The 57671-nt window shown below is 47.0% G+C and carries 48 protein-coding genes (2 of these 48 only partly in view); 28 read left to right on the top strand and 20 right to left on the bottom strand.

Annotation, left to right across the window (positions count from 1 at the left end; all coding sequences use genetic code 11):
- Positions 1 to 451, bottom strand: partial view of a M14 family metallopeptidase gene (locus EXT46_RS16610; RefSeq protein WP_130148607.1) — the 5' portion only. The gene continues 2426 nt to the left of window position 1, outside the view; the window shows 451 of its 2877 coding nt (coding positions 1-451); its start codon is at positions 449 to 451; its stop codon lies off the left edge, out of view.
- A gap of 256 nt (positions 452 to 707) precedes the next feature.
- Between EXT46_RS16610 and EXT46_RS16615 the strand changes: the two genes are divergently transcribed.
- The 7 genes from EXT46_RS16615 (at position 708) to EXT46_RS16645 (ending at position 12124) form a co-directional block, all read left to right on the top strand.
- Positions 708 to 2261 (top strand): BCCT family transporter, encoded by a 1554-nt coding sequence (locus EXT46_RS16615; protein ID WP_130148609.1) that lies wholly within the window; start codon positions 708 to 710, stop codon positions 2259 to 2261.
- 138 nt (positions 2262 to 2399) lie between these two features.
- Positions 2400 to 2639 (top strand): transcription factor, encoded by a 240-nt coding sequence (locus EXT46_RS16620; RefSeq protein WP_130148611.1) that lies wholly within the window; start codon positions 2400 to 2402, stop codon positions 2637 to 2639.
- Positions 2640 to 2671: 32 nt separating this feature from the next.
- Complete coding sequence (locus tag EXT46_RS16625) at positions 2672 to 5152, top strand: class I SAM-dependent DNA methyltransferase (RefSeq protein ID WP_130148613.1); 2481 nt, start codon at positions 2672 to 2674, stop codon at positions 5150 to 5152.
- The gene (locus tag EXT46_RS16630) at positions 5149 to 6624 is read left to right on the top strand and encodes a restriction endonuclease subunit S (protein ID WP_130148615.1); all 1476 of its coding nucleotides are present in this window, start codon (positions 5149 to 5151) and stop codon (positions 6622 to 6624) included. Before EXT46_RS16625 ends, EXT46_RS16630 begins: the two co-directional genes overlap by 4 nt.
- A complete protein-coding gene (locus EXT46_RS16635; protein WP_130148617.1) occupies positions 6614 to 8080 on the top strand; it encodes an ATP-binding protein in 1467 nt (488 codons plus the stop codon). The genes EXT46_RS16630 and EXT46_RS16635 overlap by 11 nt, the downstream gene beginning before the upstream one ends.
- A gap of 133 nt (positions 8081 to 8213) precedes the next feature.
- Positions 8214 to 11378 carry an HsdR family type I site-specific deoxyribonuclease gene (locus EXT46_RS16640; protein ID WP_130148619.1) on the top strand — a complete coding sequence of 1055 codons (3165 nt, stop codon included), beginning with the start codon at positions 8214 to 8216 and terminating at the stop codon, positions 11376 to 11378.
- Positions 11378 to 12124, top strand: a complete 747-nt coding sequence (locus EXT46_RS16645) for a SprT family zinc-dependent metalloprotease (RefSeq protein WP_130148621.1) — start codon at positions 11378 to 11380, stop codon at positions 12122 to 12124. The genes EXT46_RS16640 and EXT46_RS16645 overlap by 1 nt, the downstream gene beginning before the upstream one ends.
- Before the next feature lie 360 nt (positions 12125 to 12484).
- On the opposite strand, the gene EXT46_RS16650 is transcribed toward EXT46_RS16645, so the two are convergent.
- On the bottom strand, positions 12485 to 13669 hold the full coding sequence (locus EXT46_RS16650) for an NAD(P)/FAD-dependent oxidoreductase (RefSeq protein ID WP_130148623.1): 1185 nt from the start codon (positions 13667 to 13669) through the stop codon (positions 12485 to 12487).
- A 206-nt stretch (positions 13670 to 13875) separates the two neighbouring features.
- Here EXT46_RS16650 and EXT46_RS16655 point away from each other — a divergent pair, with 206 nt between their 5' ends.
- Positions 13876 to 16017 carry a S8 family peptidase gene (locus EXT46_RS16655; protein ID WP_130148625.1) on the top strand — a complete coding sequence of 714 codons (2142 nt, stop codon included), beginning with the start codon at positions 13876 to 13878 and terminating at the stop codon, positions 16015 to 16017.
- Positions 16018 to 16080: 63 nt separating this feature from the next.
- Here the strand turns inward: EXT46_RS16655 and EXT46_RS16660 are convergent, their stop codons facing one another.
- The 5 genes from EXT46_RS16660 to prlC all read right to left on the bottom strand — a co-directional run bounded on the left by EXT46_RS16660 (position 16081) and on the right by prlC (position 22667).
- Positions 16081 to 16554 (bottom strand): peroxiredoxin, encoded by a 474-nt coding sequence (locus tag EXT46_RS16660; protein WP_130148627.1) that lies wholly within the window; start codon positions 16552 to 16554, stop codon positions 16081 to 16083.
- Positions 16555 to 16579: 25 nt separating this feature from the next.
- Positions 16580 to 18523 carry a methyl-accepting chemotaxis protein gene (locus EXT46_RS16665; RefSeq protein WP_130148629.1) on the bottom strand — a complete coding sequence of 648 codons (1944 nt, stop codon included), beginning with the start codon at positions 18521 to 18523 and terminating at the stop codon, positions 16580 to 16582.
- A gap of 100 nt (positions 18524 to 18623) precedes the next feature.
- On the bottom strand, positions 18624 to 19382 hold the full coding sequence (locus EXT46_RS16670) for a class I SAM-dependent methyltransferase (RefSeq protein WP_130148631.1): 759 nt from the start codon (positions 19380 to 19382) through the stop codon (positions 18624 to 18626).
- Positions 19383 to 19454: 72 nt separating this feature from the next.
- Complete coding sequence (locus EXT46_RS16675) at positions 19455 to 20501, bottom strand: response regulator (protein ID WP_130148633.1); 1047 nt, start codon at positions 20499 to 20501, stop codon at positions 19455 to 19457.
- A 126-nt stretch (positions 20502 to 20627) separates the two neighbouring features.
- Positions 20628 to 22667 (bottom strand): oligopeptidase A, encoded by a 2040-nt coding sequence (prlC, locus tag EXT46_RS16680; protein ID WP_130148635.1) that lies wholly within the window; start codon positions 22665 to 22667, stop codon positions 20628 to 20630.
- 137 nt (positions 22668 to 22804) lie between these two features.
- Between prlC and gorA the strand changes: the two genes are divergently transcribed.
- The 7 genes from gorA (at position 22805) to EXT46_RS16715 (ending at position 29328) form a co-directional block, all read left to right on the top strand.
- Entirely contained in the window at positions 22805 to 24163 is a 1359-nt protein-coding gene (gene gorA / locus EXT46_RS16685; protein ID WP_130148637.1) for a glutathione-disulfide reductase, read from the top strand.
- Between the two features lie 337 nt (positions 24164 to 24500).
- Positions 24501 to 25475 (top strand): hypothetical protein, encoded by a 975-nt coding sequence (locus EXT46_RS16690; RefSeq protein ID WP_130148639.1) that lies wholly within the window; start codon positions 24501 to 24503, stop codon positions 25473 to 25475.
- A gap of 8 nt (positions 25476 to 25483) precedes the next feature.
- Positions 25484 to 26095, top strand: a complete 612-nt coding sequence (locus EXT46_RS16695; protein WP_130148641.1) for a hypothetical protein — start codon at positions 25484 to 25486, stop codon at positions 26093 to 26095.
- Between the two features lie 91 nt (positions 26096 to 26186).
- Positions 26187 to 26798 (top strand): hypothetical protein, encoded by a 612-nt coding sequence (locus tag EXT46_RS16700; RefSeq protein ID WP_130148643.1) that lies wholly within the window; start codon positions 26187 to 26189, stop codon positions 26796 to 26798.
- Positions 26799 to 26896: 98 nt separating this feature from the next.
- Positions 26897 to 27514 (top strand): hypothetical protein, encoded by a 618-nt coding sequence (locus tag EXT46_RS16705; RefSeq protein ID WP_130148645.1) that lies wholly within the window; start codon positions 26897 to 26899, stop codon positions 27512 to 27514.
- A 316-nt stretch (positions 27515 to 27830) separates the two neighbouring features.
- A complete protein-coding gene (locus EXT46_RS16710; protein ID WP_130148647.1) occupies positions 27831 to 28271 on the top strand; it encodes a thioesterase family protein in 441 nt (146 codons plus the stop codon).
- A gap of 4 nt (positions 28272 to 28275) precedes the next feature.
- Positions 28276 to 29328, top strand: a complete 1053-nt coding sequence (locus tag EXT46_RS16715; protein ID WP_130148649.1) for an aldo/keto reductase — start codon at positions 28276 to 28278, stop codon at positions 29326 to 29328.
- Positions 29329 to 29350: 22 nt separating this feature from the next.
- Here the strand turns inward: EXT46_RS16715 and EXT46_RS16720 are convergent, their stop codons facing one another.
- Positions 29351 to 32440, bottom strand: coding sequence for an ATP-binding protein (locus EXT46_RS16720; protein WP_165381152.1), 3090 nt, complete (start codon positions 32438 to 32440; stop codon positions 29351 to 29353).
- 124 nt (positions 32441 to 32564) lie between these two features.
- On the opposite strand from EXT46_RS16720, the gene EXT46_RS16725 reads away from it, so the two are divergent.
- Positions 32565 to 33527 carry an ABC transporter substrate-binding protein gene (locus EXT46_RS16725; protein WP_130148653.1) on the top strand — a complete coding sequence of 321 codons (963 nt, stop codon included), beginning with the start codon at positions 32565 to 32567 and terminating at the stop codon, positions 33525 to 33527.
- Here the strand turns inward: EXT46_RS16725 and EXT46_RS16730 are convergent.
- From EXT46_RS16730 to EXT46_RS16745, 4 genes are all read right to left on the bottom strand, one after another.
- Positions 33484 to 34101 carry a LysE family translocator gene (locus EXT46_RS16730; RefSeq protein WP_130148655.1) on the bottom strand — a complete coding sequence of 206 codons (618 nt, stop codon included), beginning with the start codon at positions 34099 to 34101 and terminating at the stop codon, positions 33484 to 33486. The genes EXT46_RS16725 and EXT46_RS16730 overlap by 44 nt on opposite strands.
- Before the next feature lie 2 nt (positions 34102 to 34103).
- Positions 34104 to 36242 (bottom strand): exonuclease domain-containing protein, encoded by a 2139-nt coding sequence (locus tag EXT46_RS16735; RefSeq protein WP_130148657.1) that lies wholly within the window; start codon positions 36240 to 36242, stop codon positions 34104 to 34106.
- A 46-nt stretch (positions 36243 to 36288) separates the two neighbouring features.
- Positions 36289 to 36894, bottom strand: a complete 606-nt coding sequence (locus EXT46_RS16740; protein WP_130148659.1) for a fumarylacetoacetate hydrolase family protein — start codon at positions 36892 to 36894, stop codon at positions 36289 to 36291.
- 63 nt (positions 36895 to 36957) lie between these two features.
- Positions 36958 to 37695, bottom strand: coding sequence for a hypothetical protein (locus tag EXT46_RS16745; RefSeq protein WP_045979677.1), 738 nt, complete (start codon positions 37693 to 37695; stop codon positions 36958 to 36960).
- A 151-nt stretch (positions 37696 to 37846) separates the two neighbouring features.
- Between EXT46_RS16745 and EXT46_RS16750 the strand changes: the two genes are divergently transcribed.
- Both EXT46_RS16750 and EXT46_RS16755 read left to right on the top strand, forming a co-directional pair.
- On the top strand, positions 37847 to 38980 hold the full coding sequence (locus tag EXT46_RS16750) for a histidine kinase (RefSeq protein ID WP_130148661.1): 1134 nt from the start codon (positions 37847 to 37849) through the stop codon (positions 38978 to 38980).
- On the top strand, positions 38961 to 39626 hold the full coding sequence (locus EXT46_RS16755) for a response regulator transcription factor (RefSeq protein WP_130148663.1): 666 nt from the start codon (positions 38961 to 38963) through the stop codon (positions 39624 to 39626). The genes EXT46_RS16750 and EXT46_RS16755 overlap by 20 nt, the downstream gene beginning before the upstream one ends.
- Here the strand turns inward: EXT46_RS16755 and EXT46_RS16760 are convergent.
- Complete coding sequence (locus EXT46_RS16760; RefSeq protein WP_130148665.1) at positions 39616 to 41034, bottom strand: diguanylate cyclase; 1419 nt, start codon at positions 41032 to 41034, stop codon at positions 39616 to 39618. The two genes, EXT46_RS16755 and EXT46_RS16760, sit on opposite strands and share 11 nt — an antisense overlap.
- Positions 41035 to 41162: 128 nt before the next feature.
- Here EXT46_RS16760 and EXT46_RS16765 point away from each other — a divergent pair, with 128 nt between their 5' ends.
- Entirely contained in the window at positions 41163 to 41396 is a 234-nt protein-coding gene (locus EXT46_RS16765) for a hypothetical protein (protein ID WP_130148667.1), read from the top strand.
- Positions 41397 to 41453: 57 nt separating this feature from the next.
- On the opposite strand, the gene pepB is transcribed toward EXT46_RS16765, so the two are convergent.
- Entirely contained in the window at positions 41454 to 42749 is a 1296-nt protein-coding gene (gene pepB, locus EXT46_RS16770) for an aminopeptidase PepB (protein WP_130148669.1), read from the bottom strand.
- A gap of 78 nt (positions 42750 to 42827) precedes the next feature.
- Between pepB and sfsA the strand changes: the two genes are divergently transcribed.
- The gene (gene sfsA / locus EXT46_RS16775) at positions 42828 to 43535 is read left to right on the top strand and encodes a DNA/RNA nuclease SfsA (RefSeq protein ID WP_130148671.1); all 708 of its coding nucleotides are present in this window, start codon (positions 42828 to 42830) and stop codon (positions 43533 to 43535) included.
- On the opposite strand, the gene EXT46_RS16780 is transcribed toward sfsA, so the two are convergent.
- A complete protein-coding gene (locus tag EXT46_RS16780) occupies positions 43507 to 46065 on the bottom strand; it encodes a penicillin acylase family protein (protein ID WP_130148673.1) in 2559 nt (852 codons plus the stop codon). The two genes, sfsA and EXT46_RS16780, sit on opposite strands and share 29 nt — an antisense overlap.
- 151 nt (positions 46066 to 46216) lie before the next feature.
- Between EXT46_RS16780 and EXT46_RS16785 the strand changes: the two genes are divergently transcribed.
- The 8 genes from EXT46_RS16785 to EXT46_RS16820 all read left to right on the top strand — a co-directional run bounded on the left by EXT46_RS16785 (position 46217) and on the right by EXT46_RS16820 (position 52727).
- Positions 46217 to 47224 carry an AraC family transcriptional regulator gene (locus EXT46_RS16785; protein ID WP_130148675.1) on the top strand — a complete coding sequence of 336 codons (1008 nt, stop codon included), beginning with the start codon at positions 46217 to 46219 and terminating at the stop codon, positions 47222 to 47224.
- A 193-nt stretch (positions 47225 to 47417) separates the two neighbouring features.
- Positions 47418 to 47861 (top strand): RNA polymerase-binding protein DksA, encoded by a 444-nt coding sequence (gene dksA, locus EXT46_RS16790; protein ID WP_022944268.1) that lies wholly within the window; start codon positions 47418 to 47420, stop codon positions 47859 to 47861.
- Positions 47862 to 47867: 6 nt separating this feature from the next.
- Positions 47868 to 48812, top strand: a complete 945-nt coding sequence (gene gluQRS, locus EXT46_RS16795; protein ID WP_130148677.1) for a tRNA glutamyl-Q(34) synthetase GluQRS — start codon at positions 47868 to 47870, stop codon at positions 48810 to 48812.
- A gap of 77 nt (positions 48813 to 48889) precedes the next feature.
- The gene (gene pcnB, locus EXT46_RS16800) at positions 48890 to 50320 is read left to right on the top strand and encodes a polynucleotide adenylyltransferase PcnB (protein WP_082079329.1); all 1431 of its coding nucleotides are present in this window, start codon (positions 48890 to 48892) and stop codon (positions 50318 to 50320) included.
- Positions 50320 to 50799: a 2-amino-4-hydroxy-6-hydroxymethyldihydropteridine diphosphokinase gene (gene folK, locus EXT46_RS16805; protein WP_130148679.1), complete on the top strand. Its 480-nt coding sequence runs from the start codon at positions 50320 to 50322 to the stop codon at positions 50797 to 50799. The genes pcnB and folK overlap by 1 nt, the downstream gene beginning before the upstream one ends.
- A gap of 12 nt (positions 50800 to 50811) precedes the next feature.
- Positions 50812 to 51606, top strand: coding sequence for a 3-methyl-2-oxobutanoate hydroxymethyltransferase (gene panB / locus EXT46_RS16810; RefSeq protein ID WP_130148681.1), 795 nt, complete (start codon positions 50812 to 50814; stop codon positions 51604 to 51606).
- A 12-nt stretch (positions 51607 to 51618) separates the two neighbouring features.
- Positions 51619 to 52470: a pantoate--beta-alanine ligase gene (gene panC / locus EXT46_RS16815; protein ID WP_130148683.1), complete on the top strand. Its 852-nt coding sequence runs from the start codon at positions 51619 to 51621 to the stop codon at positions 52468 to 52470.
- A gap of 20 nt (positions 52471 to 52490) precedes the next feature.
- A complete protein-coding gene (locus tag EXT46_RS16820; protein WP_026111017.1) occupies positions 52491 to 52727 on the top strand; it encodes a hypothetical protein in 237 nt (78 codons plus the stop codon).
- A 27-nt stretch (positions 52728 to 52754) separates the two neighbouring features.
- On the opposite strand, the gene EXT46_RS16825 is transcribed toward EXT46_RS16820, so the two are convergent.
- From EXT46_RS16825 to hisS, 5 genes are all read right to left on the bottom strand, one after another.
- Positions 52755 to 53138: a VOC family protein gene (locus EXT46_RS16825; protein ID WP_130148797.1), complete on the bottom strand. Its 384-nt coding sequence runs from the start codon at positions 53136 to 53138 to the stop codon at positions 52755 to 52757.
- 92 nt (positions 53139 to 53230) lie between these two features.
- Positions 53231 to 54691 carry a ribosome biogenesis GTPase Der gene (gene der, locus EXT46_RS16830; RefSeq protein ID WP_130148685.1) on the bottom strand — a complete coding sequence of 487 codons (1461 nt, stop codon included), beginning with the start codon at positions 54689 to 54691 and terminating at the stop codon, positions 53231 to 53233.
- Positions 54692 to 54781: 90 nt separating this feature from the next.
- Positions 54782 to 55954, bottom strand: coding sequence for an outer membrane protein assembly factor BamB (gene bamB / locus EXT46_RS16835; RefSeq protein ID WP_130148687.1), 1173 nt, complete (start codon positions 55952 to 55954; stop codon positions 54782 to 54784).
- A gap of 12 nt (positions 55955 to 55966) precedes the next feature.
- The gene (locus EXT46_RS16840; protein ID WP_022944278.1) at positions 55967 to 56602 is read right to left on the bottom strand and encodes a tetratricopeptide repeat protein; all 636 of its coding nucleotides are present in this window, start codon (positions 56600 to 56602) and stop codon (positions 55967 to 55969) included.
- A 21-nt stretch (positions 56603 to 56623) separates the two neighbouring features.
- Positions 56624 to 57671, bottom strand: the 3' portion of a protein-coding gene (hisS, locus tag EXT46_RS16845) for a histidine--tRNA ligase (RefSeq protein ID WP_022944279.1). It continues 227 nt past the right edge of the window; only the last 1048 of its 1275 coding nucleotides appear in the window; the start codon falls outside the window, past its right edge; it ends in the stop codon at positions 56624 to 56626.

Here is a 57671-nt window from a genome sequence, read left to right on the forward strand (position 1 = left end):
GGATACTGTAGGCCATCCATGCCGTACCTGGAGTCGAATCAATGAGCTTATCTATTTGTGATGATGAAAGCGCATCCGGTTCGCTAAGTTTGCTGATATTCGCTTTAATTTCATCAATATTGGCCAGATTCTTTGCTGAGCTAATCATTAAATAATGCAACGGGCGCCCTTCATAACTGCGGGCGTACTCAACGATTTTTGCTTTATCACTTTGCTCGGCCCACTTATTTACCAGCTCAGTAATTTGCGCTGGCGTGGCGGTGCGCTGACCCACGTCAAAGCCAAGCACCTCGTTGGCTGGGGTGATATTTGCCGCATATTGCCCTTGGTGTAACGCGGGATAGTCGCCACCGGGCACCGACGTGGGTTGCATTAGCACAGTGGCATGGGCACTGACCGCAAACACTGCACAGCCCCATGCAGCACTTGCTAATATCCTGTTTAGCTTCATAAATTTACCTTTTTATTATGGTTTTACGTCGCTTTCACTATAGCAGCTGCAATCTAAGCCGAGCATTATTTGAGCTAAATAGCATTATGCTGCGATAACCATAAAGCGAGATAGCGCAACAGCAATTGCAGCAAACATTGGCATGATGTTTCTGTGCCACGTTATAATAAGGGCTATACACCATTGGTTTTTGTTACCCACCTAAGCGTGACAAAGGGCAATGAATCTTTGCTAAACGCGTAATTGGGGAAGCACAATCAATTTAACCAGCACTAAATTCAACCGCCTCGGTGTCGACGCACCTCTATTTTTACTCAGCGCCGGATTCATCATCTGCTTTTGCCTTTTTGCCCTGTTCGACCTCAAGACCCTATCGCAGTGGGTTGATGCCAGCTTTGCTTGGTCGGCTAGGTATTTTGGCTTGTACTGGCAGTTGTTGTTATTAGCCACCTTTATCATTGCCATCGCCACTGCCATGTTGCCCGCAGCCAAACAGCGTATTGGCAACTTAGCCGCCCCGGAATTTTCGTTATTCCAATGGGGAGCCATGATTATGTGCACTCTGCTCGCGGGCGGGGGCGTATTTTGGGCCGCTGGAGAGCCCATGGCTCACTTCTTATCCATGCCGCCCCAATTTGACCACGTCGCGGCGGCAACCCCAGAGGCGGTGCCCTACGCTTTGGCCCAGTCATACTTGCATTGGGGCTTTCTGGCTTGGGCCATACTCGGCAGTTTAACCACCATTATGCTGATGCATTATCACTATGATAAAGGCTTGCCTTTAGCACCACGTACCTTGCTCTACCCGGTATTTAAAGAACAAGCCCTGAGCGGGCCCATTGCCGTTATCGCCGATGCCGTGTGTATTGTGGCTGTGGTGGCCGGTACTGTGGGGCCAATCGGCTTTTTAGGCTTACAGGTAAGCTATGGCTTAAATGCGTTATTTGCCATTCCCGATACCACGCTCACCCAAGTAAGCGTGATAGGCGTGCTCACTTTTATTTTCGTGATGTCGGCCGTCTCAGGGGTGACCAAAGGCATTCAGCTACTCAGTCGTTTGAACATGTTACTTGCGCTGGTGTTACTGGCCTTTATATTGGTTGCGGGAGCCACCTCATTTATTTTCACGAGCTTTTTTAGTGGCCTTATCACCCATTTAAGCCACTTTTTTGATATGGCCTTATACCGGGGCGAGGCAGGGTTATTTAATGATGCCGGCTGGCTTGGTTGGTGGACAGTGTTCTTTTGGGGTTGGTTTTTAGGATACGGCCCGATGATGGCCATTTTTATCGCGCGCATTAGTCGAGGCCGCTCTATTCGCGCCATTATTATCATGCTGTGTATCGTGGCTCCGCTTATTACCATGTTCTGGTTTACCATCGTCGGTGGCACCGGGTTAAGCCTCGAACTAGAACAAGCCGATACTATTTCCAAAGCATTTGCTGGTTTTAACCTTCCCGCAGCATTAATTGCCATCACTCAGGCCTTGCCGCTAGGTGGTTTAGTGTCTTTCCTGTTTTTAATTCTAACCCTAACCTTTGTCGCCACTACGGGGGATTCGATGACCTATGTATTGTCGGTTTCGACCTCACGTTCAGAGCACCCCGCCGTGCCCATTCGGGTATTTTGGGGGATAGCCATGGGCTTGATGGGCAGTATTTTAATCATCATAGGCTCTGGCGGTATCGACAAACTGCAAGCGTTTATAGTAGTCACCGCCGTGCCGGTCTCTATTATCTTACTACCCTCGCTGTGGGATGCGCCGCGTATTGTGTTTGCCCGGGCAAAAAACCCGCCAACCCATACGTGAGCTGCTCGCAAAAGCTTCCATTTAGCGACAGAATTACGACTAATCTCGTTAACTTAGCTCAGGTTACTTACCGAGATTAGTTGAAGTTGCTAAGTTATTTAATTTATATAAATTATCACCCAAAAGAATAATCGTGTTATGAACGAGCAAGCGATCTTCGAGCATATCAAACAAGCATTAGATGATGCGCCACGCAATCAGTACACCACTGAGTTGCATCTGCAAATGATCAAATACGCAGATAGCTTAAAAAGCATCACTGCTAAAGAGTTTTGCGAAGGCGTTGGCCTAAAGCCCAGTCTTGGCACTGAATTTTCTAAAATGCGTAATCTCACTCACCGTTTAAAAGCCGCAGGCTTAAACACCGACTTGCTCTAACCGCTCAGGCACAAGAATTTAAAGGAACACACATGGCAATTAAAAAGACAGAGCTTTATTCATCACTATGGGCAAGCTGTGACGAACTACGTGGCGGCATGGATGCCAGCCAGTATAAAGACTACGTGTTAACCATGCTATTCATGAAGTACGTCAGCGATAAATACAAAGGCGACCCATACGGCATGATAGTTGTGCCAGAAGGCGCAAGCTATGACGATATGATCGCCGCCAAAAACGATAAAGAAATTGGCGATAAAATCAATAAGATCATCGCAGCCCTTGCTGAAGAAAATGACCTTAAAGGCGTAATAGACGTTGCCGACTTCAACGATGAAGACAAGCTCGGTAAAGGCAAAGAAATGGTAGACCGCCTAACCAAGCTAATCGGTATTTTCCAAGGCTTAGATTTAACTTCTAACCGTGCTGGCGGTGATGACCTATTAGGTGACGCTTATGAATATCTAATGCGCCACTTTGCTACCGAATCAGGTAAATCTAAAGGCCAGTTCTATACGCCTTCGGAAGTGTCACAAATCCTCGCCAAAGTGGTGGGCATTAAGGAAGACACACCTCAAGATGCCACCGCCTACGACCCTACGTGCGGTTCAGGTTCTTTGCTTTTAAAAGCCAGCGACCAAGCGATGCGTGGTTTAACCCTATACGGGCAAGAGATGGACAACGCGACTAGCGCACTTGCCCGTATGAATATGATCTTGCATAACAACACCACGGCCAAAATTTGGAAAGGCAATACACTTTCTGATCCGCAATGGAAAGATGCCCCTAACCAACTCAAAACATTTGATTTTGCGGTTGCCAACCCGCCATTTTCAAATAAAAACTGGACCAGTGGCCTAACACCAGAAAACGATTTATATAACCGTTTTACTTGGGGCATTCCACCAGAGAAAAACGGTGACTACACCTTCTTACTGCACATTATCAAAAGCTTAAAAAGCACAGGTAAAGGCGCGGTGATCTTACCGCACGGTGTATTATTTCGTGGTAATGCTGAAGCCACCATTCGTGAAAACCTCATCAAACAAGGCTACATCAAAGGTATTATTGGTTTACCTGCTAACTTGTTTTACGGTACGGGTATTCCTGCTTGTATTATCGTGATTGATAAAGGACACGCGCAAAAAGCCATTTTTGAATCAAGTGGTAGCTTTAACGAAGGTGATGAAGCACTACCAACTGTATCAGGTCGCCCAATCTTTATGATTGATGCCAGCAAAGGTTTTATCAAAGATGGCAATAAAAACCGCCTGCGTAGCCAAGACATTCATAAAATTGTTGATGTGTTTAACAAAGGCTTAGAACTTGAGCGTTACAGCCGTTTAGTCGAAATTGATGAAATTGCCGCTAACGACTACAACCTTAACATCCCGCGTTATATCGACTCATCTGAGCCAGAAGATTTACACGATTTAAGCGCTCATCTGCAAGGTGGCATTCCAAACCGTGACATTGATGCCCTTGAGCATTACTGGCAGGTGTTCCCTAGCATTCGAGCAACTTTATTTAAACCGGAACGTGAAGGCTATAGCCACGCACTGGTTGAAGCAAGCCAAGTTAAAAGTACTATTTTGGCTCACCAAGAATTTAAAGACTTTGCTGCTCGTAGCCTATTGCCATTTAAACAATGGATACCAGAAGCAAAACTTAAAGAGATTAAAGTAGGCGATAACCCGAAAAACGTTATCTTTAACATTTCAGAAAATTTATTAAACAGCTATGCCAATAGTGACTTATTAAGCAAATACGATATTTACCAAATCCTGATGGATTACTGGGCTGATACCATGCAAGACGATGTGTATGTATTGGTACAGGACGATTGGCAAGCAGGTAATACCCTTCGTGAACTTATTGCTAAAAAAGGCGAAAAACTCAAAGAAACACCGGATTTAATCATCAATAAGAAAAAGTACAAAGCCGAGATTATTCCACCTAGCTTAATCGTTGCCCGCTACTTTGCTGACGAACAAGCTAAGGTTGATGCCCTGCAAGCCAAACAAGACGAAGCCACCCAAGCGCTTGAAAGTTATTTGGAAGAACATGGCGGTGAAGACGGTTTATTAGTTGACGCCCTCAACGATAAAGACAAAATCACCAAAGCCAGCGTTGCGGCTAGAACAAAACTAGCAACCGATGCTGGTGAAGTTAAAGCGCTGAAACAAGCTACCAAGCTGTTTAACGGTGAAGCGGCTGCGAAAAAAGCAGTGAAAGAAGCGATCGATGCCCTCGATTTAGCGGTATTCAACCAATATCCGAAACTCACTATTGATGAAATCAAAGCCCTGATTGTCGATGACAAGTGGCTAGCCACATTACAAACCAATATCGTTAGTGAGATTGAACGTGTTACTCAACAAATGGCAAACCGGGTTAAACAACTGGAAGAGCGCTATAGCACGCCATTACCAACCCTTTCTAAATCAGTGGATGACCTTAACGATAAAGTCGCAGGCCACTTAAAAGCAATGGGTTTGGAGTGGTCGCTATGAGTACGTTAAACCAAGAAATTCCAGAAGGATATAAGCAAACTGAGGTTGGCGTTATTCCTGAAGATTGGGACTGTGTAACTCTTGGAGATTTAGGAGATATTGTTCGAGGAGGTTCACCGCGCCCTGCGGGTGATCCCAAATACTTTAACGGTAACTATATTCCTTGGTTAACGGTAGCTTCTCTAACTAATATTCCAACAAGTAAACAGGAAGTAACGTCAACATTAACAAAGCTTACAGAACTAGGCTCAAAACAAAGCCGTGTCTTGGACGCTGGTACATTAATCATTTCCAACAGTGGTGCAACACTAGGGGTTGCGAAAATTTTAGGTTTAAAGTGCTGTGCAAACGATGGAGTTGCAGCAATCATAAACCAGAAGAAAGGTAATAAATCATTTATTACTCATTACATAAATACTCAGACAAAAAGACTTCATGATGATGTAGCTACTGGTAATGGGCAACCAAATTTAAACACTGACCTGATCAAGCTGATTCCTACCCCTTTTCCATCAGAGTCAGAACAAACTGTAATTGCTAATGCCTTATCCGATGTGGATGCGTTATTAACAGAATTGGAAAAGCTGATCGCGAAAAAACAAGCGATTAAAACCGCCACCATGCAGCAACTGCTGACAGGTAAAACCCGTTTACCGCAATTCGCCACATACACCGAAGAAGAATGGCAGGCCAGACACAAACATTCGTCTGGAACGAATGTTAACGTCGGAGCTTGCGACGACGGCTCGCAGAGCGGAGGCATGGACAGCCGACGTAAAGGCACAAAAACCAGCGAACTAGGCGAAATCCCTGAGGATTGGGATGTAAAAACGTATGGTGAAGTATTCTCTTTTTTAACAACAGCTTCAAACTCTAGAAGTGATTTAAGCGAAGAAGGAGATATTGGTTACATTCACTATGGTGATATCCATACTAAATGGAATTACTTGCTTGATATAACTAAAACAGGTTTACCACATATATCCAATGAAAAAGTTACTAGCGCTGCCTTTCTAAAAGATGGTGACATTGTAATGGCTGATGCGTCTGAGGATTATGAAGGAATTGGTAAAAGTGTTGAAATTACAGGCATTGGTGAGAAAAAAGTTATTTCAGGACTCCATACATTCCTGCTTAGAGATAAAAGTAATGTTTTTTCAGAAGGCTATAGAGGCTACCTACATTCGATATTGGCAGTTAAATCTATCTTTGATCGATTAGCTACGGGCTTAAAGGTGTATGGTTTATCTAAATCAAATCTAAAGGACGTACCACTGCCAGTACCGCCCAAAAAAGAACAAACCGCCATCGCCACTATCCTCTCGGATATGGATAACGAAATCCAAACCCTTGAACAGCGCTTGGCGAAAACCCGCCAAATCAAACAAGGCATGATGCAAGAGCTACTCACAGGCCGCACACGATTACCGTTCGAACAGGCCGAAAATTTGGAGGTTGCCAATGCCAACTGAACAAAGCCTTGAGCAGCTTTGCGCTCTGTTAAGAGAGTTGTGCCATCTGCCCGATGAAACCGAGTGGGTGGAGTTCAAGCACAATGTCGATGTTATAAAAATTGGCGAATATATCTCAGCGCTCGCCAACTCTGCGGCCCTGCTGGGTAAGCAAAGCGCTTATCTGGTTTATGGCGTTGACGATAAAACCCACGAGGTGATTGGCACAAGTTTTAAGCCCTCAAGCCAAAAACACAAAGGGCAAGAACTGGAAAGCTGGTTGCTGCAAAAAACAGCACCCAAGATTCATTTTCAATTTTATGAATTTACCCACTCAAATGATCGGTGTGTGGTCATTTTAGAAATTCAGGCTGCCGCACACACGCCCGTGCAGTTCGATGGGACAGAGTTTATCCGCGTCGGTTCTTACAAGAAAAAGCTCCGGGACTTCCCCGAAAAGGAGCGAGCGCTGTGGCGTGTATTCGACCATACGCCCTTTGAACAGCAGCTGGCGGCCGAAAACTGCAGCAGCGAAAAGGTTCTGAAACTCATCGACTATCCCGCCTATTTTGATTTGGTGGGATTGCCCCTGCCGGAGGGGCGTCAGGGCATTTTAAGTGCGCTCGAAGCCGATCAACTGATCACCGCCACGCAATCGGGCAACTGGCATATTACTAACCTGGGCGCGATACTATTCGCCAAAAAACTGCAGGATTTTCAGCATCTGGCCCGCAAAGCGGTTCGCCTTGTGCAATACAAGGGCAACAGTCGGGTCGAAACCGTGCGCGAGATAATTGGCAACAAGGGCTATGCCGTAGGTTTTGAGGGGCTGATTGATTACCTGAAAACCTTGTTGCCTTCAAATGAAGAAATAGGTAAGGCCTTTCGCAAGGAGGTGCCCATGTATCCAGAGCTTGCCATACGTGAGTTGATTGCTAATGCCATTATTCACCAGGACTTTGCGTTAACTGGCACTGGGCCTATGGTTGAGTTGTTTGAGTCTCGCATGGAAATCACCAACCCGGGCGTTCCGTTGGTAGATACAGATCGCTTTTTAGACTCCCCGCCTCGCAGTAGAAACGAAGCCTTGGCTTCTTTTATGCGGCGCATCAATATTTGTGAAGAGCGGGGAACGGGAATTGACAAGGTTATTTTTCAAACCGAGCTTTATCAGCTGCCCGCTCCCCTGTTCGAAGTAACGGATCAACACACTCGCTCGGTATTGTTCGGTCACAAAGAATTTGCCGATATGGATAAGGAAGATCGTATTCGTGCCTGCTACCAACACTGCTGCTTAAAACATGTTAATCGCGAGCACATGAACAATAAGTCGCTGCGCGAACGCTTTGCCATCGAAGAAAAAAACAGCGCTATGGTCAGCAGAATTATAAAAGACACAATAAAAGCCAAACTGATTAAACCTTATGATCCGGATGCGGGAACCAAGGCAATGAGGTATGTCCCTCATTGGTACTAATTTGCTTGACCGTTGCTTGACTGAGTCAAAAAAAACATGAGTGCGACATGGGTGATATATTGGTAACACATTGTAAAAACGGTATATTTTATCTTTGCTGTTTGCTTGATTCGTAATGAAATAAGGATATTAAATGAGTAATGTCGGTCAATTAGAACGAAAAACCCAAAACCGAGTGGTTAAGTTTTTTAAAGAACAACTTGATTACGACTACTTAGGTAATTGGGAATACCGAGAAGGTAACAGCAATATTGAAAAAGACCTGCTCACTAAATGGCTTAAAGGTCGCGGAATTTCTGATGCTCTGATTACCCGTACATTACGCCAACTCGATACTGCCGCAGCCCTTGGCGAAGGTAAAAAGCTCTTTGATGCGAACAAAGATGTTTATCGCCTACTCCGTTATGGCGTAAAAGAAAAAGAAGGTGCTGGTGAACAAAACCAAACCGTGTGGCTGATTGACTGGAAAAACCCAGAAGCTAACGACTTTGCCATTGCTGAAGAAGTTACCGTAAAAGGTGAGCTGAAAAAGCGCCCTGATATCGTGATTTATGTGAATGGCATCGCGCTTGGTGTAATTGAATTAAAACGCTCTTCAGTATCAGTCAGCGAAGGCATTCGCCAAAACTTAGATAATCAAAAGAAAGCGTTTATTCGTAACTTCTTTACCACTATGCAGCTCGTAATGGCGGGTAACGATACTCAAGGTGTCCGCTACGGCACAATTGAAACGTCTGAAAAATACTACCTTGAATGGAAAGAATGCGCAGGTAAAGAAAACCCCAACCCACTACCAGCAGGGGATATAAAAACAGAAAACTTACTCGACACTCATATCGCACAATTGTGCGATAAAAAGCGATTCCTGCAACTCATTCATGACTTTATTGTGTTTGACGCTGGGGTAAAGAAAACATGCCGACACAACCAATACTTCGGCATCCAAGCGGCACAGAAACACGTTCAAACGCACGAAGATGGTATTATCTGGCACACGCAAGGTTCAGGTAAAAGCTTAACGATGGTTTGGCTTGCCAAGTGGATACGTGAAAATGTAACGGATTCACGGGTGCTAATTGTTACTGACCGAACCGAATTAGACGAACAAATAGAAAAAGTATTCTCTGGTGTTGATGAAGAGATCTATCGCACCAAAAGCGGACGGGATTTGGTTGCCACGCTTAATCAACCTAACCCTTGGTTGTTCTGCTCACTGGTACATAAGTTTGGTCGAAATGGCGAAGCTGTTACCGAAGAAGACGATGATGAAGCGACAAAAGACTACCTTGAAGCGTTAACCAAAAACCTACCAAGTGACTTTGCGGCAAAAGGTAACTTGTTTGTGTTTGTTGATGAGTGTCATCGAACTCAATCGGGTAAACTGCACGAAGCAATGAAGGCCCTATTTAGTATGGGAGAGGGGCCTGAAGCCATGTTTATTGGTTTTACCGGTACACCACTGATGAAGAAGGACAAGAAGAAATCCTTAGAAGTTTTTGGCCCTTATATTCACACCTATAAATTTGATGAAGCCGTAAGTGACGGTGTGGTCTTAGATCTTCGATATGAAGCAAGAGATATTGATCAACACTTAACATCTGAGAAAGGCGTTGATACTTGGTTTAATGCTAATACCGAAGGCTTATCTAACCTTGCCAAGATGCAGCTCAAACAAAAATGGGGCACCATGCAAAAAGTGCTCTCTAGTAAGTCTCGACTAGAACGTATTGTGATGGATATATGGCTTGATATGAAAAGAAAGCCTGCACTGATGTCTGGTAGAGGCAACGCCATGTTGGTGTGTGCCAGTGTCCATCAAGCCTGCATGGTTTATGAGATGTTTTCTAAAACAGATCTTGCTGGTAAATGTGCAGTAGTAACCAGTTATCAGCCTGCGGCTAGCACAATAAAAGGCGAAGAATCTGGTGAAGGGTTAACCGAAAAGCTGTTTAAGTATGACACTTATCGCAAGATGTTAGCTGATTACTTTGAGCAAAGTGAAGATGAAGCCGCTAAGCGTGTTGAAGAGTTCGAAAAAGCGGTTAAAAAGCGCTTTATTGAAGAACCGGGGCAAATGCGCCTGCTGATTGTTGTAGATAAGCTGCTCACTGGCTTTGATGCGCCTTCTGCCACTTACCTTTATATCGACAAAAAGATGGCTGATCACAACCTATTTCAGGCCATATGCCGAGTTAACCGATTAGATGGTGAAGATAAAGACTACGGTTACATTATCGACTATAAAGACTTGTTCCGATCACTTGATAAAGCTATTAAAGATTATACAGCCGAGGCGTTTGATGGCTACGATGCTGACGATGTTAAAGGACTTTTAAAAGACCGCTTACAAGAATCTCGTGCTGATTTAGATAATGCGCTGGAAGCAGTAAGAGCGTTATGTGAGCCAGTAAAAGCACCAAGAGACATCAAAGACTTCCAACATTATTTTTGTGGTGAGTCTGGTGTTGAACCTAAAGATGAAAATGAGCGCACAGAAAAAGAAGCACTGCGTTTAACTCTATATCAATCGGTAGCTAAGCTCATCCGCGCTTACACTAACCTTGCCAATGAAATGGAGCAAGCTGGTTACACTTTTGAAGAAGCTGAAAATATTAAAAAGGAAGTCGCGTACTTTGAGAAAGTACGAGATGAGGTAAAGCTTTCCAGTGGCGATCTACTCGAAATGAAGCGGTTTGAGCCTGCGATGCGTCAGTTACTTGATATGTATATTCGAGCTGATGACAGTGAACAGCTTATGGATTTTGAAGAGTTGGGGTTGATTGATCTAGTTGTAAACAATAAGGGCAAAGGCTTAGAAGGTTTACCAGAAGGCTTACGGGACAACGAAGACGCAATGGCAGAAGCTATTGAGAATAACGTAAGAAAAACTATTGTTGATGAAAACCCAGTAAACCCTAAATACTTTGACAGCATGGCAACGTTGCTCGATGAAATTATTAAGCAACGCAGAGAGGAAGCGATTAGTTATCAAGAATATCTTGAACAAATTAAAGCTCTCGCTAAGAAAGTGGTAAGCCCAACAGAAAACACGACTCAAAACTACCCTGCTTCTGTAGATACGCCAGCCAAACAGGCAATTTACGACAACTTCGGTAACGATGAGGTACTTACAACCAAAATTGATACTGCTGTTCGCTACACTAAAAAAGCTGATTGGCTTGGTGATCGATTTAAAGAGCGTGAGATAGCTAACGCAGTGCGAGAAGAAGCGGCAAGTTATGACATCAATATTGTTGATGTTATGGAGCTAATTAAAGCTCAGAAGGAATACCATTAGTGCGCCATACCAAAAACAATGCTCAAAGCATTGAAGTGGTTCGTATTGGCGATATTGATGTAGAACTAAATCGCAGAGCCATTAAAAACATTCACTTAAGCGTACTGCCGCCAAACGGCAAAGTGCGTTTGTCTATCCCCAACGATACGAGTGACCAAAAAGTCAGGCTTGCTATCGTTAACAAACTTGCATGGATTAAGAAGCAGCAAGCTGACTTTGCAGGGCAAGAACGCCAATCAATTCGTGAAATGGTGAATGGAGAATGCCATTACCTTTGGGGGAAGAAATACCGTTTAAAGCTTGTTGAGGCAAAAGGTAGATATAGTGTTTCTGCAAAGGGAAATGGCAATTTAGTGTTAGCGGTTGCAGAAAATACGTCAACCGACAATAAACTAAAACTGCTAAACCGTTTCTATCGTGATGAAATGCAACGCGCACTTGAAAAACTCTTGCCCAAATGGGAAAACAAGCTTGGAGTAAACGCAAATTCATTTAACATCAAAAAAATGAAAACCAAATGGGGAAGCTGCAATATTCAAGCTAAGCGCATATGGCTTAACCTCGAACTTGCTAAGAAGCCACCAGAATGTATGGAGTTCATCCTTGCACACGAATTAGTTCATTTACTAGAGCGCCACCATAATGACAGATTCCGCTCTCTCATGGACAAACATATGCCTAACTGGCGTGAACGCAGAGATTTACTTAATAGCTTGCCTCTGGCTTATGAAGACTGGAGTTACTAGGGTCTGTTGATCTTTGCTGTTCTATTTTTGTTCTCTTTGAGCGTGCTTTTATCGCGGCGCTCGATGTGTGGCCTAGTAATCTAAGCGAATATTGAGCAACAATGAGAAAAGTGCGCTCAAAAGAACCGTTCGGCAGCACTTGATTGGCTTTTCTACTGTGTTATCGGCTGGCTCACATAGAATAACTATGCCACGCAGCCTCTGCCTTGTATAAAACCCAATCAAACTGCTGCAAAAACGAACTTGAAAGGTCAACAGACCCTAATAAGAGCCTCAATGAGACAAACTAACCTATAATCTCATTTCTATTAAATTGTCTCTTTACTATTAGACTGTCCTCTTTTGAATAGCAGAATACAATCAACACGCCTGGCCGCAGGCCCAGCCGCAGCTCCACGCATATTGGAAATTATAACCGCCGAGCCAGCCGGTGACGTCGGTGACTTCGCCGATAAAGTAAAGCCCTGGGCTTTGCTTTGCTTCGAAGGTTTTCGAGCTAAGCTCGTCGGTGTCCACTCCGCCCAGGGTCACTTCGGCGGTGCGATAACCTTCGGTGCCATTGGGCTTAATCTGCCAGCGGTGAAGGTAGTTGCCTAACTCGTTTATCTGGCTGTGGCTTAACTGGTTTACATTACAATCAGCAATAGCGTTCGTCTCGTGCAACATCTCCACAAATCGCTTCGGTAAGATGGTGGCCAGGGCATTTTTTAGCGACTTCTGCGGGTTATCTTGACGCTGCTGAGCTAACCATTGCTCAACACTCAGATCGGGTAAAAGGTTAATAGTCACCGCTTGGCCGGCACGCCAAAACGAGCTTATTTGTAAAATAGCGGGGCCCGACAAACCGCGATGAGTAAAGAGTATATTTTCTCGAAACTGCGTGTTGCACTCACTGCTGACTTCACACTCCACACTAATCCCAGAGAGACCATCGAAACGGTCTTTATCGTGCTGGTGCAACGTAAAAGGCACTAAGGCCGCCATAGTCGGTAACACCTTTAAACCGAATTGTTCAGCAATTTTATAGCCTATTGGCGTCGCGCCTAGTTTCGGCATGGTTAGGCCGCCAGATGCTACGACCAGAGATTCACACGCATAGGTTTGCGTACTGGTGGTGACCACATAGCCCTGCTGTGCTTTTTCAACACTGATGACTTCACTGCGCAGCTGCACATGAACGCCCGCCCACTGACATTCGGTCATAAGGATATCGACAATATCTTGCGCACTGTTATCGCAAAATAACTGCCCCAAGGTTTTATGGTGATATGCCAGGCCATGACGCTCGACTAGGTCGACAAAATCATGCTGAGTGTAGCGACTAAGACAGGATTTAACGAAGTGGGGATTATTGCATAAATAGTTATGAGGACTGGCATGCTCGTTGGTAAAGTTGCAACGCCCGCCGCCGCTGATAAGAATCTTACGTCCGGGCTTTTTGCCCATGTCGACGATCACCACATTGCGCCCACGATACCCTGCTTGTGCAGCGCACATAAGCCCCGCAGCGCCAGCGCCTATAACCAGTACATCGACTTGTTGCATCACTTATACCCACATCAACATAAAGCTGCATTATAACAGCTGAATATAACTCAGCGACAGCAACTTTACCCACTTATACGGCTCGATATAACTTTTTGTACCAGTTTTATTTCAAAATATTATTTTAACAATGTTCACAATACCTTTACGATTGTCCCCTCATTTGATCCAAATCAAATGTAAAAATTCAACAAAAGGGATACCTTATGACAACCACAAAAACCCCTCGCTCATTGAGCGTCAAGAAAACCGTTTTAGCCTTGGCAATTCCAATGGCGCTAAGCACCACTTCAGCCTTAGCAAATGATCTTCAAGAAGTTTCTGTACCAGCCCAAGCGACCATGGCGCAAACGCAAGCCAAACTGCAAGGCCAATCGTCCCTAGGTACTCAATTCATCATAAAATACAAAAATATACCTGAATTTGGTGTTAACAGCCCTGCTACAGCGGCAAATGCCAATCTTCGTGCGCAAAAGTTTGTAAACAACTTTAAAAATAAAGGCCTAGCTCGCGCTCAATACGTGCGTGAAATGGCCATGCAAAACCACCACGTTATTCGTACAGACAAAAAGTTAAGCGCCCAAGAAGCTCAGCAGTTTATGCAAAGCATGGCGTCGAGCGGTGAAATCGAATACATCGAAATTGACCAAATGCTACAACCATTTGCTACGCCGAGCGATCCGCGCTACAGCGATCAGTGGCATTACTTCGAGCAAACAGCTGGCATTAACTTACCTAGTGCGTGGGATAGCGCAACAGGTGCGGGTGTCACCGTAGCCGTGCTTGATACTGGTTATCGTCCACATGCCGATTTAGCTGCTAACCTTCTTGCTGGTTATGACATGATCTCTGACACCTTTGTTGCTAACGATGGCGGCGGTCGTGACAATGATGCACGCGATCCAGGTGATGCAATCACCGCCAACGAGTGTGGCTACACTCATGGCGCGCAAGGTTCTAGTTGGCACGGTACACACGTGGCAGGAACGGTTGCAGCCGTTGCTAACAATGGTGAAGGTGTAACGGGTGTTGCTTATGACGCCAACATTGTTCCAGTTCGTGTTCTTGGTAAATGTGGTGGTTTAACGTCTGATATTGCTGATGCAATCGTATGGGCGTCCGGTGGCAGTGTATCGGGTGTGCCTACAAACGGGAACCCCGCTGATGTTATCAACATGAGCTTAGGTGGTTCAGGCTCTTGTAGCTCAACTACGCAAAATGCGATTAACCAAGCACGCGCTAACGGCACGGCCATTGTAGTGGCAGCTGGTAACGATAACGACAACTCTGCCAACTACAACCCAGGTAACTGTAACGGCGTTATCAATGTCGCTGCGGTAGGTCGTGACGGTGGTCGTGCATACTATTCAAACTACGGCAGCAACATCGATGTTGCAGCTCCTGGTGGTGCACAAAGCTTTGCAAACGACCCTGAAGGGATTCTTTCAACCCTAAACAGCGGTTCAACTTCACCGGGTAGCGACAACTACGCCTACTCTCAAGGCACTTCAATGGCTGCGCCGCATGTTGCCGGTGTTGCTGCCTTGATCAAAGAAGCAAAACCTGCTGCTACGCCAGATGAAATTGAAAATATTCTTAAAGCAACCACCAAGTCTTTTGGTGCAACGTGTAATAACTGCGGTACAGGTATCGTCGATGCAGCAGCAGCGGTTGCCGAAGCAGGTGGCAGCACGACACCACCACCAACTGGCGATAATGAGCTTACTCCTGGCCAAGCAGAAACAGGCCTAAGTGGTGTGCGAGGTTCTGAAACCATCTTCACAATGACCGTTCCTTCAGGTGCGCCGAACGTGACCTTCACCACCAGCGGTGGTAGCGGTGACCTCGACATGTATGTGAAAGCAGGTAGCGCCCCTACAACTTCAAGCTATGACTGTCGTCCATACAAAAGTGGTAACAACGAAGTATGTAGCATTGATAACCCAGCAGCAGGCACTTACTACGTGATGCTACGTGGTTATAGCAGCTACAACAATGCCAGCCTACTAGGTGAGCTAACTACTTCAGGTGGCGGCACTGGCGAAGGTGGCGGCGGCAGCGTTACAGACATCTCTGCAAGCTCTGGTCAATGGAAACATTACACCCTAGAAGTACCTGCAGGTATGAGCACACTAGACATTGATATGTCGGGTGGCACAGGTGACGGTGACCTTTTCGTGCGCTTTGGCTCACAACCAACAAGCAGAAGCTACGATTGCCGTCCTTATAAATCAGGAAACAATGAAAGCTGTAGTTTCAGCAACCCACAAGCAGGTACTTGGCACATTAGCATTAATGCGTACCAGACCTTCTATGGAGTTACGCTAAACGCACAGTACAACCCGTAAGCAACCCTACGAAAACACCAAGGGCCGCTATTGCGGCCCTTTTTTTATTTATTTTCGCGTGTTTTACAGATTCGCCAGAACCTGCTCTGCACTTGAAACGCCAAATTGCTTGTCTTGCTCAACAAATAACTGCGTCACGACCCCATCGTCAACCACCATGGCATAACGTTTCGAGCGTATGCCACCAAAACCAGCGGTGTCTTTGTCCAAGCCAATGGCTTTGGTGAAACTGGCATCACCATCAGCTAGCATGGTGATCCCCCGCGCACCTTGCTGCTCACCCCAGGCTTTCATGACAAAGGCATCATTCACCGATAAACAGATGATGCTGTCTACACCTTTGCTGCTAAACTGCGCTTGATGAGCAATAAAGCCAGGAAGGTGCTTAGCCGAGCAAGTGGGGGTAAACGCGCCTGGCAGAGCAAACAGTACAACCTTTTTGCCAGCAAAAAGCTGCTCTGTGCTGGGGTGGGTCATTCCTTGCTCATCAAGGAGGGAAAAAGTGGCAGAAGGGAGCACTTGGCCTTGGGCTATCATTATTTATTTCCTCTTTTAAACGGGGTTAAGCCGATTGATTATCAAGCCCTAGGCTAGCACGAATACTTTGCATTTGTTGCTGCAGGCTCAGGTGAATATCTTTAACCCGGGTATCCGATGCGCTAATTTGCGTTTGCATATCTTGCATGGAGCGCTCGAATTCAATCAACATATCACGCTGGCGATGCGCATAGTCGGTTGCTTGTGCCGCCACTTGGTTAGCATGCTCTGCGCTTTGAGAGATATCTTCGGCGTTACGCTTAAGCTCTTCGGCGTTGTCTGTTTGTGCTTGCGCTTGCGTTGCCAACTCGCCAATGTGTTGTGACACGCGCTGCGAATTAGCACTTAAGCTATTGAGTTGGGCGTGAGTATCGCCCAAAGAAGCTTGTGTTTGCTGCGCCAGTTTACGCACCTCATCGGCCACGACAGCAAACCCTCGGCCATGTTCACCAGCACGAGCCGACTCGATAGCAGCATTAAGCGCCAGCAAATTGGTTTGCTCGGCAATGGTATTGATCACATCCAACACCTTGGAGACATCCTCAACACCAGCGAGTAACTGATTAAGACTTTGCATGCCTTGCTCAATACGTTGCTCGGTGGTCGACGAAGCCGCTAACATAGCATCGGCGAACCCTAAGCTTTGCGCCATGGTGGTCAGCGTATGCTGGGCGTTATCAGCCACTTGGCTATTCACTTCATTGACATCATCGCCAATACGTTGCACTTCACCGAGTAAGGTTTGACTGTGCGACGCATGTGCTGAGGTTTGCTCAGCACCACTGCGAATATGCTGCAGGTTATCGCTCATGTCACTCATAAACTCATTGATCACGCGCAGCATCTCTTGGCGCTCACGCACTTCATTGCGTTGGCGCTCAATCAGCTGGTTAAAGTAATCCGCAATTTCGCCTACTTCCGTTTCGCTATTTTTGCTTACTATGGGGTTAAGTTCGTTGCTTTCTATGAGTGTGGCGAAGCCGTCGCGCAATTGGCGCAGTGGGTTCAGCACTTGCGAGCGCTGCAACCAATATACCGCTGCAGCCAAAATAAATAACAAACCAATGGCAATGCCAAATACCACTAAAAGGCGTTGCTTGAGAACATTCTGAGCCGCGCGCAGCTGCTGTTCAGCATCAATAACCACATCAACGACACTGCTTACTTCTGTACGCAGTTGCATTATGCCCTGCTGGTGAATTTGACCTTGTTCAATGGTACTTTGCAAATCGCGCGGATAACGCTTTGGCCAGCTGCGGATCTCCGCTTTAATATCGCCGGCGAGGTCTTCAGGCTCAGCACCAAAAAACAGCTCGTCTTCATCTACTTCACTCATCACCCCGAGGTTTTCGGTATTTTCAATCTCTGCCGCTAAAGCATTGAGCTGCTTTACTGCTTGTTCAACCGCTACCTGTTTGTCGGCGCTATAACCTTGGTACAACGCTTGAGTTGCGAGGCTTAAATCAAGGACGCCTTGGTAATAATCTCCCGCCAACTCAATGTACCTTGAGGCACTGCCGCGCTTATCTTGCGGTGCTTGTTGGGCATAATTAATTAACGAGGTTGCCGAGCCCGCCATTTGCCGAAGTGCGTTATCTAATAACGCGGTTTCATTCCCAGAGAGCTTACCCAGAGCGCGATAATCGCCGTCAATGCCATCGAGCAGTACTTGCAAACGGGTATTGAGCTGGTGCTGCAATTGCGCCGACAACGAGGGCAAGTATTGATTTTGAATAGTTTCGATGCGCTGTTTGGCGTCTACCAGATTTTGCGCATCTCCAGTGCTTAAGTAGTCTTCGATGTCACCCGATAAGCCGATGATAATGTCATTTTTAAGAGCGCCATAGTGGGTGTTTTGTTGCTCCAAAGAGACTAAGGTTTTAGATGCCCACCAAAGTACAGCAACAAGCACCAAACTGGCTGTTGAGAGCAACAGTGCTACCAAACGAGTAAAAGTAGAAACACGCATAAAAAACCCCACCAATGCAAGTGGGGATAGCGTATTACCTATTTATGACAGTTGTATTAAAAAACACATATAGGGGTATTGAAGGCGCCACCGACTTGGTTTATTTCATGGCTGCATTCACATACACATCAAAGCGGTTTTTCTTGGTTTTTATTTGTGTGCTAGGCGTTTTACCTTCTAAAAACGGGGCGTAGTCAGGGCGCTTTACCACAACCCGTTTTGTCGCTAATGAAAGAGCCGGTGCTAATAACGCATCCGCGTCTTGATCATCCCCCACTAAGGTTTGAAATACGCGCATCTCCTTTTTTACCAAAGCCGACTTTTCTCGGTGCGGGAACATAGGATCAAGGTACACGACATCAACAGGCTGCTCACTACTGACAATCGGTAATAACTGCTGCGACGCGCCATGCTCTAAGCGCATACGCTCACGCATCCAAGGGCCAATTTCGCTATCCATGTAAGCCCGCTCTAGGCCATCGGCAAGTAATGCAGCAACCACAGGGTGGCGTTCAAATAGAGTCACTGTGCATCCAAGCGATGCCAGCACAAAAGCGTCTCTTCCTAGCCCTGCGGTGGCATCAAGAACATGGGGAATTGCGCCTTTGTTTAGCCCCACTGCTTTGGCAATCGCTTGGCCTTTGCCGCCACCGAATTTACGACGGTGCGCAGCGCCGCCGCTGACGAAATCAACACGAATAGGCGCGAGTTTTGGCTCATCCCGTTTCACCAAAGATAAGCCGTGTTCATCGTACTGAAGATAAAAAGTGTCGTTGTCGTTATACTCTGCTAGTTGAAAACGTGTTGCTAGGGTATCAACATAGCCTTGTGCCTGCGGAATTCGGCAATAGATTTGCACAGCTCGCTCCAAGAAATCACCAAGGCGCCCATAGTAACAAAAGTTCGTTATTCGCAGGGACTAAATTCCCGCCTAAAACAGCTCAACATCCGTTTGACTGCTGCACTGTTGTTCTGAAGGAGGTTGGGCGAACTGCTCAATATAATGAATTAGCTCATTGCGAATACTTTGTAACTGCGCTCCTTGAGTGGCAACTAGGCGCAATAACTCTTTTTCACCATGGGCCTCAAGCTTGTTCATTAACTGGCTTTCAAACGCCATAAACGCTTCACCAAATAATGCTGCGCAGCGCAGCGCTTGGTCACTGTTTTCCATATCCTGTAACTTCGCGTTCGTGGCCTCTAATAAATGTGGGAATAAATCTTTATAGCGCCCATACAACGCACTGTCATCAATGGGCATATTCTTTATTAATAATGACACTTTGGGGTAATTGATAATAGTGTTGTCGTCAAAATCAACGAAGCGCTCACCGTGGCGCTGTTGCAACAGTAGCTCCTGCTCTAGCGGACACTCTGCGCCATGGTTAGCAAAGAACTGATGCTCATCCTCGTGCCAAAACGCCACCACGACGTCGAGCCGCATTGGCTCAAAAAAGGCCAAAAAGTTGCGCGACAAGCTCGCTAAGTCATGAGTAGCAAACGACTGGCTAACAAAGCGCATAACACGTCCCATATCTCCCGAGTCAGTCATGGCCATTTCAGCGGTACTTTGAGCGCGATTAACTTCGTGTTCTAACTCCTTAGAGCGCTGTTTGTATTGGTACAAGACATCAATACGCGCTGCCAGCTCGTCACTGGCAAAAGGTTTAATAATGTAGTCATCAGCACCGGCATTATAACCGCGAATGCGTTCTTCTAAATCTGCACGACCGGATAAAAATAGTATGGGAATGCCTTGCGTAAGCTCATTATTTTTAAGTTCTTTACATACCGCATAACCATCCATTTTAGGCATTTCAACATCAAGCAAAATGATATCAGGCTGGTGCTTTTGCGCTTGACGTATGCCTTGCTCGCCGTTTTTTGCGTGGATCACCTGAGCAATCCCAGATAACGCTTCTTCCACTAGGTGGTGAATCACTTTGTCATCGTCGATGGTCAGCACTATTTTCGCCATTGGCCACTCGCATACTTAGAAAGTTACTATTAGCATAGTATGAGTGACTGATTTTGCGAGAGAAAGTGAGAGTTTTATAGGGGAGGAAAAGCAAACAGCGCCCGCAGGCGCTGTCAGTTGTATGGCTTAAGCCGCGATGCCACTGTGCCTAAGCAATGCGTCAACGGTTGGCGCACGACCACGAAAACGCTCAAATAGCACTGCGGGCTCTTCAGAGCCGCCTTTTTCCAAGATATTGGTTAAAAATGCACGACCGGTATCGCTATTAAAAATGCCCTCTTCTTCAAATTTAGAAAAGGCATCGGCCGAGAGCACTTCTGCCCACTTATAAGAATAATAACCCGCGCTGTAACCGCCGGCAAAAATATGCGCAAAACCATGCTGGAAACGGTTGAAACTCGGCGGCTGAATAACTGCCACCTGCTGGCGCACCTTATCGAGTATGATTTGAATTTCACTGCCCGCAGTGGGGTTGTAATCGGCGTGAATATGAAAATCAAATAACGAAAACTCGAGCTGGCGAACCATCTGCATAGCGGATTGGTAGTTCTTTGCCGCGAGCAGTTTTGATAGCAGCTCTTGCGGTAAGGGCTCGCCACTTTCATAGTGGCCAGAGATAAAGGCAAGTGCTTCTTTCTCATAGCACCAGTTTTCTAAGAACTGGCTTGGTAATTCCACCGCATCCCAAGCCACGCCGTTTATACCAGCAACAGCAGCGGCATCCACTTGAGTCAACATATGGTGCAGACCATGGCCAAACTCATGGAACAAGGTGACCACCTCATCGTGGGTAAACAGTGCCGGCTTATCCCCTATTGGGCGATTAAAGTTACACACTAAATAAGCGACTGGGGTTTGCAATTGCCCACCCAAGCGTATTTTTCGGCCCATGCAGTCATCCATCCAAGCGCCACCGCGCTTGTGCTCACGGGCATACAAATCAAGGTAAAAACGCCCGCGCAGCGTGTTATTGCCATCATAAATGGCGAAGAAGCGCACATCGTCATGATATGTATCGATATCTTGCTGCTCTTCAACACGCACACCAAACAGTTGCTCAACTGTTTTAAATAAACCACTGAGGACTTTATCTTCAGGGAAGTACGGGCGTAATTGTTCGTCGCTGATGGCGTACTTTTCTTGCTTTAGCTTTTCACTGTAGTAGGCATAATCCCACGCTTCGAGCTGATCAATATCGTGTTTTTCTTTGGCATAGGCACACAGCTCCTCTAGCTCTTTTTGCGCTTGTGGTCTCGACTTTTCCGCCAAGTCATTTAAGAAGCCAAACACTTGCTCAGTGGAGTCTGCCATTTTAGTGGCTAACGACATTTGCGCATAGTTTTCAAAACCCAATAACTGCGCCAATTCATGACGCAGTGCCAATTCCTCATCCATGATAGCGCTGTTGTCGTATTCACCGGCATTGGGGCCCTGATCGGACGCACGAGTAACGAACGCGGTGTAGGCCTCTTGGCGAAGTTCACGGTTATCGGCGTGGGTCATAATTGGCAGGTAAGAAGGAATATCTAATGTAAACAACCACCCTTCTAACTCTTTGCTCTGCGCTGTTTGCGCCGCCAAAGCCTTTGCTGATTCAGGTAAGCCAGCGAGTTGCTGCTCATCGGTAATATGCTTTTGCCATGCCAGTGTCGCATCCATCACATTATTACCAAACTTAGCGGCAAGCTCACTTAAGCGACTGGATATTTCGCCATAGCGTTTTTTATCACTGGCATTCAACGCGATGCCAGAGAGCTTAAAATCTCGTAAGGCATTATCAATAACTTTTTGTTGTGCCCTTGACAGCTGCGCGTATTCATCGCTTTGCGCTAAAGCAGTGTATGCATCAAACAACCCTTGGTGCTGACCCACATAGGTGCTGTATTCACTTAATTTAGGTAATACTTGGTCATACACCTCACGCAGAGCTTGAGAGTTTACCACCGAGTGCATATGCGACACGGGCGAAAACAGTCGACTTAGCTTGTCATCCGCTTCCTCCAGCGGCATCACTAACCCTTGCCAAGTAAAGTCTTTGCCAGCAAGCACTTGTTCAATGGTTTTCTTGCACTGCTCAATACCGTGCTCCACGGCTGGCACCACATGCTCGGGTTTGATCTTTGAAAATGGCGGTAAGCCCTCGAGGCCAATCAACGGGTTGGTCATAGTAATCTCTCATTATTCATTTAATACCTACATTCTTGGGGCGATGATGGAAAATGCAAGTGCAGATCCACCGCCTTATTTCTGCTAAGGTATGGCAATATAGTGATGACAACATCAGTTCATAGGAATAAAAAATTATGGCTCAACATTTTGATTATATTTGTATTGGCGGTGGTAGTGGCGGCATTGGCTCGGCAAATAGAGCGGCCATGCGTGGTGCTAACGTCGCGTTAATTGAAGCAACTCACTTAGGTGGCACTTGTGTGAATGTAGGATGCGTGCCTAAAAAAGCGATGTGGCATGGTGCCCAAGTTGCAGAAGCAATTAAGCTATACGCCCCAGATTATGGTTTTGATGTTGAACTAAAGAGTTTCAGTTGGAGTAAGCTGGTAGAAAGCCGTGAGGCCTATATTGGCCGTATTCACCAAGGCTATAACAAGTACTTGGCCAGCAACGGTGTAACTGTGATTAATGGTTTTGCCAAGTTTATTGATAGCAATACCGTAGAGGTGAATGGCGAGCACTACAGTGCCGATCATATCCTTATTGCCGTGGGCGGACGCCCTATTATTCCAAATATTCCTGGTGCTGAGTATGGCATTGATTCGAACGGCTTCTTTGAACTCACCGAGCAGCCTAAACGCGTTGCGGTTGTGGGTGCTGGCTACATTGCCGTAGAAATTGCCGGTGTACTGCATGCCCTCGGCACAGAAACGCACCTGTTTGTGCGCCGTCATGCACCACTGCGCAATTTCGACAACATGCTGGTAGAGACGTTAGTGGAGGTCATGAAAAAAGAAGGGCCAACCCTACATACCGAATGCTCGCCTAAAGAGGTGGTGAAAGAAAGCGATGGCAGCCTCACCATTCACTTTGAAAATGGCCACAGCCAAAATGTCGATGAAGTAATTTGGGCCATTGGCCGCACGCCTACCACCGATGCTATTAACGTTGCTGCTGCAGGTGTAGAGGTAAACGAAAGTGGTTATGTGAAGGTCGATGAGTACCAAAATACCACTGCCAAAAACGTTTATGCCGTTGGCGACATTATCGAAAATGGCATTGAACTCACACCGGTTGCAGTTAAAGCAGGTCGCTTACTCTCTGAGCGCCTTTTCAACCCAGAAATGCCTAATGCGAAAATGGATTATGACCTAGTTCCGACCGTGGTATTTAGCCACCCACCTATCGGCACTATTGGTCTCACCGAGCAAGAGGCCATCAACCAATATGGCGAAGAAAATATCAAAGTGTACAGCTCTACGTTTGCAGCAATGTATACCGCCGTCACCCAGCACCGCCAACCATGCGCAATGAAATTAGTATGCGCTGGCAGTGACGAAAAGGTGGTCGGCTTACATGGTATTGGCTTCACCGTTGATGAGATGATCCAAGGTTTTGCGGTAGCAATGAAAATGGGCGCGACCAAAGCCGACTTTGATGCCGTGGTTGCCATTCACCCCACCGGCTCAGAAGAGTTTGTTACTATGCGCTAACACGCTGAATCACTGATAACTTCTGGCAGGCTACTCAAAGTAGCCTGCTGCCCGAGCCCTTCCACAACACCCTATCTGCTGAGGCCATACAAACGCACTCTTGAAGGCTGTTCACCCTCTATAACATTCACCATGATAAAAACTTGCGTTAGCTCTTAATAGCGGGTACGTTATTTAAGCACGGCTTGATGACGTTAACCCGCAACTGACTCCGCACAACACACTTAACCTTTTCAAGGTGGCAGACACTTTTAACTAGAACAGGCGTGTGCTATATTTTAACGTTCTAGCAGGATGGCTAGAGGTAATGGAATACAACTTTAAAAGGATGATTAAAATGCCTGTCCCAACCCATTTAACAGCATATAACCTCTACAACACTTATAATTCAGTTCAAGATCAGCAAAAGTCGAACGCATTCGCTCGAGTTTTAAAGCAAAGCGAGAGTTTAACGGTGATTCAAATGAATACCGATGAATTCTTTGACTTTTATGTGTGTACCCTTTTAAAAATCGGCTTTTCGCGACTAGATATAGCCGATCTGTTTGGTAAAAGTGCTGAGCTTGGCAACCTCACCAAAGAGCAGCGCGACACAGCCTATGACTATATCAAAAAAGCGGTTGTTATGGCCCCTGCAATAGATGATATTAAAGTGCTCAAGGGAATGCTTCACGATATAATGAGTAAAGCGCGAATACTGTCTAAGTATCAAGTAAAGCGTTATGGTGGCTCAATCAGCGTGGTTATGAAGGGTAATTCACGTTTTGGACCTTTTCTTGCTGGTACCTGGTACATAGCAAAGAATCCAAAAGTGTTTAATATCGCAGCCGGCACTCAAGCAGCAAAAGGCGTGCTAAGATCAGGGTTTGTGATGACTTTGGTTTTATCGCCTGTGATTCGAGGTTTTGATCAATTAATGGATGATGAATTAACGTGGCATCACTTTGTAGTGGGTGTCGCTGTTGATTATGCAATCGCTTTGGCTTCAATAGCTACTGCTGCTGGAATTGTTTTTGCAGGCACATTTATTTTTGGTACCTCAATGGCTGCGGCTATACCGATGGCCGTTGTGGTCACGGTGAGCCTACTCTTTTCTGGATCCGCAACTTTCGTATTCAATGAACAAATTGAACACTTCGTTAAAAATACAGCTGATCTATTAGCTCAAAATGAAGAAGAACTCTTTTGGAGATTAAAAAACAAGAACATTATTTTAAAAATAGAGAACACCCCAGATGGATATGAAAAATTCATACACAACCTACTAGCCGTCCCGAACATAAGTGGGATATTTAAAAAGAACACATATTAGATTTAAAAATGAAAATATTCCAAGAAGAACCAATATTTAAAACTGGATTCACATATAAGGAAGTTGCAGGGCTAATAGTAACTGTTTTTTTTGCAATACCAGTGTTAATTTTAATTTCTAATACTTTAATAAATAAGTTTTTAGAAACAATATCTTTGTTAGAACTTACAGAAAAAGGTGAAATATTTTTTTTCTATGAAACTGGGCAATCTTTAGGGTTTATATTTTTCATTATCACTATATCTCTCTTTATCTTTCTGGCTTTACCTGTGTTTATAAACAGAAGGTTCAGCAAAAAAATTATAGGCTGGTCTTCGTTTATTGGCGCACTAGCACTATTGGTAGGTATAATAACTGCTCCCATCTCAAGTTTTTTAGTAGAGAGTTATATTGAAGAGGAAGGTTATAGCAGGTGTAGTTATTATTCTGGCAGTGGTTATAACCCTGCAGACTACTACGTCTTTGACTCGAAGTACTGTGTATCCGAAATCTCTGTTTTAACACATAAAGCACTTCCATGGTTTGAAGAAATGAACAAAAAGGGAGAGGTCGACTACGACGAGTTTTTGCTCAAAGTCGAGCAATGGAAAGCAGAAAGCCCTTTTTTTAAGGATGAATAGCCCAAATTGACAACTCTTTATATCTATCTGCTATAAAAAGCACCGAATGTCGCGCCTCCCAATGAAGTGACTTGAACCTGAGAACATTAATATGGATATTTTAAGTAAAGAGTCAGTTTTCACTTCCCAAACGCCTTTTAAAGAAGTAGCGCGCGGAATTTTATGTGGAATTTTCGCCCTGCCTATTTTGGTAATTTTATCAAAAGGAGTTTTTGATAAATTTTTAGAAACAATCTCATTATTAAAACTCGTTGATAAAGGTGAGATATTTTTTTTCTACGAGGCAGGACAATCTCTAGGGTTAGTCTTATGCATAATCACCATCATAATATTTATATTTTTAACATTACCTGTTTTTATAAATAGAAGATTTAGCAAGCCAATAGTAAGATGGTCATGCATTGTGGGCGGACTACCACTTTTGATAGGTATAATAACCGCTCCCATCTCAAGCTTTTTAGTAGAGAGTTATATTGAAGAGAAAGGTTATAGCAGATGTAGTTATTATTCTGGCAGTGGTTACAATCCCGTAGACTACTATGCCTTTGACTCAAAATATTGTGTATCCGAAGTCTCTGTTTTAATACATAAAGCACTCCCATGGTTTGAAGAAATGAACAAAAAGGGAGAGGTCGACTACGACGAGTTTTTGCTCAAAGTCGAGCAATGGAAAGCAGAAAGCCCTTTTTTTAAGGATGAATAGCCCAAGTTGAAAACTTCCTTGGTCTATCTGCTACAAAGTAACACTAAAGATCACGCCTCCCTATTTAGGAGGCTATAATCTGAGAATATTATTAGAATATGGATATTTTAAGTAAACGGCCTTTTATTGAGCCCGGCACCCCACCTAAAAAACTTGCATATATGATTGGGTGCACTATTGGCACATTAATAGCCACTACAGCAATTTCTTATGGATATATATACAAGTTTTTCGAGACAGTTGAATTGCTGAAGCTTGTTGATAAAGGCGAGATATTTTTTTTCGAAGAAGCTGGCTATACTCTTGGACTTATCCTTTGTATCACTCCAATGTTATCATTTGCTATAATGATTCTACCCACATTTATAAACCGCCGCTTTAATTCTAGCATCTCGCTAGGCGTGCTACTCATAGGCTTACTCGTCTTTCCAATAGGCTTAATACTAGCGCCCATTTCCAACTTTATCGTAGAAAGCTATATTGAGAGTCAAGGCTATGAAGAATGCTATTATTATTCAACTAGACGTGGGGGTAGAGGCTTCCCTCCAGACTACTACGTCTTTGATTCAAAATACTGTGTATCAGCGGTATCTAAGTTAAGAAATAAAGCATTTCCTTGGTTTGAGGAAGCAAATAAAAAGGGAGAAGTCGACTACGACGAGTTTTTGCTTAAAGTGGAGCAATGGAAGGCGGAAAGTCGAAGACTTAACAAATAATTATATTAGCAATTGATCTGGCCTGTCTGCTGTAAAATAGCACAAAGATCACCCTCCCCATCGGGGGAGCTAGAACCTGAAAATATTACTTGGACATGGATATGTTAAGTAGAGAGTCCGCTTTCAACTTTCAAGCTCCTTTTAAAGAAGTAGCTCGTGCGATTATATATGAAGCTTTTACTTCTCTTACCTTTTAGACAGCAGCAGCGCTTTATCAAAAGCATCACAATGACAAGCACCTAAATCCATTGATCGCTTGTTGTTTGTTTGCACAAGCTGTCGTGCTAGTCTGAGTAAAAACTCTAAGGATTTACTCATGCCAGATAAACAACAACAGTTTTTAGAACGCTTTCCGCACGCCTGTGAAATTAAAGTGGCTTGGGGTGATATGGATGCGCTACAACACGTCAATAACAGTATGTATTTTAAGTACTTTGAGATAGCGCGTATTGATTTCTTTGCGCAAGCGGGGCTGTTTGATCGCCTCGAGGCAGAGAAGATAGGCCCCGTACTGGCTGACAACTATTGTAAATACAAGCGCCCGGTTACCTTCCCCGACACCTTACTCATTGGAGTCAGCGTTAGCGAGATTGCCGAAGCAGGTTTTATGACTCACTACACGGTGTTTTCTTGTGCCCAGCAAGCCATTGTTACCGAGGGTCAAGCTCGAGTGGTGATGTTCGATTTCAAGACATCGCAAAAAGCACCATTGAGTGATACCTTACGTACATTCCTGCATGCGAATGAAAAAGGATAACTCAATGCACTATACAAAACTTGGTCACAGTGGTTTAAATGTATCGCGGGTGTGCCTAGGGAGTATGACGTGGGGTAGGCAAAACACTCAACAAGATGCCGATGAGCAACTCAACTACGCACTGGCTCAAGGCGTTAATTTTATTGATACTGCAGAGATGTATGCGGTTCCCCCGACGCCGGAAACCTACGGTAAAACCGAAGCCATTATTGGTGATTGGCTAAGCCGCCATAGCGACAAACGTAAGGATGTGGTTATTGCCACCAAAGTGGCTGGGAATGGCCTAGCTTGGGTCCGCGACGGTGGTGATATCACCAAAGAGTCAGTCATCAGTGCCGTTGATGGTTCGTTGCAACGTTTACAGAGCGACCATATCGATCTTTATCAAATTCATTGGCCTAACCGCACCTCGCCACATTTTGGTAAACAGTGGCCAGGCATGGTGGATTTGCAGCAAATAGATAAAAGCGCGCAGCGGGCGCAAATGCACGCTATCTTAGAGGGCTTAGATGCGTGTGTTCGTGCTGGCAAGATTCGCCACTGCGGCCTTTCAAATGAAACGCCTTGGGGCTTAAATCAGTACCTTGATTTAGCGAAGCAGTATTCGCTACCGGCCATGGTATCGATGCAAAATGAGTTCAGTTTAGTGCATGCCAAAGATTGGCCTTATCTGCTTGAGCAGTGTCACCATGAGGGCATCGCTTATTTGCCTTGGTCACCTTTAGCGGGGGGCATGCTCAGTGGTAAATACTTAGGAGGAGCCCGGCCACAAGGCTCGCGTTGGACTATAGCCCAGCGTAACGGCTTGTTCCGCGATACTCACCTTGCGCAAGAAGCGGTTGCTAAATATCAGGCTATCGCGAAAGAGCACAATATGACGGCGGCACAACTGGCCCTGGCGTGGTGTAACCAAGTGCAAGGGGTTACCTCCACAATCATTGGTGCAACCACTGTGGCGCAACTTGAGGAAAACATTGCTGCATTTGATATCCAGCTTGAGGACGAAGCACTGGCGCAAATCGACTCAGTGTTAAAAGCCTATCCCGCTCCCTTTTAATGTGGAAGTAGCCTGTAATAGGCTACTTTTCTGATTTCACATCTATTTGCGTGCGCTTTTTCACATTGGCTACGCTGAGCCAGTAATACACTTTCTCTAACAGCTGATCAGCATCAACAGGTTTGGTGATGTAATCACTCATACCCGCTTGCAAGCAGCGTTCGCGATCCCCTGCCATGGCGTTGGCAGTCATCGCGATAATCGCAATGCCGGTGTAATGCTCACCCGCATCCCCTCGGCGAATCGCTAAACTGGCGCTGTAGCCATCCATCACCGGCATTTGGCAATCCATTAAAATGACGTCAAAGTGCGGATCAGCATTGAGAATATCTAACGCTTGCTTGCCATCCCCACAACTGACTAGGGTAATGGGTAAATCTTTAAAGACACCGGTCACAACCACTTGGTTAATAGCGTTATCGTCTACCACTAGCACTTTTGCACCTGAAACCGAATGAAAGTCGAGTGCGGTGACCGGTGGGCTATCACACAGTGGCTGCTCCGCCCCTTCGGCTGAAAACAAAATATGGGCCAATACCACAGCAGAAATGGGTGGTAAGAGGCACTCAACATTGTCATATTGCTCAGCAAACGCCGTATTCATTTGATACTGACTACAATTGACGATGACTTTAAGTTTTTCACTATGCTGGGCATGTAATAAGGTGTGTAAATGCGCTTGCACCTCTCGGCCTTGTTTCGTAGCGTCGACAAACAATAGCAACTGATGGAAATCACCAGACGCTGCGAGTTGGTCAACATCATGCCAGTCAGCGTCGATTACTTCAGCGCCCCACTGGCGCAAATGATTCGTGATCACCTGTTTACGTATGGCTACTTCATCGATGATAACTGCGCAAGACCCAGCCAAAGGCTCAGCCATTACTGCACGGTTTTCAGCACTACGTAACATGATATGGCCGATAAAGCGCGATCCTTTGCCAAGCTCACTCTCAACACGGATCTCGCCCCCCATCAGCTGTACAAGTTGTTTAGTAATAGCTAACCCTAGTCCGGTGCCGCCATATTTGCGGGTAATGCTGTTATCCGCCTGTGTAAACGAGTTAAAGAGATCTTTTAGCTTGCTCGGCTCGATACCCACACCTGAATCTTCTACAACAAAATCAATACGGTACTGACCTTCTTGTAGCCGACTTTGCACCTTGATTAACACATGGCCATTGTCGGTAAATTTAATGGCGTTACCGAGCAGGTTGGTAAAAATTTGTCGAATACGGGTGACGTCTCCCAAAAACGTAGGTTGAGTCAAGCCACTGCTATCTAATAACAGCAACAGTCCCTTCTCTTTTGGGCGAATGGAATTGGATTGTAATAACTCACTGAGCACCACCTCTAAATTGACACTTTGTACTTCCAGCTCCATCTTTCCTGCTTCGATTTTAGAGATATCAAGTACACTGTTAATCAGCCCAGTTAGATTCGTAGCACTGGCCTGTGCTAATTGCAGATAATGGTTTTGTTGCTCGCTTAACGGCTCTTTTTTGATCAGGTTGAGCATGCCAAATACGCCATTCATGGGGGTGCGCAGCTCGTGGCTCATATTGGCTACAAATAGACTTTTGGCTTCGTTGGCTTGCTCCGCTTCCTTGCGCGTCGCTTCAAGTTGCTCTGTGCGTTCGGCTACCTTAGTCTCGAGAGAGGCATTCATATTCTGCAATTGTCGGCGTAAATTAAACTCAGTAGTATGATCATAAAGCAGCAATGCAGCCACCGCAGAAGAGGTTGGCAGCTTCTGCTCGTACACAGGTAACACGCTAACATTGACTTGCCGCTCTTCACCATCAGCATTACTGATACCTAATTCCATATCAAGGTGTTCACGCTTATCGATAGCGGCTTGAATTTGCTTGCATTGCCGCTCTTCGAAGCCCAATAATGTGGCAAAGTGCTGATTTTCAGAACCATTTACAGAATTAAATAGCTGCTCAGCTGCCGGATTAGCACTGCACACAGCCCCTTTGCTATTTAACAGCAGCACAGGCATTGCGGTGCGTTGAAAAATGGTGTGGTATTCACGAATCGTGCGCGACAAGGTCAGCTGACGAATAACAAAATGGTGGTACGTTAAGGCACTGAGTAACAAAATGACATAGAGAATGATGAGTACCCCCAACCACACCTGCCAACGCCTGTCTATCGCCATGGCGAGACTTTCTTTACTGAGGTAAAGTGCAAGGCTCAGGGCGATAGGTGTTTGTGGACTGCCAACGGTTATCGGCTGCTGTTGCGCATAAACGTGCTGAGCAGAGAGCTTATCTAAGTACACCTGCATTCCCAACTCTTGTTTATTGGTGCGAACAAATTGCTGCTGCGCGGGCACGAAGGTAGCATTGAATTCATTGGCAAATAGCCAGCGTGTATCAGGATGAGCAAAGAACTGCTGTTGAGCGCCGATACCAATTAACTCTAAGCCTTGAGCAAGCCCCTGTGCTATCGAATTAATCAATACATTAGCGTCATAGTTGACGACTAATATGGCCCGGGGTTGGCCCTGCTCGTCATGAATCAGTTGAGTGATGCGATAAGTCGGCTGGTAAGGTTCCTGCACGCGTCCAAACTCGTGATTCAGGTTGATATCAGAGACATAGGTTTGCTGGCTTTGCAGCTGCATACTATGGGATATATAGTCTCTGCCCCCTTTAGCTTGCAGTTGGGACTGTGGTGTACGTACTATTTCGTCGTCGACGAGCTCTACCCTGACCAATTCGGAATAATTTTTATCAGCCAAAATATAGCGAATTTGCAGCACATCTCCGTGCTCTTGAATGTAGGAGCGAAATATAGTCGCGAGGCGGTCACGCCATTGACTTAGCGATGTTTTATCTTGCTCATCAAAGCCTTGGTTATCAAGGGCGCGGATAATGCCACGATTAGGAGGAGTATTAGCAAGAAATCGAACTTGGCTGCGCCCGTATTCGAAATGTTGCTGTAAATCGTCAACTCGCATCGCTAGCTGGCTATTGATTGTTTGTTTGGCGTTACTTGCTTCGCTGCTTTGGACCAACACGTATGCGTAATAACCGACCCCCGCAAACAGGGTAGTGAGAACGGCCAGCATGACTATTAACCCGTAGCGCTCAAACCATGTCACTGTCATCGTCCCTTTAGTGATTCTGCCTCATAGACACCCGTCTTTTCAGTCTAGATGAGTTCCCGCACTTCACAACATGGATCTCGCGCTTTGTCTCCCCCTTAGAGAAACTGGCGAGACTCATATGAATTTCTATACTCACCTAGAGCACACTGTAAATACCATTACCGCACAGGGAGAGACTATGCTTAAGCCACGACAACTACTTGTTGCCACTTTGGTTTTATGTACAGCTTGGAGTACTAAGGCGCAAACGGTAGAGAAAATCATTTGGCTGCAAAGCAAGACTCCGCCCTTCCATTTACCTCGTACTACAGAGTATCCCTTTGCAGGGCTATGTGATGAGTTGCTCAACCAGCTCATCACCAAGATGCCAGGTATTGAACATGAAAAGCTGCTATTGCCGCAAAAGCGTATTCACCGCTATATGAATGAAGGCGAAAAGGTGTGCTTCCCGTGTATGATCCACCGAAATAAAGATACACATACTGCAAAGCTAAGCATCCCCACAGCGGTGTATCCTCCCTTTACACTTATCACTACGGTAGATAAGCGCGATCAACTCACACAAGTCCATGGTAAGCCTATTAATTTGGCGAGTTTGTTTGCCGATGACTCTTTTACTTACGGCCAAGTGGCTGCGCGACGTTTTAGTGGCGAGCTGCAAACGTTACTACAACAAACTGCTCACTCCCGCCCTGCGGTATTGAGTTATCGCGCCGATGGCGAAAGCGGTGCAATTGCTGAAATGCTACAACATGACATCATCGACTACACCCTTGATTACCCGTATATGGCTCGCTATTTTGCTAAGAAATACGGCAATATCCGCGCCTTAGAAACCAACCTCACACAAGACTTAGTCAGAGGTGCAGTAGGCTGCTCCGCGAGCGCTGCAGACAGCTTCGCTGAGCAAGCTATTTCAGCCATCAACAAAGCGCTCAAACAAGACGTTTTGGAAAATACCAATTACGTGCTGTCACAGCGTTTTTGGTTAGCCCCCTATTTCACTGACTTTGATGCAGTTTATAAAACTCACGTGCTCAAAGCCACTGACGAGCAACCACCATCAACGCAAGACCCATAAAGGCAACACTGAGTAAGCGATTGATCAACACTTGATTGCGCTCCAATACAGGTAAAAATCGACCATGGCTGCACAACAGTGCCACTAGCACATACCAACTAGCATCAATGACGGTAGGCGTTGCCACCATAACAGCGCCTTGCACGGTATTGACTTGCTCTGCGGGGATAAATTGAGAAAATAACGCGATAAAGAAAATAGCTAATTTAGGATTTAAAAAAGCGATAGCAAAGCCATCTGTGGCGGCTTTTTTATAGCTCCCTTGGGTTGTCTCAATGGTCAGCTTTCCTGCACTACTACGCCAACTGTTAATAGCGAGGTATACGAGATAAGCCGCCCCTCCATAAATGAGCGCGGTGTACAACATTGGCCACTGATGAATAAGTGCGCCCAACCCTAACACCGCGATTAAGGCATACACACCCACACCAAAACCGTGGCTCAATGCGGTGACAATACCCGCCGTGCGACCACTGGCTAGACAATGCTTCAGCACCACAGCCAAGCTGGGCCCAGGAGACATCGCCCCCATCAAGCATATTCCTACCAGCGCTAACCACATTGATAATTCCATTGTTATTCTTGCCTTTGTTGTTGTATTAAATTAAAAATTGCCACCGTTGCTTCTGCATCACTCATGGCGCGGTGATGCCGCGACAATACAATATCTAAATCGGCACTTAAACGTGCTAGAGAGTATGATGCATGTCCGGGCAAGTAACTGCGACCCAAGCGCACCGTACATAGCTTTGCCATACTTAAGTGGCGCTCAGTACGGGCGAATTCTGCTTTTAAAAAGCCATAATCAAAGTTAACGTTATGGGCGACAAAAATACAGCCTTGCATAAATTGCCACAGCGAGTCTGCTAACTCTGCGAATATAGGGGCATCGGCCACCATCACATTATCTATGCCGGTAAGCTCGGTAATTGCTCGCGGTATGTGACGCTGTGGGTTAACTAACGAATGCCAACGTGCGACTTCCTTACCAGCCACTACCTTGATAGCGGCGACTTCGGTGATCCGATGGCTTTGATGGCGCCCACCGGTGGTTTCTATATCAACAATCACATAAGGCTGTTCACTGTTCACCTGCCAGTGTACGGTTTGCACACTGACATCAAACCCGGCACGCTGCAATTGTTTTAACGCCACCAGCTGATTGCGGCGCAAGCTATCACCCGGCGCTTTTATTTCTTCAAAACGCACTTTGCCAGATGTGATCACCATCAAATCTGGATAACCGTCCTTGGCGCTGCGGAAGTCTTTCGCCATGGTTTCCAGCTGCGTATAAACCGCACTTAGAGGGGCATGATTGATGAGAGCGACTAATGGCGCTAATACTTCTTCGTGCCATCGAATAAATGCGTTAGGCTGATGGTAGTAGCGACTGGCCGCCGCGCTGATGTGAGTGATTAACGCCCCTTTACTGCTATGCTCTGCGAACAGTTCGCGTATTTGCGGCTGATAATAGTGATAAAACTGACCGTCACGTAAGCTTGCAGGAAAAACATCAAACTCACTCCCCCTGCCAGCCTGCTCGCCATCAAACAATAAGTGCCAAAAACAGAGCGCAAATAAGTGTTGCCACAACTGATTTTCGCTATGCAGCGCTTGTTCGCCGCGTTGGGTATATAAATCGATCACCCCCTGCTCGACTTGATGGCGATACGCCTCATCTATAGCCAGCGGTTCTTTCTCTGCCAGCAGGTCGCTCAGTACGCTGGTGCGTTTGCCTTGATATTTTAAAGCGTAAAAATCCTCGGCGAATACAAATACCTCATCGCTAGGCGGATCGTCAATCAATGCGCATAAACGCTGCTCAACCCATTGCCTGTGCCCTTTTTTAAAGCGCTGGCGCAGCAGCAACTCAATGGCGCGATTATCCTCACTGTGTGTTAGCACTGATAATGCTAAATCTTGATGTAGCGGTTCCGCGAGTAAGGCTTTACCTAAACGATAGAGATACTCATGCGAATAGCGCTCTGCCAACGCACCTATAGCGTTTGGAAGCTGCGTTACTTGCTCGCCATGCTGCACCAGCTGCTGCTCGCTCAACTCGCTAACCTGGGCCCGTAATTGCGCATAAGTGAACGCACTTTTAGCCTCCTCTAAGGTGTCAAAGCGCGGGATGACCTTGCCTTGTTGGGTGCGCATGATCCCTAAATCACGCAACGAGAAATGGCCCAGCCCTGCTTGTAGACGACCAAAAAAGATAAAACATAAATACGCTAAAACCGGGTTATAGGCATGGACTACATAACTGAGAAACACATGACTGTGGCAAGCTTTGGCAAAGCTCACGTGGGTTTGGCAATAGCCCAACCATTGCTCTTTACGCTTAGACAACGCCACCCTGGGTAGTCCCAGTTCACGACAAAGTGCGACTAGCTCAGCTTTGGTTAATGCTGCAAGCCATTGTTCAAACTCCTCCTCGTGCACATGACGCAACCAACCCCGACGCTTAAGCAAGGCGAGCGCCAGAGGCGCTTGCTCTATCTCGTCATAATGCAAGCTGCTTTGTTCAAGAAAATCAGACTTGCGATTAAAGCCGCGCACCAACACACACTGGGCATTTTTTGGCAAGGCTAAAAAGTCATCAATAAAGCGTTGTTCATGAGCACCGCATAAATGCCAGCCTTGGTGCTGGAAAAAATGCAACAACTCCAAGAAGTGATCATGATAATAGGTTGGGGGTAAAGACTTGTTGTACATAAACTCGGTAATTCCGATTTGGTGGCACAAGCCTAATACTGTTTATTTATACAGTCAAGTTATCTCTTGCGCGCCAGCTCTGGCTCACTATCACCTCTTGGGAGAGCAGCAGCTGCGCCGTAAACTCAGCCCCTGCGTGTACTTCACCAACGCCTTTAGGGGTGCCAGTCATCAGCCAATCGCCCGGCTGCAGAGCCATAAATGTGGCCAGCTCTTGCACCGCCATAAGAGGCGGATACATCATATGCTTTACTTCACCGTGTTGTACTTGCTTGCCATCAATCAGTAAACGCACACCCAATTGCGAAATCTGTGCTTCGCTAATATCAATAAAGTCGCTCATCACCACGGCACCATCAAAGGCTTTAGCTCGCTCCCAAGGCAGTCCTGCTTGCTTGAGTTGGCTTTGCAGCATGCGCTTAGTTAAATCAAGCCCCACCGCTGCTTGAGTGAGACCTTGCTCGGTCATACGCAAGCAGATCTCAGCTTCGTAATGCAACCTATCGCCTTGATGCTGAGCATAAAGGTGCTGGCTAAGACTACTGCTAGGCTTATTAAATACCACCATCTGCTCTGGAATAGCATTGCCTAACTCGTGAATATGCTCAACATAATTACGGCCAATACATACAATTTTTCCCGGTAGGCTCATGGGCGTTTTCTCTTTTTTCTTTATTTGCGGCTCAGTGTAACTGCCTTTGTAAAGTGCGCCAAGCTAGACACCATAGCGTCGACGATAGTGCTGTGCGGCGTACATCAAGCCCGCGCTACCTACCAGGGTGGGCAGCAGCCAACCAATTAACTGGGCATCACTTCCTAATACCGCATTGAATAGACGGCGTCCGCCAAAGGCACCAAAAGCGGTATACACACCAATACCGGAGCCTATCATGGCGCTCAGGTGCTCAATAACCCAGCTACGAGGCCGCAGAGAGGGTCGGTAAATATAATGCGCCATAGTGACTGCAATAACCATGGCTAACACCGAGAACGCCAGCAATAAAACTTGTTGCTGTTGCCACCCTAGGTAAAAGGTATAACACGCACATACAGCCAGAGCTGCGATAAGCCCAAGGTGAGTAGGCGTGCGTAATAAGGAACGCTGCTCCTTGGCCACCAACACTCGCCGGCCATGATAAACCGACACCCACACCAACATTGACAACATGCTTAAAAACCATGCCATACGATGGTTAACCTGAAGATAGCGGCGTAACTCCTCTGCCGTGCTCAGGGTATCGATATTACGCGCGCCCAACGGGTCTAATAGCACTAATGCACAGCAAAAAAGGCCACTGCCTGCAATTGCGTACATCACATACGCATAGGCCTTACCACTTTGATTGTGCAGCCGGGAGCCTTTGCTTGCGCACACTGGCAGCCAAAATAACACTAAAGCAATGCATCCTAATACAATATGTATATAAAGCGCCCCTTGATGTAACCAATACATAACTCTTCTCACTGTGTTGCCAATTAACAGTGTTAGAGTACAAACGCCGTGCTGACGCGGTAAGTCACATTCGTCATTTTGGCGCGTGACATCTGTCACAACATGCGTTGCACTGCTGGTGTTAGATGCGTGCTGTGGATATAGTTAAGAAATGAAAAAATACTTTCGTTATCAGTTATCTTGGTTAGTGGTCGTGCTCGTAACTTGGGCCGTTATCGCGATACCGCGCATCATGTTCAACGCTGAGCATGGATTTACTGCATTAGCCACCATAGAAGTGGTGATACACACACTCATGTTGCTTTGCTTACTACTGGTCATAAACGAGCAAGAGCAAAGTTACGGCTACCCGCTGCGCTATGTACTGCTCGTTGTTATTGGTGTGGGCATTATCGGCCTGCAACTGCTCACCAGCGCAACACTGATTCTCATCTACATGGTGATGTTTAGCGCCATTTTGGTTTATTACTTACCGCTGCGTTACTGTTACCTCAGCATTGCTATCAACGCGGTACTCTTTTTACTTCTACAGCGATTTTATTGGCACCACCCATGGCCTGTTTTGAATACCCTTTCTACCAGCGCCTTTTGCTTATTCGCGTTAGTGGTGAGCCAACGCACAATGGCTGAACAGCAAGCCAAAGAAGCACTGCAAATCAGTAATGCCTCCTTGCAAACCACTCAAGCCTTATTAATCCAAGCTGGAGCAAGTGAAGAGCGCTTACACCTTGCGCGTGAACTGCATGATGATGTAGGCCATCAATTAACGAGCCTTATAATGCAACTCGATATTGCTCGGCGTACCGCCTCGGATACGCTTAAACCACAACTTGAACACTGTTATCAGCATGCTCGGCAAACGCTTGCTAGTGTGCGCTCTGTGGTCAGTGATAAACGCAACCACAGCCCGATTGATTTACAGTCTACCTTAATGCAGTTAGCTGAAAACACGCCACGCATTGCGGTGGTTGTACACTACCAAGCTCACCCACTGCTGGCACAACTTAATTATGCCCAATGTGTGCTGCGCTGTGCTCAAGAGGGAATTACCAATGCTTTAAAGCATTCGCTTGCTACGGAGCTACATATACATTTATTTAACCATAATCCACTGCGGTTGACGATCAGTGACAATGGTGGTCACTTACATAATCCAGTGCCTGGCAATGGCCTGTTGGGGTTAAAGGAGCGCGTTGAGACCTTGGGCGGCACGTTTACGTTCACACCTAATAGTAAAGGCATGGTGCTAAATGCGGAGTTTCCCTATGCAAACGACAACCATTAAAGTTCACCTAGTTGACGACCAACACTTAGTTCGTGCAGGGTTGGCGAGTTTGCTGGCGCTTGATAAGCGCATCCACGTCAGTGGTGAGTCTGTGGACGGCCAAGCCTTTTTAGAGTGTTATCAACAGGGAAACGTGGATGCGGATGTAATTCTACTGGATGTACGCATGCCACGATTAGATGGCATAGGCGTGCTACAGGCACTTGCGAAGTACCACGCGCCGCCCTGCCTTATCCTAACCACCTTCAACGACAGCGACATTTTGTTTCGGGCTATTGAGCACAACGCCAAAGGGTTCATGCTCAAGGATGCATCACTGGAAGAGTTAGTTGCAGGGATCACAGCACTCTCTCAAGGCGGTAGCGTATTACAACAAGCACTAAAAGAAGCGGTAATGGCTAAGCAGCGCAGTGCAATAACGCCACAAGTACAGGGCTTAACAGCGCGCGAACAGCAAATTTTACAGCTTATTTGTGCAGGCTATGCCAATAAAGAAATCGCCGCTAAATTACACAAAGCACCAGGCACTATTCGCAACGCGGTATCGACGATATTAACTAAACTTGAGGTGCGCGATCGCACCCAAGCCACCATTAAAGCCATCGAATTAGGCCTGTACTGCGCTGCGAATACACCTAGTGATTAATACACACTTGATTACGACCCTGCTGCTTTGCCTTGTAGAGACTTCCATCCGCACGACTGAGCGCAGAACCGATATCTTCACCTTGGTTAACGTGAGTAACACCGATACTGCATGTCACGCGAAGTTCGGGGTAGTCATCAAAAGTAAGCTCACTAATGGCGATGCGAATTCGCTCGACAATGCCACAGCCTTGCTCAAGGTGAGCACTGAGTAACAATACAAACTCCTCGCCACCAAAACGAGCGGCTAAGTCATGCTCACGTAATTGCTTGGTGAGGCAATAGGCCACGCATTCCAATACTTCATCACCAGCCTGATGACCAAAGCGGTCATTCACCTTCTTAAATAAATCTAAATCGACGACCGCAATGCTGCTACTTTTTCCCCTTAGCCCACCGCAGCGTAAGCTGTGTTCAGCGGCATCCATAAAGGCATTTCGCTGCATTAACTGGGTCAAGTCGTCAAACCGAGCTTGATGCTGCCAATAGTGTTTCGAATCAGTCTCATTGAGTAATTGCGACTGCAATAGCCGCCCGCCTATGGTCAACATGGAAAGGGTCACGATAAACGATTGCAGCATAAACAATGACTGCATGGGGGTATCTTGAATAAAAGGGCCAAAGTCATGACCAAAAAGCACCACCAGCGCCGCTACAACGGCTAACAATACCGAATAAACAAAGACACTGGCGCAGACAAATATCATCACCAGTACGCAAGGCAAAACAGCGAAAATAAAGCCACCGAGCCAAAGTTTGGCTGTGAGCATCGCCGCCAAAGCCAACACAATCGCCGCACATGCCAGTGCCGATTGACGCAGTGGCCATTGCTGTTGCTTCACAAAAGCATCAAAAAATGCGTATACCAGCAAAGCACCTAAAATGTCAGAAAACAGCAATTGCAGCACATACTGAGCAAAGAGCTCGCTACCAATATACCCACCTAAAATAAGGTTGGCTGTTAGCATCACCACAGACAACGCGATAGGTAGCAAATAAACTCGCACAACCAAGGTGACCAAGTCTTGAAAGCGGCTTAAGCCACTTTGTAAATGGCGTTTAACAAGCCCCGCCATCACCCAAGGCGCAAGTGTATCAATCAAAGCCGCGATACTGGTATGCACTACCCCATGGGCCATGTCCGCCACCTGCATACCAGGATAATTAGCAGCGAAACTTGCAATAAAAACCACAATGGCCGATGCCTTGCCCAAGCGCAAATACATCACTAGCGCTACACCAACACTGAGCCAAATCAAGGTGATATTAGCAGGCTGAGTCGCCATAAAGGTCATACCGAACTGCGCTAAAGCGTAGTACAACAGGCCGCCAATCAATAACTTAGGAAAAGTATTAAGATAAGGTAAGCGCGCGCTTGCATGAGATTGTGCTTTTACTGTCGGTGTCACAGCGAACCTGTCTAATGATTATTTATTATTTTGGAACGAAATATACCTTGTATGAGGTAGATCAATCCAATAAAAATTTACATTTGCTTAAATAATAGTCGTAAAATGTGACTAAAAGTGATTACCCCATGCAAAAAACCACCCAACTCACCCTATTAAAATGCATCATAGTATTAGGACTGGTGCTCATTTTGAGTGGTCATAGCCTGCTGGTCGTGGATGGATTCCGCCAGTATTTTGGTATGTACAGCTATATGCTTGGCGCTATGTGTATTGCTATAGGGCTTATTCTCTCGCTTCCCACCAAAATTTATCTAACCATTTTATTAATGCGCCATGAGGGCCACGATTCCAAGCTTTAGGTTAATTTTGGGCATAAAAAAAGCGGCACTAGGCCGCTTTCTGTCGAATTGTTAAAGTTACGACTTTTCTTGTAGCGTACGTGCAACCGTGCGCATACCCTGTGTCGTTGCCCCAGCTGCCCACATGCCCGTAGCGGATGTTTGGAACGCTGCGGCTAAATCGATATGCACCCAGCCTTGGCCTTCATCACGAACAAAGCGAGACAGGAATCCAGCGGCGTTTGAGGCGCCACCAAAACCACCACCTTTTTGTGGACGACTATTAGCAGTGTCGGCATAAGGTGATGGACAGTTGTGCTGGTGGAACTTCTCCAATGGCAACGGCCATGCACCTTCAAACTCCTCTTTAGCGAAGCCTTCAACATCGCGTACCATGTCTTTGTCTAGGCCAAATAGGGCATTATATTCCTGACCCACAGCCACTAACGCTGCGCCCGTTAAGGTGGCTGCATTAATAATGGTTTTCGCCCCAGATTCACTGGCGGCCATCAAACCATCAGCTAGCACTAGGCGGCCTTCGGCGTCGGTGTTGACAATTTCCACTGTGGTGCCGTTCTTATAGGTCAGGATGTCACCAAGTTTATATGCGTGCCCTGAAATCAGGTTCTCGGCACAACAAAGATATAATTTAACTCGCTTGTCTAAACCACGACTAATTGCCAGGGCCAAGCCTGCTGTGACGGTTGCTGCACCGCCCATATCGCACTTCATGCCCAGCATCCCTTCGCTCGGCTTGATTGAATAACCGCCAGAATCAAAGGTGATCCCTTTACCAACAAGTGCTGAAGCCACTGCAGCGGCATCATCACCTGTAGGGTTAAAATCAAGCTCTAGTAGCACCGGTGGGCGCTCACTACCGCGACCGACTTCGTAAATACCAATCCACTGCTGCTCTTTTAGTGCTTCGCCTTTGATAATTTGATAGCTGACATGCTCAGGCGCCAGCGACTGAATAAACTCACCCGCTTTTTCCGCCAGGCTTTCTGGGTAAATCTCTTCTGCCGTGCCGTTGATCATTTGGCGCATCCAAGTCGCTGCTTGCTTAAGCGCTTGCAGCTCCTTAATGTCGCTTTGGTCGTTATCAACAAAGCTCACCCCATCGAGTACCTTAGGGCTAACAAAGCCTTGGTAGAATGCCCACTGACTTTCAGTGCACCAAGTATCGCCGCTTAACTGCACCGCTTTTACGCCTTGATTAGCTATGGCGCGGCCCGCCTTTTGTACGTTTTTAAGGGTTTCATCTTCACTTAAGTGCACCGTGGCACCTTGTTCATTGAAAGACACTGATGCAGATTCGCCCCAATGACTAGGCGCAGCTTGTTCACTTAGGTGTACTAAAAATTGTTGACTCATGTGGGTCCTCTTGGACTGTGATTACAATTACTCGCAGTTTACACTAGGGCTATGCAGTTCTAAAGCGAAGTGAGATTAATGTTATTTCCTGCCCCGTTACAAAGCGCCACCCTGCTAAAGCGCTATAAACGTTTCTTAGTGGATTTGCGCGACGAAGATGGTAATGAGTTTACCGTGCACTGTGCTAACACCGGTAAAATGACCGGCTGTGCCGAGCCAGGCGTGCAAGCCTACTACTCCACCAGCGACAACGCCAAACGCAAATACCCGCACAGTTTGGAGCTCAGTAGTAACGCCCAAGGGGATTTAATTTGTGTTAATACCGCCGTGGCTAATAAAGTCGCTATCGAGGCCATCAACAACGATGTGATCGAAGAGCTGCAAGGCTATGAACAACTGCACAGTGAAGTAAAATACGGTGCAGAAAATAGCCGCATCGATATACTGTTGCGCGATGCCGACAAGGCAGATTGCTATATCGAGGTAAAATCGGTGACCTTACTTGAGCACTCAGGACAGGGTTATTTCCCCGACGCGCAAACGCTGCGTGGGCAAAAACACCTGCGCGAGTTAATCGCGATGCGCCAACAAGGAAAGCGGGCGGTGTTACTGTTTGCAGTACTGCACAGCGGCATCAATCAAGTCAGCGCCGCCGCCCATATTGATCCAGTTTACGCCGACCTTCTGCGCCAAGCGCAGCAAGCCGGCGTTGAAGTGTTAGCCTATAAAGCCCACATCAGTGCCGAGGAGGTCACCCTCACTCAGCGCTTGGCTTTTCAAGACTAATACTCATCTCAGCAATCAAGTTGTTGCTAATGTCGCCCTCAGAAAAATACAGCGGGCGCAAAGCGGCTTGTTGCGAGTAATAACGGCTTTGGTCGTCGAAGTGTGGTGAGTTTGAGTGTGAGCTCTGAGACATGGTCAGCAACCCTTTGGCAACCGGGCCGTTCTCGGTAAAATTCATCACAAACATCCAGCTTGAGCCGTAGTTGACGGGGTAACCAGATGCACTGAGATTGGAAGCCAGTGGTGCGCCGCTAAGCGCATCATTGAGCGCAGGGTAGCTGACATAGGGGATCACCGTCGAATCGGAAAGCCCACGGCGGTCAAAGCGAAATACATTAAAGCCGCCTTCAACATGCATAGGGCCAGCCCAGGGGAGTTTTTCTCCTGAGGCCATGCCCCCGGCCAGTGTTTTTTCAACGAACTGCAACTCACCTAAGGTGGCATCCAGGGCAAAACCATTGTCGGTCACATTTAATATCGCATGCGCCAGAGTTTGCAATGCTGAGCCGTCAGGGCGCAACGTGTTCGGAGTATTTGCAGCATCGATGCTGGAGAAGTTATCAAACAAGTGCACTTCTGGGTCAAATAAGTGCGCAAACTCACGGATCAGCGCAGCGCCTTTGGTCTGCAAGGTCATCTTGCCGTCAAACTGAGCCAACAGCGCGCAGGCATCACTTAAATCAACCGCCCGACCATCAAGGTTAATAGGCTCACTGCCCTGGGCCTGACATTGGTTTATAAGCTCAGGAAAGACTAAGTCATAAAGGTAAATATCATTGCCAATTAACGCTTGCTCGAGCTCAGCTAATGAGAACTTGCCGTCTTCACCACCGCCTTCACGCAGTAGCTTGAGTCCCATGCGCGTGCGCAGTGATTGCGGGTATTGCACGTCACCATATTGCGCGGCAAATCCTGACAGCGGTTGCTCGGGGTTGGTGAGCCAATAACTGTCATTGGAGTTTTGCACATAGTCGCTGCGTTCTAACTTCGGTGCCTCGGCATAAGGCACCACACCATCAGCGGCAAATAATGAGGTATCGCCAGGGACTAAATCGAACCCTGTTTGCTCACGTAATGCCACTAATTGTGGCTCTAATCGCAGCGCCAAGTTAGCGGTTTCCCCTACTTTTAGAACGGTGGAGTCATCAATAAAAAAGGCATTGCCGTGCTTGTCCGCTGCCATGGTATTGTTAAAGGATACGCCATCAAATTCGGCAAATGCTGCTTTCATGTCGTCCAAGCTACTGGCGGCATTCATACGCGACCAAAAGCCCACCACATCCATATTAAATTCGTTGGCATCTTTAATGGTGAATGCATGACGGTCACTCCACCCTAATCCTTGCGCGGCTGGGGTTTCGATCATCAAGCCGTGATGTGAGTAATAGTAGTCTTTCGTCAAGGTAATACTCTGCCCTGGTGCAATGGCAACATCGACATTGATGGTTTTGCTGTTAATGGCCATAGGCTCACCATCTAAGGTGTAACTTAGGCGGTCATTGTCACTGAGCGCTAACTGGTAAATAATGAAATGCCGAGCCTTGGAGAAGGTATGAGTCCAAGCGACATGCTCATTAAAGCCGATATTGACCACACCCGGCATGCCCTGCAAGCTACCGCCCATGACATTGAGTGATTCAGGAATGGTCAAATGCGATTGCCAGAACCTGAGGTTACCGCGATGTGGGAAATGCGGGTTCGCTAACAAGCCACCCATGCCATTTTCCATTTTATTTTTACCTAACCCCCAGCCGTTCGAGCCCAAGTGCTCATACTTCTTTTCTAGCTTTAAGGTTTTCGTACGGGCATTCAAATTGGCGGCAAAACTCTGCGCCACCGCCCCGCTTTGGGCCATAACTGGCAGGTATTCATCGCCCTCACCAGGGTTGGCATAAAAGGCTAAATCAAGAAAGTTGGCAGAGCTTGCTAATTGCACTGTGGCCATAGAGTAGGCCAGCATATCTTCAGGGGTGAGCGTGATCACCCAAGGTTGTGAGGCGCATTCGGGGGCGAGATTATCAGCCCCTGTGTCACTGACATACTTATTGAACCCAGCAACAAAGCCTTGATAATGAGCGCGACTTTGCGCATCGAGCTGGTCGTAATTTTCTGCAGCATAGTCATTAACGCCCAAGGCCTTATAGCCAAAGTCTGAAATCAAATGAGCGGAGTCACCGCTGCCAGGCACTTCATCCGGGCCAAAGTAACGGCTACGGTGGCCTCGCACTTTGACGATTTGGTCCATCAACACACAGGCGTTGTCTTTGGCATAAGCGTAGCCACTACCAAATGCCAAGCTCTCAACATTGTCTGCTTTAATATGGGGGACGCCATAAGTGGTCCAACGTATATCAGCGTTTAACGTACCATCGTCATCAAACAGCACCAGCGGTTTAGGTTCAGGGTCCGGTTGTACTGGGTCTGGGGTTTCGACCACAGGCGAGGTATTGTCATCGGAGTCAGAGCCGCAACCATTTAAGGTGAGTGCGCTGATGACGGCAAGGCACAGCGGCGTAAACGATGTTTTCATAGGGTGTCCTTCTCTATTGTTATTCTACTTGCTCTGCTTCACCTTGCCCTAAGCTCAGGTGTAAATCTTGACCTATAACGCCAAAAATTGACTTTGTGCGCCAATTAGCGCAGCGTGGATAAAGAACAATAAAATAATAACAAATAGCACTATGAGTCCCTCTTTTGTCAGCCATCAAGTCCTGCGCTCTTTGGTTTTGTTTTTAGAAACAAAGGGGCTGAAACGAGCCGACGCCTTGCACCAGCTGCGCTGCGATGAGCAGGCACTACACCAGCCCAGTGAAAGCTTTCACCTTGGCCATTACCACCGTCTAATGCTTTGGGCGCATCAGCAACTCAATTGCGCACATATCGGCTTATACTTTGGCGTGCAGTTGGACCTTGAGCGCTGGGGCGTGCTTGGGCACCTTGCTGCCGTGAGTCCTGATTTACACCGGGTCATTGACTACGGACGTCGATTTCACCCATTAGTGCGCCACACCCAAAGCCTTACCTTTCATCAGCGAGCGCAAACGCTAACTTTGGATTTAGGGCCAACGCAGTCGCACTGTTACTACGTAATTGATGAGCTTTTTGCTAGCTGGCTAAGCTTTGCTCGCATGTATGTCTTGCAAGCTGAGCAGCTGACGCCGGTTGCCGTGCACCTAATGCGCTCGCCACCTAATAACACCAAGGAACAGCGTATTTACGAAAACGTGTTTAAATGTCCAGTGTATTTCAATAGCAGCACTAACAGCATGACCATCGCAAGGGTGTTGCTTGGCCAACCTCTGAAGCAGCCCGATACCACCCTAGAGCAGCTGTTACTGCATCAAGCTCAACAACAACTGGATGCGCGCTTTGATTTACGCGAAAAAGTAAAACAACAACTGGTAGCGCATTTGCCGCAGCGGCTCAATGTAGAGCAAGCGGCGCAACTGTGCGCTGTACCAACACGCACATTGCAGCGTCATCTGGCGCAGCAGCAAACAAGCTTCTCGCAACTACTGGATGAAGCCCGTGCGCGTCTGGCTTTACAGCTCTTTGAATCCGGTTACAAAGCCATTGATATTGCAACAAAACTTGGTTTTTCTGAGCAGAGTGCGTTGCAGCGAGCTTTCAAGCGCTGGTACGGCACATCACCAAAACGTTATCTTATTACAAAAAACAACTTGAAATAGTGGCCAAGGACACCATATAAAGCTGAATTAAGAAAAGAATAAACGCCACACTTTATCGTTCCTTTTGACCAGTCATGATGGATTCAGTCGCCATCGGGTTAAGAAAAAAGTGTTTGCTAAGGGGGTGGTATTCTGCTATTTATAGCCGCCGGTTATTTCCGGGGACTGTATATTAAGGATTTAGGAGAGTGTTATGCCAGAGCAGCGTAAACTAGGGTTAATCGCTCAGGCGGGGTTAGAACCGTATCAAGAACAGCCAGGCGAAGAGTATATGAATGAGCAGCAACGTGCTCACTTTCGCAAAATTCTGGAATCATGGCGTAACGAACTGAGAAACGAAGTTGACCGCACCAAGACCCATATGGCGGATGAAGCGGCTAACTTTCCAGACCCAGTCGATCGTGCCGCGCAAGAGGAAGAGTTCTCTTTGGAACTTCGCACTCGTGACCGCGAACGTAAGCTAATTAAAAAGATTGAAAAAACCCTCACACTTATCGATGAAGACGAGTTTGGTTATTGCGAATCTTGTGGTATTGAAATCGGTATTCGCCGCTTAGAAGCGCGACCAACTGCAGATTTGTGTGTGGACTGTAAATCACTCGCTGAGATTAAAGAGAAGCAAGCCGGTCGCGGTTAATCAACCATGACAACTACGGGTTTGGGCACGAGCACACCTGCCGCGCGCCACTACGTTGGCCGTTTTGCCCCTTCCCCATCCGGTCCCCTGCATTTCGGCTCTCTGGTAGCTGCCTTAGGTAGCTACCTAGATGCCCGCTGTCATCATGGCCGCTGGCTCGTTCGCATTGAAGATATTGACACTCCACGGGTCAAAGCTGGCGCTGATACCGACATTCTAAAAACCCTCGAAGCCTATGCTCTGCATTGGCATGGTGACGTCGTTTACCAAAGCCAACGTTTAGAGCGCTATCAAGCGATCACCGATGAACTTTATGACCGAGGTTTAGTTTACCGCTGTCAATGCACCCGCAAACAAATTAAAGCCATGGGTGGCATCTACGACAATCGCTGCCGCAACTTGACGGTGAGCGGTGATGAATATGCCCTCAGATTAGTTCAAAACCACATTATCGAGCGCTTTGAAGACCGCCTTCAAGGCGAGGTAAAAGTGTTGGACCAACAAGCACGCGAAGACTACATTATTAAGCGCCGGGACGGCTTATTCGCATATCAACTGGTCGTGGTCATCGATGATATTGACCAAGGCATTACTGATGTGGTCCGTGGTGCCGACTTACTCATCCCCAGCGCACGGCAAATCGGCTTATTTACTGAACTAGGGGCCACTCCACCGAGCTATATGCACCTGCCGTTAGCCGTGGCCAGCCCAGGCTTTAAACTGTCGAAGCAAAATTACGCACCGGCCATCGAGCGCGCACACCCCCAACCAGCTCTATTGGATGCATTACGCTTTTTAGGTTTTCAACCTGACCCTGAACTGCTCCACGAGCGCGCTACAACCATTGTTGATTGGGCTGTTAGCCAATACCCTAAAATACAGCTGCGTCAGGCCCTAGAAGTGCAAGTAAGTGAAAATGAAGCAGGCAACACCGAATTAACCACCCTATAAAGCCGTGATTTTTTGCTCCCTCGCTTAATTTTTCCGCCGCGCTGGTATATTATAAGCCACTTCTAAAATCGCCATAAATGCAGCCTAGGAGAGCGATTATCATTTCCAAATTGTTTCATTTTTGCCGACAAGCACTGTCCGCAAAAGAGCACATTGACGCCCACTCAGCAACCGTAGGGACGCTCGACGAGCCGGTGATTATCCCCCGCAGCGAGCACGGGATTTCGCGCAGCCAGTTTAGCCCCAACGCGTTAAAAGTATTATACCGACTTAAAGACGGTGGTTTTGAAGCCTACCTGGTCGGTGGTTGTGTGCGCGATTTGCTACTGGGTCTGCAACCAAAAGACTTTGATGTGGTTACTAATGCGACGCCAGAGCAGGTTAAGAAGCTGTTTCGCAACTGTCGTTTAATTGGTCGTCGCTTTCGTCTCGCGCATATCGTATTTGGCCGCGAGATCATTGAAGTCGCCACTATGCGTGGTCACCATGAGGCGCAAGACTCAAAAAATAACGTCAGTCAGTCATCTGAGCATGGTCAACTGCTGCGCGACAACGTCTACGGTACTATCGACGAAGATGCTGAGCGCCGTGATTTCACTATCAATGCGCTGTACTACTCAATTAAAGATTTCTGCATTTATGATTACGCTAATGGCGTCGCAGCCATTAAAGGTCGCCGCATAGAGCTTATTGGCGATCCAGAGACACGCTATCGCGAAGACCCTGTGCGTATGTTGCGTGCCATTCGCTTTGCCACCAAATTAGACATGAGCATTAGCAGCGCTACGGCAAAACCCATTACTGAATTGGCAGACTTACTTGCGCATATCCCGCCGGCTCGTTTATTTGAAGAGTGCCTGAAGTTGTTTTTGGGTGGCAAAGCCGAAGCTAATTTCCATGCTTTGCGCCAATATGGGTTATTTAAGTATTTATTTCCCGCATTGGACAAGCTGCTTGATGCCAACCCAGGTGGTCAAGAAGAGCGTTTTATTGCGCAGATGTTTGCCAATACCGATGTGCGGATTAACGGCGACAAGAAAGTCACCCCGGCGTTTATTTTTGCAGCTCTGCTGTGGTTCCCGCTGTTAGAGCGTTGTCAGTTGTTGATGCAACGCGATCAATTACCACATTTTGAAGCGTTGGCTGCGGCCATGAATCAAATTTTATCGGAAAACGCTCAACATGTAGCAGTGCCTAAGCGTTTCACGCTAGGAGCACGAGACATTTGGCACATTCAACACCGCTTTGATAAACGCGGTGGCCAACGAGCCTATCGCCTGAGTCAGCAACCACGCTTTAAAGCCGCTTACGACTTTATGTTGTTACTGGTAGATAGCGGTCAAGAAGATCTAAAAGAATTGGCTGATTGGTGGAGTGCCTACCTTAATGCCGATGTGAACGGTCAAAAGATGATGGTCAAAGCCCTAGGAGGCAATAACCGCCCACGCCGGCGTCGTCGTAGCGGCGGCTCACGCAACCGCAATAAACCTAAGGGTGAGTCACAATAATGACTCAGGTGTACTTAGGACTAGGTGCAAACCAAGGCGACCCTATCGCCCAATTACACCATGCCATTACTGAGCTCAAGGCTCTGCCGGGCACCACAGCACACCGCTGCTCGGCGATGTACGCCAGTAAACCTATGGGACCGCAAGATCAGCCCGACTATGTCAATGCGGTGCTCGCAATGCAATGCACCTTAAGCGCACACCAACTGCTCGATGCCACTCAAGCGATTGAACAACGACTCGGTCGGGTGCGCAAGGCCGAGCGCTGGGGACCACGTACTTTAGATATCGATATCATCTTATTTGGCCAGCAATGCATTGATGATGCCCGCCTCACGGTGCCACATTACGGTATGAAAGAGCGTGAATTTGTACTCTACCCACTTTATGAGCTAGCTCCTGATTTACACCTACCAGATGGCAGCTCGCTGCAACGCCTCGTGGCCAATACCCCACGCAATGGCTTAGAACAACTCTAATAAGGACAGCATATGGCGAAGATTTCAGTTTCTACTCTGGCAAAGAAAAAACAAGCAGGTGAAAAAATAACCTCGCTTACAGCCTATGATGCCAGTTTTGCCAAACTTTTTGCCGACAATGGCGTTGATGCCGTATTGGTCGGTGACTCCCTCGGCATGGTGCTGCAAGGCCGTGATGATACGCTCGCAGTCAGCATAGAGGATATTGCATATCACACGCGTTGCGTTCGCGCTGGCAGCCGTGATTTGTTTGTCATCGCTGATATGCCATTTATGACCTACAACACCGTTGCTGCAAGCTGCGAGAATGCTGCCAAGCTGATGCGTGCCGGTGCCAATATGGTAAAGGTGGAAGGCGGCGAGTGGCTGCATGACAGTATCCAAGCCCTCACTCAGCAAGGCGTGCCGGTCTGTGGACATTTGGGGCTAACGCCGCAATCGGTCCATGTGTTTGGCGGCTTTAAAATTCAAGGCCGTGACCAAGCGCAGGCGCAGAAAATGATTGCCGATGCGCAGGCATTAGAGCAAGCTGGAGCGCAGCTTCTGGTACTTGAATGCATTCCTAGCGCCTTAGCCAAAGCCATCACCGATGCGGTGAGTATTCCCACTATAGGCATTGGTGCAGGCAACCAGACCGATGGACAGATTCTGGTTATGCATGATTTAGTCGGTATTTCCGCAGGGTATATTCCCAAATTCTCGAAAAACTTTCTTGCCGAAACCGGTAACATGCCTGCGGCGGTGCAGAAGTTTTGTGAAGATGTAAAAAGTGGTGCCTTTCCTGGCCCTGATCATGAATTCAATTAGACGAAGATAGCTATGCAGACTACCAGCGAAATTCGCTCACTACGCAGCCAAATTAAGTCTTGGCGCCAAGCGGGGCTGAGCATCGCCTTTGTTCCAACTATGGGCAACTTACATGAGGGGCACTACTCACTTGTTGATAAAGCGAAAACGTTAGCAGATAAGGTGGTCGTCAGTATTTTTGTTAATCCCATGCAATTTGGTGCCAATGAGGATTTAGATGCGTACCCGCGTACCTTAAAAGCTGATCAACAGGGATTAAGTGAGCGCGGTGCCGATTACTTATTTACTCCCACGGTACAAACCATCTACCCCAATGGCTTAGAAAGTCAAAGCTATGTTGACGTCCCTGGCGTGTCATTGGGTTATTGCGGCGGTGCCCGCCCAGGACACTTTCGCGGTGTTGCCACCGTGGTCACTAAGCTGTTCAATTTAGTACAGCCTGACTTCGCCTGTTTTGGCGAGAAGGACTTTCAGCAGCTACAAGTTATAAAGACCATGGTGCGCGACCTGTCCATGCCTATAGAGGTCATCGGTGTGCCAACCCAACGAGATGTGAATGGTTTAGCTCTAAGCTCCCGGAATAACTACCTTAATGAAGCGCAAAAGCAGCAAGCGAGCACCTTGTTTACTACCTTGCAGTGGGCCAAAGAACAAATACAGGCCGGTAATAACGACTTTGCCGACTTGGAGCATCAAGCTATTGCCCGCATAGAACAGCAAGGACTGCGTATCGATTACTTTAATGTGGCTGAGCGCAATCGACTGACAGCAGCGACAACCAAAGACTCTGAGCTGGTGTTATTAGTGGCCGCCTATTTGGATAAAGTGAGACTTATCGATAATTTAACGCTAGACTGCAGCTAAGTAACAGAAAAATAAAAGGGATGAATACCATGAAAGCGATTTTCGCGTTAGCTTTAGTCGCCGCTCTAAGTGGCTGCCAGAATAGTGTAGAAAACCCTGAGCTTAACCAGTGTGCGCAGCAAAATTTTCAGTGTGAAACTAACTGTAGCAACAGCACCGTTGAAGAGAGTATGACCAACACCGTGTGCGTGGCCCAGTGCCAAGAAATCTATAACCGCTGTAAAGAGCAAGCCGAAAAGCTCGGCGAAATTCAATAACCAAACAAGCCGCCTAGAGCGGCTTTTTTATGATTCATTGCTGAGCGCAACTAAAGTCCCCTCCAAGGTGCGCACATAGGCGTAAGTGAGCCCTTGATGAGTTGCCGGTGGCGACAGTGGTTCAGCCCCAGCGGCCACCGCTTTAGCAAAGCTCTGGGCAACATTATCGCAGCATAGACTCAACTCAAAGCCCAGTGCCGGCTGCTTTGGCTGGGTACGGATATATTCTTGGCGAAAGCGTGATTGCGCAAATGGATGGCTGGCAAAGGCGATTTTGGCGACCCCGCAGGCTAGTTCGCCGTAAGTGCCTTGCTCGTCAATGTAGTGTGTCGATAAACCAAAAGCTTGGTAATAAAAATCCAGCACTTCTTCGACATTATCAACGAAGATAGTCGTCCCTACGCACTTCATAGCCACTCGTTTTATTTCTGAACAATAGCTTAAGAATAGCGCTAAGGGCGTATAAAATAAACAAAAACGGCGCTCTAATTGCGCCGCTTTCATTACTTACCTTTAGACTCTTGGCTGATTTTTTTCAGCTTCCGTCGCTGCGATAAGGTCATTTTATTACTGCGCCCTGCATAAGGGTTATCCCCTTCACGGAATTCAATTTTGATCGGCGTCCCCATGATGTCTAGGGCTTTGCGGTAATAGTTCATTAAGTAACGCTTATAGCTATCCGGCAGCTCATGCACTTGGTTACCATGAATAACGATACGCGGTGGGTTGTAGCCACCCGCGTGCGCATACTTTAACTTCACTCGACGACCACGCACCAAAGGTGGTTGGTGATCCGCCTGCGCCATATCCATGATCCGCCGTAACATCGCCGTACTAATTCGTTTAGTGGCGCTATCAAAGGCTTCTTCCACCGACTCAAATAAATGCCCTACCCCAGTGCCGTGCAGCGCTGAGATAAAGTGAATACGCGCAAAGTCGACAAAGCCAAGACGACGGTCTAGCTCAGACTTAATACGGTCTTTGACATCGGTATCCAGTCCGTCCCATTTATTTACCGCCAATACCAAGGAGCGTCCGGCATTGAGGGCAAAACCAAGCAAGCTTAGGTCTTGATCGGAAATGCCCGTACGCGCATCAATCACCAACAGCACGACGTTCGCATCTTCTATGGCCTTGAGCGTTTTAATCACAGAAAACTTCTCAACCACATCACTGACTTTCTTGCGCTTTCGAACACCGGCAGTGTCTATCAACACATACTCGCGCTCATTGCGAGTCATAGGAATATAAATGGAGTCTCGTGTGGTACCTGGCATATCATAAACAATCACCCGCTCCTCACCAAGGATACGGTTAGTAAGTGTTGACTTACCAACATTCGGGCGACCAATAATAGCTAACTTTATAGCTTGATTCTCCAGCTCTTGCTGAGCTTCGTCGCTCAGCTCACCGTCGTGCTCAAACGCAGCAAAGGCTTCTTCCTCAGTGTCAGCCTCTAATGCGCTGAGCTCTTCGATAACCGGGTGCAATGCTGTATTAAGTAACCCAGCTATACCACGACCGTGGGCAGCTGCAATCTGGTACACCTCTCCGAGGGCTAACTGATAAAACTCCGCACAGTTGGAATCAGCATCAATGCCGTCGGTTTTATTTGCTACCAAGAACACCTTTTTTTCCTGCTTACGCAGGTGGTGGGCAATGGCCTGATCAGCCACTGTCATGCCAGCACGAGCATCGACTAAAAACAGCACCACATCGGCTTCATCAATCGCCAACAACGATTGCTCCGCCATTTCTGTTTCTATGCCCTCTTCAGAGCCATCGATACCACCGGTGTCGACCACAATAAAGTCATAGCCATCATAGCTCGCTTGACCATATTTACGATCACGAGTGAGCCCGGGAAAATCAGCAACGAGCGCATCTCGAGTGCGAGTTAAGCGGTTGAACAATGTCGACTTACCAACATTAGGTCGCCCCACTAAGGCGATCACAGGAAGCATAATATACCTCTTAAACAACAAAAAAGCTCCGCCATGACCAGTTGGCCTGAAGGCGAAGCCTATTTTAGGGCAAAGCCCAATTAATCTAACTTACGGCGCTTTAACGGCGCTTACTTCGCCATCGCGCGTGACAATGATCAAGCGATCATCAGCAACCACAGGTTCAACGTAAAACCCTGAGCCATCGAACTCATGACGAGCGACTAACTCACCGCTGTTGCGCTCAAGCCAGTGCAAGTTACCTTCTTGGTCACCCACAGCGAGGTAATCACCTAGTACCGCAGGGCCAGTGATATACCAGCCACGCAGTGCTGGCTGTGACCAGCGTTCGATCCCCGAACTCTTATCTAAAGCATAGATAACACCATCAGAATCGACCACATAAATCGTAGTACCAACAATGCTGAATTCGCGGTAGCTGCTGTATTCACGCTTCCAGACCACGTTACCAGAGCGAATATCAACAGCAGCCAAGTTGCCGTTATAAGCTAGGGTGTACACCATAGAGCCGCTTACTTTGGGCTCAGTGTCAACGTCGACTAAACGTTCGAACTCAGAAGCACCTTTAGGCTGGGCAATATCTGCCTGCCACGCTGCAAATCCACTGTCAGAGATAAGCACAGATAACTTACCCGTCTCTTCACCCACTAAGACTCCGCCATTTGCGACAGTGGGAGCACTTAGGCCACGCAAGGTCAACGGCGGCACTTCTTGCTCATAGCGCCAGCGCTCTTCCCCGCTATCAGGGTGTAACGCCAGTAACTTACCCGAGCCTAAGTTAACGTAAACCAGGCCATCTCCAGCGGCGGGCTTTGATAGCGCTTCACCGGGAACGCTTTTACGCCAAATGACCTCACCAGTTTCTCGGTCAAGAGCAACCACTTGGCCATGCTCCGAGCCGATAAATAGCTTGCCATAGGCTTGCAAGATACCACCAGAGAGTTTGGCGCTGTCTGTGCTTTCCCATGGCCAAAACGAGGCGTCTGCGCGCACATCGTTCTCCCACAAGACGTCGCCATCAGTTAATGACAATGCTTGTACTTCACCAAAACGCGAGGCAACAAAGACGCGGTCTTTATAAACAGCGGGCTGTAAACGAGAAAAATAATGCTCTACACCATCTCCCACAGTTTCTTGCCACAACACTTGCGTTTCAAACTGGTTGGCAATCTCTGGTAACACCAACTCATCTTCATCACTGGAAGAGCAACCGGTGAGCGACGCCATACACAGTGCTAAGCCTGCCAGGGTTAACTTTTTCATACTACCCACTCCTTAAGCTGCTGGAGTCTGCTCGGCTAAATCGTCTAACTTCACTTGTAGTAAAGGGTTACTCTCTAAACCGCCATTGTCTGCTGCCGCTTGGTACGACGCCCGCGCTTGTGCTTTATCGCCTTGAGCTAGGTAAATATCACCTTTAAGCTCGGCAACATTAGCCTTGTAGCTTTCAGGTAACTGTGTATCAAGCGTTGCTAGTGCCGCATCATAGTCTTTCTGAGCTAGTTGAATACGCGCTAAGCGCGTAGTAGCAATCGCTTGCAGTTCTGCTTTGCCAGCATTTTTTTGAGCCCACGTTAGCTTCTCAGCAGCCAGAGCTAAGTCGTCATTATCAACCGCTTCTTTCGCTGCAACGAAAGCCGCCAGCACTGCATAGCTTGAGCCATTGTACTGCTCGATAAAGGCATCGCTTTTAGCAACTACATCACTGTCTTGTGACCCAGCACCTTCAATCACCTTGTTAAAGGCATCTGATGCTTGCTCGGCGCTGCTTAACTGGTTTTGGTTATAGGCTTTCCAGCCATATAAGCCACCTAGACCGATAACAATACCTAGGCCTAGCGTAATACCATTTTCTTTGAAAAAGCGCTTAATCGCTTCTGCTTGTTGTTCTTCTGTTGAATAAATTTCCATTATTACCTCGTAGACTCAGGTCTAAATCATCTCAGCCAATAGCTGGGTAATTTCATTCAAGGAGTGGGTTGCTTGTGGTTTTTCTTCACGCAGGTATTTCACTGTCACCACTCCTTGCTCAAGTTCGTCTTCACCGAGGATCAGCGCCACTTCAGCACCGCTCTTATCGGCTCGTTTTAATTGCTTTTTAAAGTTACCACCACCGGCGTGTACTAGCACTCGTAAACCTGGCACTTGCGCACGTAACTGGGCAGCAATAACGGGGGCTTGAATACTGGCTTTGTCACCCATTGCTGCAACGTATACATCGGCGTCACGGCGAATGTCGCCGACGCTATCTAATGCTTGCAACAACAACACCAAACGCTCCATGCCCATGGCAAAGCCAACAGCAGGCGTCGCTTTACCACCAAGTTGCTCAACTAAGCCATCGTAACGGCCGCCCGCACAAACTGTGCCTTGGGCACCCAAACTATCAGTCACCCACTCAAACACAGTGCGGTTGTAGTAATCAAGACCACGCACGAGTTTTTCGTTAACCTGATATTCGATACCCGCTGCGTCTAAACGTTCACATAAATCTGCAAAATGTGCTTTAGATTCATCATCTAAGTGCTCAGATAACTTAGGTGCGTCGGCCAGAACGGCTTGTACATCAGGGTTTTTACTATCAAGCACTCGCAGTGGGTTGGAGTGCATGCGGCGCTTTGAATCTTCATCGAGCTTGTCTTCGTGCTGCGCTAGGTAAGCAATAAGTGCATCACGATATTGTGCACGCGCTTCATTGGAGCCTAACGAATTAAGCTCGAGGCGTACATGCTCGCTAATACCAAATTGTTGCCAAAGCTGCGCAGTAAGCATGATCACTTCGGCATCAATATCAGCACTGGCAATACCAAACACTTCCAAACCGAACTGATGAAATTGGCGATAACGACCTTTTTGAGGGCGCTCATGGCGGAACATAGGCCCCATATACCACAGGCGCTGTTCTTGATTATACAGTAAACCATTTTGGTTCCCGGCACGCACACACACCGCTGTGCCCTCAGGACGTAAGGTGAGGCTA

The sequence above is a fragment of the Pseudoalteromonas sp. CO325X genome (assembly GCF_004208955.1).
Taxonomy (GTDB): domain Bacteria; phylum Pseudomonadota; class Gammaproteobacteria; order Enterobacterales; family Alteromonadaceae; genus Pseudoalteromonas; species Pseudoalteromonas ruthenica.

What these genes read in the sequence shown, in the direction of transcription:
- EXT46_RS16620 (WP_130148611.1), top strand. Translation starts at nt 2,400, where the DNA reads ATGAACGAGCAAGCGATCTTCGAGCATATCAAACAAGCATTAGATGAT.
- EXT46_RS16625 (WP_130148613.1), top strand. Translation starts at nt 2,672, where the DNA reads ATGGCAATTAAAAAGACAGAGCTTTATTCATCACTATGGGCAAGCTGT.
- EXT46_RS16630 (WP_130148615.1), top strand. Translation starts at nt 5,149, where the DNA reads ATGAGTACGTTAAACCAAGAAATTCCAGAAGGATATAAGCAAACTGAG.
- EXT46_RS16635 (WP_130148617.1), top strand. Translation starts at nt 6,614, where the DNA reads ATGCCAACTGAACAAAGCCTTGAGCAGCTTTGCGCTCTGTTAAGAGAG.
- EXT46_RS16640 (WP_130148619.1), top strand. Translation starts at nt 8,214, where the DNA reads ATGAGTAATGTCGGTCAATTAGAACGAAAAACCCAAAACCGAGTGGTT.
- EXT46_RS16650 (WP_130148623.1), bottom strand. Translation starts at nt 13,669, where the DNA reads ATGCAACAAGTCGATGTACTGGTTATAGGCGCTGGCGCTGCGGGGCTT.
- EXT46_RS16655 (WP_130148625.1), top strand. Translation starts at nt 13,876, where the DNA reads ATGACAACCACAAAAACCCCTCGCTCATTGAGCGTCAAGAAAACCGTT.
- EXT46_RS16660 (WP_130148627.1), bottom strand. Translation starts at nt 16,554, where the DNA reads ATGATAGCCCAAGGCCAAGTGCTCCCTTCTGCCACTTTTTCCCTCCTT.
- EXT46_RS16665 (WP_130148629.1), bottom strand. Translation starts at nt 18,523, where the DNA reads ATGCGTGTTTCTACTTTTACTCGTTTGGTAGCACTGTTGCTCTCAACA.
- EXT46_RS16675 (WP_130148633.1), bottom strand. Translation starts at nt 20,501, where the DNA reads ATGGCGAAAATAGTGCTGACCATCGACGATGACAAAGTGATTCACCAC.
- prlC (WP_130148635.1), bottom strand. Translation starts at nt 22,667, where the DNA reads ATGACCAACCCGTTGATTGGCCTCGAGGGCTTACCGCCATTTTCAAAG.
- gorA (WP_130148637.1), top strand. Translation starts at nt 22,805, where the DNA reads ATGGCTCAACATTTTGATTATATTTGTATTGGCGGTGGTAGTGGCGGC.
- EXT46_RS16690 (WP_130148639.1), top strand. Translation starts at nt 24,501, where the DNA reads ATGCCTGTCCCAACCCATTTAACAGCATATAACCTCTACAACACTTAT.
- EXT46_RS16695 (WP_130148641.1), top strand. Translation starts at nt 25,484, where the DNA reads ATGAAAATATTCCAAGAAGAACCAATATTTAAAACTGGATTCACATAT.
- EXT46_RS16700 (WP_130148643.1), top strand. Translation starts at nt 26,187, where the DNA reads ATGGATATTTTAAGTAAAGAGTCAGTTTTCACTTCCCAAACGCCTTTT.
- EXT46_RS16705 (WP_130148645.1), top strand. Translation starts at nt 26,897, where the DNA reads ATGGATATTTTAAGTAAACGGCCTTTTATTGAGCCCGGCACCCCACCT.
- EXT46_RS16710 (WP_130148647.1), top strand. Translation starts at nt 27,831, where the DNA reads ATGCCAGATAAACAACAACAGTTTTTAGAACGCTTTCCGCACGCCTGT.
- EXT46_RS16715 (WP_130148649.1), top strand. Translation starts at nt 28,276, where the DNA reads ATGCACTATACAAAACTTGGTCACAGTGGTTTAAATGTATCGCGGGTG.
- EXT46_RS16725 (WP_130148653.1), top strand. Translation starts at nt 32,565, where the DNA reads ATGAATTTCTATACTCACCTAGAGCACACTGTAAATACCATTACCGCA.
- EXT46_RS16730 (WP_130148655.1), bottom strand. Translation starts at nt 34,101, where the DNA reads ATGGAATTATCAATGTGGTTAGCGCTGGTAGGAATATGCTTGATGGGG.
- EXT46_RS16735 (WP_130148657.1), bottom strand. Translation starts at nt 36,242, where the DNA reads ATGTACAACAAGTCTTTACCCCCAACCTATTATCATGATCACTTCTTG.
- EXT46_RS16740 (WP_130148659.1), bottom strand. Translation starts at nt 36,894, where the DNA reads ATGAGCCTACCGGGAAAAATTGTATGTATTGGCCGTAATTATGTTGAG.
- EXT46_RS16745 (WP_045979677.1), bottom strand. Translation starts at nt 37,695, where the DNA reads ATGTATTGGTTACATCAAGGGGCGCTTTATATACATATTGTATTAGGA.
- EXT46_RS16750 (WP_130148661.1), top strand. Translation starts at nt 37,847, where the DNA reads ATGAAAAAATACTTTCGTTATCAGTTATCTTGGTTAGTGGTCGTGCTC.
- EXT46_RS16755 (WP_130148663.1), top strand. Translation starts at nt 38,961, where the DNA reads ATGCAAACGACAACCATTAAAGTTCACCTAGTTGACGACCAACACTTA.
- EXT46_RS16765 (WP_130148667.1), top strand. Translation starts at nt 41,163, where the DNA reads ATGCAAAAAACCACCCAACTCACCCTATTAAAATGCATCATAGTATTA.
- pepB (WP_130148669.1), bottom strand. Translation starts at nt 42,749, where the DNA reads ATGAGTCAACAATTTTTAGTACACCTAAGTGAACAAGCTGCGCCTAGT.
- sfsA (WP_130148671.1), top strand. Translation starts at nt 42,828, where the DNA reads ATGTTATTTCCTGCCCCGTTACAAAGCGCCACCCTGCTAAAGCGCTAT.
- EXT46_RS16780 (WP_130148673.1), bottom strand. Translation starts at nt 46,065, where the DNA reads ATGAAAACATCGTTTACGCCGCTGTGCCTTGCCGTCATCAGCGCACTC.
- EXT46_RS16785 (WP_130148675.1), top strand. Translation starts at nt 46,217, where the DNA reads ATGAGTCCCTCTTTTGTCAGCCATCAAGTCCTGCGCTCTTTGGTTTTG.
- dksA (WP_022944268.1), top strand. Translation starts at nt 47,418, where the DNA reads ATGCCAGAGCAGCGTAAACTAGGGTTAATCGCTCAGGCGGGGTTAGAA.
- gluQRS (WP_130148677.1), top strand. Translation starts at nt 47,868, where the DNA reads ATGACAACTACGGGTTTGGGCACGAGCACACCTGCCGCGCGCCACTAC.
- pcnB (WP_082079329.1), top strand. Translation starts at nt 48,890, where the DNA reads ATGCAGCCTAGGAGAGCGATTATCATTTCCAAATTGTTTCATTTTTGC.
- folK (WP_130148679.1), top strand. Translation starts at nt 50,320, where the DNA reads ATGACTCAGGTGTACTTAGGACTAGGTGCAAACCAAGGCGACCCTATC.
- panB (WP_130148681.1), top strand. Translation starts at nt 50,812, where the DNA reads ATGGCGAAGATTTCAGTTTCTACTCTGGCAAAGAAAAAACAAGCAGGT.
- panC (WP_130148683.1), top strand. Translation starts at nt 51,619, where the DNA reads ATGCAGACTACCAGCGAAATTCGCTCACTACGCAGCCAAATTAAGTCT.
- EXT46_RS16820 (WP_026111017.1), top strand. Translation starts at nt 52,491, where the DNA reads ATGAATACCATGAAAGCGATTTTCGCGTTAGCTTTAGTCGCCGCTCTA.
- EXT46_RS16825 (WP_130148797.1), bottom strand. Translation starts at nt 53,138, where the DNA reads ATGAAGTGCGTAGGGACGACTATCTTCGTTGATAATGTCGAAGAAGTG.
- der (WP_130148685.1), bottom strand. Translation starts at nt 54,691, where the DNA reads ATGCTTCCTGTGATCGCCTTAGTGGGGCGACCTAATGTTGGTAAGTCG.
- bamB (WP_130148687.1), bottom strand. Translation starts at nt 55,954, where the DNA reads ATGAAAAAGTTAACCCTGGCAGGCTTAGCACTGTGTATGGCGTCGCTC.
- EXT46_RS16840 (WP_022944278.1), bottom strand. Translation starts at nt 56,602, where the DNA reads ATGGAAATTTATTCAACAGAAGAACAACAAGCAGAAGCGATTAAGCGC.